Here is a 54823-nt window from a genome sequence, read left to right as displayed (position 1 = left end):
AAGGCCGGCACGCTCCCGTGGGACGAGGTCGAGCGCTGGCGACTCGGCCTGCACGAGGAGCTCGACCGGGCGCTGCAGAAAACCATGCTGCCCGCGACGCCCGACGTGACTAGGGTCGACACCTGGCTCAGATCGGTCCGGAGGAGGGGCGTCGATGACACGTGACATGCGAGACCTCGACGGACCTGGTTCGAGAACGAGGCTGAGGTCGATCTGGTCACCCACGACCTGGTGAAGTTCGTCCGGCTGATGCTGCGTCGTAACGGCTACGTGCTCGAGCAGGTGCTGTCGCCGCTGGTGGTGGCGTCGACACCGGAGCATGAGGAGCTGGTCGCGCTCGCGCCTGGGTGCATCACCAAGTGGCACGCGCATCACTACCGCGGGTTCGGCAGGACGCAGTGGGACTTCTTCGGGAAGAAGCGGGAGCTGAAGCCGCTGCTCTACACGTTCCGGGTGCTGTTGACCGGGATCCACCTGATGCGGACTGGTGAGGTCCAGGCGGATCTGCGCGAGCTGCTCGAACTGCGCGAAGCGCCGGCGTACCTGCCGGAGCTGATGGCTGCGAAGGCCGAGGCTGAGCACGGGCCGCTGGTCGGTCCGACCGTGGAGCAGCTGGGCGAAGATGTCGCCGCGTTGCAGGCGGCGCTCGACGACGCCGAGGCGGCGAGTGCGCTGCCGGAGCGGCCGTCGGTCGACGACGCGCTGCACGATCTGGTAGTGCGCGCCCGGCTCGGCTGAGCGCCCGAGAACGTCAAGAGAACGCCCGACTACTCCGGTAGTCGGGCGTTCCTACGTTGTAAAGGCGTAGGGTACTTACTTAACTTCGTGAAGCATTGACATTCGGCGTGTCAGGGTAAATAGTTCCGTCCTGAAATCAATCAGAAAGCAGAGTGAATCAACAGTGTCGAACATCAAGGTGCTGCAGCTCCGCTCGGCGGGCGTCAGTCTCGTGCTGGACTGTTCCGGTCCGGCTCTTCCGTCGGTGCTGCACTGGGGTGCGGATCTCGGCGAGCTGTCCGAGGCGGCCCTGGTTGGTCTCAGGCAGGGGGCCGGTGCGGTGCAGACCGGCAACGGTCTGGACGACAACCTCCCGGTCGCGATCGTCCCCGAGTACTCCGCGGGCTGGTTCGGCCTTCCGGGGCTCAACGGGCACCGGGACGGCAAGGACTTCTCGGCGTCGTTCCAGCTGCAGAGCGTCGAGCAGGACGGCAACACGGTCAGAGTCCAGGCCGCCGACGCCGGCGCGCAGCTCACGCTGGCGCTCACCGTCGAGCTGACCGACTCCGGCCTGGTCAAGGCGAAGGCCGACCTGACGAACACCGGCGGTACGCCGTACACGGTGGACGGTCTGGTCCTCGCGCTCCCGGTGCCGACCGAGGCGACCGAGCTGTTCGACATGACCGGCCGGCACATCGGCGAGCGGCACCCGCAGCGGCACGCGTTCACGCAGGGCGCGCACATCCGCGACAACCGCCGCGGCCGTACCGGCGCCGACGCGACCCTGCTGCTGATCGCCGGCACCCGCGGCTTCGACTTCGGCACCGGCGAGGTCTGGGCCGTGCACACCGCCTGGAGCGGCAACCACCGCTCGTACGCCGAGCGCGGCATGAGCGGGTACGCCGTCATCGGCGGCGGCGAGCTGCTGCTGCCGGGCGAGGGCCGCCTGGAGCCGCAGGGCAGCTACAGCACCCCCTGGATCTACGGCTCGTACGGCGTCGGCCTCGACCAGCTGTCGACGCGCTTCCACGAGTACCTGCGCGCCCGCTCGACGCACCCCGCCACCGACCGCCCGGTCGTGCTGAACACCTGGGAAGCGGTCTACTTCGACCTCGACCTGGACAAGCTGAAGGCGCTCGCCGACGCGGCCGCCGAGGTCGGCGCCGAGCGGTTCGTGCTCGACGACGGCTGGTTCCGCGGCCGCCGTGACGACCATGCGGGCCTGGGTGACTGGTACGTCGACGAGGGCATCTGGCCGAAGGGCCTGCACCCGCTGGTCGACCACGTCACCGGTCTCGGTCTCCAGTTCGGCCTCTGGGTCGAGCCGGAGATGGTTAACCCCGACTCCGACCTGGCCCGCGAGCACCCGGACTGGATCCTTGCCACCGGCAACCGGATGCCGCCGACCGCGCGGCACCAGCAGGGGCTCAACCTGGGCATCCCGGCGGCGTACGACTACATTCTCGAGCGGCTCGACGCGATCCTGAACGAGTACGACATCTCGTACCTGAAGTGGGACCACAACCGCGACTTCGTTGACGGCGGCAACCAGCAGACCGGGACCGCGGGCATCCACGCCCAGACCCTGGCGCTGTACCGGCTGCTCGACGAGCTGAAGGCCCGGCACCCCGGCCTGGAGATCGAGTCCTGCTCGTCCGGCGGTGCGCGCGTCGACCTCGGCGTACTGGAGCGGACCGACCGGGTCTGGGGCAGCGACAGCAACGACGCGCTGGAGCGGCAGAAGATCCAGCGCTACACCCAGCTGCTGCTCCCGCCGGAGCTGATCGGCTGCCACGTCGGCCCGCCGAAGGCGCACACCACCGGCCGCACCCAGACGCTGGCCTTCCGGGCGACCACGGCGCTGTTCGGCCACTTCGGCATCGAGTGGGACATCAGCGCGGCGTCGGCCGAGGAGCGCGAGGAACTGGCAGGGTGGGTCGCGCTGCACAAGGAGCTCCGGCCGCTGCTGCACACCGGCCGGGTGGTCCGGGCCGACCGTGGCTCGGAGGACTTCCTGCTGCACGGTGTCGTCGCGCAGGACGGGTCCCGCGCGGTCTACAGCGCCGTCCAGCTGACCCAGTCGATCACCTCCGACCTGGGCCGGGTCCGGCTGCCCGGGCTCGACGCCACGCGCACGTACCGGGTCACGAAGAAGGCGACCCCCGGTCCTGAGCCGCGCAACACCGCGGCCTGGTGGGCCGACGGGGTCGAGCTGAACGGAGCGACGCTGGCCGCCGTCGGGGTCCAGACCCCGGCCCAGTGGCCCGAGAACGCGGTCCTGCTGGACGTGCAGGCCATCGACTGAGGAGGAGATCGGCTGTGACCGTGACGACGAGTGCCCCACCGAAGCGACAACGACGAAGTCTCGGGGATCTGAAGGTCGCGATGATCTTCCTGGCCCCGGCCACCGTCGGGTTCGTGGTCTTCTACATCTGGCCGACCCTGCGCGGCGCCTACCTGAGCTTCACCGAGTACAGCCTGCTGCAGGCGCCGGAGTTCAACGGGCTGCAGAACTACGAACGGATGATCCACGACAGCTTCTTCTGGAACGCGCTCGTCGTCACGGTCGAGTACGTCGTGATCAACATCGGCCTGCAGACCGTGCTGGCGGTGCTGATCGCGATGCTGATGTACCGGCTGACCAAGTCGATCACGGTCCGCGCGGTGATGCTGCTGCCGTACCTGATCGCCAACGTGGTGGTCGCGCTGGTCTGGTACTGGATGCTCGACTTCCAGGTCGGCATCGTCAACCAGGGGCTGGAGCTGATCGGGATCGACCCGGTCGCGTTCTTCGGCGACTCGCACTGGGCGATCCCGACCGTTGCCGGGATCAACATCTGGCGGCACATGGGCTACACCGCGCTGCTGGTCTTCGCCGGCCTGCAGACGATCCCGTCGTACGTGTACGAGGCCGCGGAGGTGGACGGATCGAGTGAGCTGCAGACGTTCTGGCGGATCACGCTGCCGCTGCTGCGGCCGGTCCTGGTGATGGTCCTGGTGGTCACCATGATCGGCTCGTTCCAGATCTTCGACACCATCGCGGTGACCACGCAGGGCGGGCCGATCAACGCCACCCGGGTCATCTACTACTACATCTACGAGCGCGCGTTCACCCGGTTCGACTTCGGGTACGCCTCCGCGATGGCGCTGGTGCTGTTCGCGATCCTCGCGGTCGTCTCGCTGCTGCAGCTGCGGCTGCTCCGCGCCAAGGAGAGTGACCTGGCATGAGGAAGTCCATCACTCCGGGTCGTACGGTCGCCTGGGTCGTTCTCGTCGTCCTGATGCTGCTGACTCTGTTCCCGTTCTACTGGATGCTCCGGACGGCGCTGTCGGACAACACCCAGCTCGCGGGTCACCCGAACTCGCTGCTCCCGGTCGAGACCACGCTCGGCGCCTTCAAGCGGGTGCTCGGGCTGTCGACGGTCGAGGAGGCGCAGGCCCAGGGCGGCTCGGGCGCCGCGGTCAACTTCTGGCTCTACCTGCGCAACTCGCTGATCGTGTCCACGGTGACGACGGTCTGCCAGGTGTTCTTCAGTGCGATGGCGGCGTACGCGTTCGCCCGGCTGCGCTGGCCCGGCCGGGACAAGGTGTTCGCGCTGTTCCTGGCCGCGCTGATGGTGCCGCCGATCTTCACCACGCTGCCGAACTTCGTGCTGATCAAGAACCTCGGGCTGCTGAACAGCTTCGCCGGCATCATCCTGCCGGGCGCCTTCATGACCCCGTTCGCGATCTTCTTCCTGCGCCAGTTCTTCCTCGGCATCAACCGGGAGCTGGAGGAGGCGGCGATGATCGACGGCGCCGGGCACCGCAAGATCTTCTTCGGGATCGTGATCCCGATCAGCGCGGCACCGATCGCGACGCTGGCCATCCTGACCTACATCAACTCCTGGAACGACTACTTCTGGCCGCTGCTGGTCGGGCAGCAGGAGAACGTCCGGGTGCTCACCGTTGCTCTCGGGGTGTTCCGGTCGCAGACTCCGCAGGGAGGGCCGGACTGGGCCGGGCTGATGGCGGCGACGCTGATCGCGGCGCTGCCGATGATCATCCTGTTCCTGGCCTTCGCCAAGCGGATCACCAACTCCATCGGTTTCTCCGGGATCAAGTGAGGGTCGGATGAACATTTCACGACGCACGTTGCTCAAGGGGACGCTGGCCGGACTCGCCGCCTCGGCGGTCGCGGGCTGCAACAACGGCGCCGCGTCCCGCGGTTCCGGCGAGGTCATCTACTGGCTGTGGGACTCCGCCCAGCTGCCGATGTACACCGAGTGCGCGAAGGTGTTCCACGAGCAGAACCCGCAGTACAGCGTGAAGATCGAGCAGTACGGCTGGAACGACTACTGGAACAAGCTGGTGACCGGCTTCATCTCCGGTACGGCGCCCGACGTGTTCACGTCGCACTCGGCGAAGTACCCGCTGTTCGCCGACAAGGGCCAGGTGCTCGCGCTGGACGACTACGTCGAGCGCGACGGGGTCGACCTGTCGATCTACCAGAAGGGTCTGGCCGAGCGCTGGATCGGTGCCGACGGCAAGCGCTACGGCCTGCCCAAGGACTTCGACACCGAGGTCTACTTCTACAACTCCGCGCTCACCGAGGCGGCCGGGATCAGCACCGACCAGCTGAACGCGATGACCTGGAACCCGCAGGACGGCGGCACCTTCGAGCAGATCGTGGCCCGGCTGACCGTCGACTCCAAGGGCCGGCGCGGGGACCAGCCCGGTTTCGACAAGGACAACGTCAAGGTCTACGGCCTCGGGTACGGCGACGCCGGTGGCGCCGACGGCCAGACCAGCTGGAGCTGGTACGCCGCGACCAACGACTGGAAGTACTCCGAGGGCGAGCCGTGGGGGACCAAGTTCTTCTACGGCGACCCGAAGTTCACCGAGACCATCGGCTGGTGGCGCGGGCTGATCAGCAAGGGCTTCATGCCGACGTACGCGCAGGCCAAGTCCGGGGTCGACGTGACCACGTCGTTCGGGGCCGGCAAGTACGGCATCACGCCGAACGGGTCCTGGATGCTGGAGACGTACGCCGGGCTGAAGCAGGTCAAGACCAAGCTGGCCCGGCTCCCGCAGGGGCCGAACGGCAAGCGGATGTCGATGATGAACGGCCTGGCCGACACGATCTGGGGCGACTCCACCCGCAAGGACGCGTCCTGGGCGTGGGTGAAGTTCCTCGGGTCGCAGACCGCGCAGGACATCGTCGCCAAGGCCGGGGTGGTGTTCCCGGCGGTGAGCGCGTCGCTGCCGCTGGCCAAGGCCGCGTTCGAGGCCGACGGCTGGGACGTGACGCCGTTCCTGGAGCCGGTCGCGGCGGGCGACGTGTTCCCGTACCCGGCGAACCCGAACGCCGCGGACGTGACCGCGGTGATGACCCCGGCGATGGACGCGGTGATGGCGTTCGAGGCCGAGCCGTCGTCGCTGGCCGAGGCCAACGACGACGTCAACCAGATCCTGTCGGCGGCTTCCTGAAACGGCGTACTCGCTTGTAAAACGCTGTGTCAGCTGCTCGCTGAGCTGTAGCGGCGGCTGGCCAGGTGCCAGTGGAGTTTGGTGAGGACCAGCCCGGCGGCCAGCGCCGGGATGGCGAGCAGGAGCGAGGTGGCGGTGCCGGTGAGCGTCTCGACCGGCACCGCCGCCACGAGACCGGCCGGGGCGAGCGTGATCAGGATCAGCCGCGCCGTACCGGTGAAGTAGCTGATCGGGTACTTGCCGGCCTCGCGGACCTGGGCGGCGATGTCGTTGACCGGCTCGGCGCTCTCGAACCAGAACGCCGAGTAGGCGAGGTTGGCCCAGAGCAGGCTGAACCCGGCGAAGCCGATCACTGCCCAGGCGACGGCCTGTACGGCGAGGGCGGCGTCGGGCCTGGCGTCGGCCAGGTGCAGCCCGACCGCGACCATCGCGGCGCCGGACAGCACGCGGCCGAGCTCGGCGGGCTCCATCCAGCGCAGGCCTGAGAACAGCTGCGCGTTGACCGGCCGGATCAGGATCAGGTCGAGGTCGCCCTGGCGGACGTAGCTGTGCATCTTGGCCAGGTTCGGCCGGACGAAGCAGTCCATCAGGCCGGTGGAGATCCCGAAGAGACCCACCACGGCGACGGCCAGTGGGCCGGACCAGGTGGTGCCGCCGGCGTCGGTGAGGATCAGCACCGGTACGACGCCGAGGATCAGGTCGCCGACCGACGAGAACGCGTTGATCGCCGTCTGGCTGCGGAACTGCAGGTCCCGGCGGATCGCCTGCTTCAGGCAGGCCCAGAACAGCCGCGGCGTCATGCGCCCGCCCCCTGGTAGTCGCGCAGACCACGCCGCCAGACCAGGATCGCGCCGCCGACCAGTACGGCGAACCAGCCCGCCTGGTACACGTAGTCGACGGCGCGCGTCGTACCGAGCAGGACCTCCAGCGGGAACGAGATGACGAACCGGAACGGCTGGGCGTGCAGGAACGGCTGGAAGGCCTCTGGGAACAGCGCCAGCGGCACCAGGCCGCCGGAGAGCAGCCTGGCCAGCAGGTAGCGCAGGCGGTCGACGGCGGCGATGTCCTCCATCCAGAACGCGAGGGAGCCGATCAGGACGTCCAGCGCGAAGGTCATCGCGGCGGCGACGACCAGCGCCGGCAGAAACAGCAGCCAGCGTTGCGGGTCGCCTGGTAGCCGCAGGTCGTCGCGGAAGACCAGACCGAGGACTGCGACCGGTGGTAGCAGCAGCCCGAGCTTGAGGAACTTCTCGGCGGAGTTGTTGGCCAGGTACGACAGGTGGGTCGAGCAGGGGCGGACGAGCCAGGAGTTGAGGCCGCCGAGCCGGATCGACTCGGCCAGGAAGCCCGAGGTCCAGCTGGACGTGATCATGGCGACGACGCTGACCAGGACGAGGTAGCTGGTCAGGTACGTCGTGGAGACCGGCGGGTCGGCGCCCTGGGCGATGGCGCCGTGCCAGACGAGCAGTGCGATCGCCGGTGGCAGGACGTTGGCGATCTGGAGGAGGAAGAGCCACCAGCGGTGGTTCATCATCATCCGGACCTCCTGGACGGTCAGGATCCGGAGCAGCCGTAGCTGGCGGGTCACGAGCGGCCCTGGAACATCGCGGCGAGGACCTGGTCGAGGTCGGCGTCCTCGTGCTGGCCGGAGCGCTGCCGCAGCTCCTGCAGGTCGCCGTCGAAACCCAGGACACCGTGGTCGATCAGCGCGATCCGGTGGCACAGCGCCGCGACGTCGCTCATGTCGTGACTGGTCAGCACGATCGTCGTCCCGTGGTCGCGGTTCATCTCCGCGAGGAAGTTGCGCAGGGCAAGCTTCGCGACGACGTCGAGGCCGACGGTCGGCTCGTCGGCGAACAGCAGCGCCGGCTGGTGCAGCAGCGCGAGCACGAGCTCGCAGCGCATCCGCTGGCCGAGCGAGAGCTTGCGGACCGGGATGTCGACCAGGTGCGCGACGTCGAGGCGCTCGGTGAGCTCGGCGACGGACGCGTCGAAGGCCGGCTTGGGGATCGCGTACATCTCGCGGTGGATCAGCAGCGAGTCGTACGTCGAGACGTCCCACCAGAGCATCGACTTCTGGCCGAACACGACGGAGATCCGGCTGAGGAAGTCGAAGGAGCGCTTGTGCGGCTCGTGGTCCAGGACTTGGAGGTCGCCGCCGGTCGGGCGGAGCAGACCACAGAGCATCTTGATGGTGGTCGTCTTGCCGGCGCCGTTCGGGCCGAGCAGGCCGATCACCTGACCCTCGGGGACGGTCAGGGTGAGGGCGTCGACGGCGGTGCGCTGCCGGCGTACGGGTTTGAGCAGGCCTTTGAGGGCGCCCCTCATGCCCGGTGCTTGCTCGGTGTAGCGGTAGACCTTGGTCAGGTCGGTCGCGGTGATCGCGTTCATCGCGCGCCTCCAGGGCCGGCCCACGCAGACTGGGGAGCCGGGTCGATGGAGCGAGCCGGAGTCTGCCGGCAGCCGGCCCACATGACGGCGGGCGGCCGTTGGCGAGTTTAGCCGCGCGCGGTGCGGGCGCGCCTGTGGTTTTCAGGGGCCGGCCCTGGGCGGGTCCTGAGTCGGCGTACGCCCTGGGGAGTACGCCGTACTACGTCGGCCGGCTGCCGTGCTCCGCCGGAGGTAGGCGAGATGCCGCCGCCGAGGCGACGCGGCGAGGGGTGCTCGGGCGACACGATCGGTGGCATCAGATTCTTGCGACCACCTGAGGAGTGTCATGAACGAGAACGTGCGGGTTGGGGACGACGAGCGTCAGGAGGCGGTCAGGCGGCTGGGGGAGCATTACGAGGCGGGGCGATTGACCGCGGAGGAGCACAGCGAGCGGATCAGCCAGGCGCTGCAGGCGAAGACCGCGGGGGACTTGGCGGCGTTGTTCGCCGATCTGCCGGGGGAGAAGAAGGCTGAGGCCGGCCCGCAGCGGCCGTCGTGGTCTGGGCAGCGTCCGCCGTGGGCTGCGCGTGGTCCGTTGGGGCGGGTACCTCTGCCGTTGCTGATCGCGTTGGCCGGGCTCGCGGTGCTGCTGTCCGTCGGGTGTGTGGTCGGCGGTGGGCATCCGCCGGTGCTGCCGTTGCTGCTGATCGTCGCGGCGTTCGTGTTCGTGAAGAAGCGGCGACACGCATGAGGACGGCGTACCGGGTTCTGGCATCGCTGATCGCGCTGGCGGTGGTGCTGCAGGTGGCGGCGATCGCGCTGGCCGGGTTCACGACCGCGGCCGACGCGGAGGACGGGGTGACGATCGGCGCCGACTACAGCAACTTCGGGCAGAGCTACCACAGTATGGCGGGGACGGCGATCGGGCTGCTCGCGCTGATCTTCCTGATCGTGTCGTTCCTGACCGACGTACCGCGGGGGCGTGCTCTGGCCGGGATCGTGGTGGGGCTGGTCGCGCTGCAGTTCGTGCTCGCGGTGGTGTCGTTCGGGCTGCCCGCGCTGGGGATTCTGCACGGGATCAACGGGCTCGCGATCGCCGGTGTCGCGGGCGCGGCGTCGCGGCGGGCTGCGGCTCCGGTGGCTGCCAGTGCCTGACGCGGAAGCTCCGGCGCCGGGCGCCCGGCGTACGGTGCGAAACCGGCTGATCGCGCTTGGGGTGACGCTGGCGGTGCTCGCACCGCTGGCGTACCTCTGGGCGACCAGCCTCGTCCCGTCGTCGTACTCGGCAACGGACATGGGGTACGCCGACTACGGCGGCGGCGCCGCTGCGCATCATCAGCACCACGGCGGTCGCAGCGTCGCCGACCTCACCGGCCCGCGGTCGGGCGTGGCGGATGTCGCGGTGACGCTGACCGCCCGCAAACAGACGTTCTCGCTGCCGTCCGGCGAATCCGTCGACGGCTACACTCTCAACGGCTCCTCACCCGGCCCGCTGATCCGCGCCGCGGTCGGTGACCTCGTCGAGGTGACGCTGGTGAACGAGTCCGTCCCCGACGGCGCGACCCTGCACTGGCACGGCATCGACGTCCCGAACGCCGAGGACGGCGTCGCCGGCGTCACGCAGGACGCCGTACCGATCGGTGGCCGGCACGTGTACCGCTTCGTGGCTTCGGGTGCCGGGACGTACTGGTACCACTCGCATCAGGTCTCCAGCGAGCAGGTCCGCAACGGGCTGTTCGGCGCCATCGTGATCGGCGCTGCTGAACGCGATGTCATCGCCGCCATCCACACGTACGACGGCCGCCGCACGATCAACGGCTCGACCGGCGCCTCGCGCGTCGAAGTCCCCGCCGGTACGACGTTGCGCGTGCGAACGATCAACACCGACAACGCGCTGATCCGCGTCGGCCTGGTCGGCGCGTCGTACCAGCTTGTCGCCGTCGACGGCCGCGAGCTCCATGGCCCGACGCCGACGACATCCGCGTTTCCTCTGGCTGCCGGCGCCCGCGCCGACTTCGAAGTCACCGTCCCGGCGACCGGCCTCCGCCTCGACGCCGGCGGCGTCGGCCTGACGATCGCGCCACCCGGCGTACAGACCCCTGTTGATTCTTTGTCTTCAGCAACCATCGACCTCCTCACCTACGGCAAGCCCACCGCTCCGGGCCTCGACGTCAGCAATCCCGACCGCACGTTCGAGTACCGCATCGGCCGCCGCCCCGGCTTCCTCGACGGCGTCCCCGGCCTGTGGTGGACGATCAACGGCCACAAGTACCCCGACGTCCCGATGTTCATGGTCACCGCCGGCGACGTCGTGAAGATGAAGATCTCCAACACCAGCGGCCAGTCCCACCCCATGCACCTGCACGGCCACCACGCCCTCGTCCTCTCCCGCAACGGCGTCCCCTCGTCAGGCACCCCTTGGTGGACCGACACCCTCGAGGTCGGCGACGACGAAACCTACGAGATCGCTTTCCTGGCCGACAACCCCGGCGTCTGGATGGACCACTGCCACAACCTCCCGCACGCGTCACAGGGCCTGATGACCCACCTGATGTACGAGGGCATCAGTACGCCGTACAAGATCGGCGACGGCAACGAGCCGGAGTAACCATTCAGTGTCGAACCACCACGCCACCAGGCGAACCCACCCCCGGTGAGGTATCCCTGAAAGATGACCTGCCCCACCGCCCTCCGCACCGCCGCCACCCTCGCGGTCCTGCTGGCGGGGCTGGTCATCACTCCCGTCGCCCTGTCCCACCTCGACGACAACGAGCACCTCGTTCTCACTCAACCCGTCCGTGAAGTCGAGGTCGTGGCCGTCTACTCCACAACCCTCCACACCCAAATGACCACAGTCATCGTCCGCCACCCCGACACGGCGGCGCCCACTCCGCTGGAGGGCGCCGACAAGCTCTTGTCCCTCCCGGCCGCCAACACGTACGTTCCTGTCGTCGTAGACCCCGACGACCGCACTCGCCTACTCATCACCACCGCGCGCTGGGCGCCGACTTGGCTCGACTACACGACTACGGTCGCCGCTACGGCGTTGCCCGCGATCACACTGGCCGCGCTCATCTCCGGTGTCTTCTCCGGACGCCGCAACAAGGTGTAGCGCAGCAACGTACTAATCTGGCGCCCTCCACAGCCCTCGGACCGGAGATCCCGTCATGCTCAGATACCCGTGTCCCTGCTGCGGCCGGCTCGTTCACACCTCCGCGCCGGGCTCGTACTCCATCTGCCCGGTCTGCGGCTGGGAGGACGACGTGGTCCAGCTCCGCTGGCCCCAGCTGACGGGCGCCAACCGAACGTCATTGATCGACGCGCAGCGTCTCTACGCAGAGCACGGATACTCGAAGGAGCCCTTCTCCTCCAGGGCCCGCACTGCGAATGACGAGGAGCCTCTCGACGAGGGCTTCCGACCGCTTGATCTGCAGACGGACAACTTCGAGACACCCGACGAGACCACGACGGACTGGCCGGGAGACCGCACGCAGCTCTACTGGTGGAGACCGTCGTACTGGCGCGCGGACGACTGATTTCAAGCGATCCGTCCGCGGTCGACCCGTAGCATGACCGCGGTACGGCGACCTGGGGAGGCCCGGATGAACGTTGAACCGAGCGAGAACCAGGCGCTCGGCCGTTTCGAGGGGGCTGGAGCGCATCCCGTCGTGGGCCGAGGATATGTACGTCGGCTACGACTAGGGACTGAGGCGATGAGTGACAATCCGCTGCTGAAGGTGGGGCCGCCATGGGTGTTGGTCGCCGACTTCGGGTCGCCGAGTTTCGAGGTGATGGTTGGCGAGCTTCGCGCCGGGGGTGGTGTGGTGATCGCGGTGGACGGGGCCCAGGCGACCACCAGCGACGGTGTCTTCGAGCAGTTCGCCCAGGCGGCGGTGTTGCCGGAGTACTTCGGGAGAAACTGGCCGGCCCTCGGCGAGTGCCTGGCGGATCTCGAGTGGCTGCCCGGTACGGCGTACGTGGTGACGGTCGAGAACGCCGACCGCCTGCTGGAGGACGAGCCGCTGAGCCGCGGGGCGTTCGCGAGGATGATCAAGAGAGTCGCCGAGGAATGGGCCACAGCGGTCGCCGACGGGGAGTACTGGGACCGGCCGAGTGTCCCGTTCCATGTGGTGCTCGACGGCGATGGGATCCTGGACGAGCTGGGTGCGTAGCCGCGAAAGGAGAGGTGTGGTGAATGAGTAGGTGGGGCCACATGCCGTTCGAGAACGACACGGCGGCCGATTTTGCGGGGGATCTGGATGATGCCTCGGAGGGGGAGCGGCTGAGGCTGTTGGCGGAGGCGCTGTCGGATGTTGCCGAGGGCATCGGGTACGTCGACGCGAGGCGGGCCGAGATCGCGGTTGCGGCGGCTGCGGTGGTTGCCGGTGGGGATGAGTTCGGGTCGGAGATCTACGGTCCGCAGGTCGAGGTCGGGTCGACGGCGGAGTTGGTGGTGCTGGCGGGGAGGGCTGTAGATCGGTTGTTGGTTGGACACAACGATCTGAGCGTGGAGCCGGACGGGCTCGAGTGGACGGCGAACCTGCGGCGGCTCGGTGAGGTGCTCGGCGGTGAACAGAAGGGAGGAGAGCAGAGGTGAAGTACGTCAAGGTCGCTTGGAACCACGACTTTGTGGACGAACCTGTGCTCTATCTGAGTGAGCTGGGCGACGACGGTTACGAGACCCGGAGGGTGCAGTTCTACCGGGACGGGCGAGCTGAGTGGGCGGACAGGGATCACGAGGCCACGACGGTCGGGCTCTCGGAGATTCCGTTTCCGGCGCTCGAGGAGATCTCCAGCCGGCCTGAGTTCGATGCCGGTCCGATCGGCGCGGAGGAGTTCGAGCTGGCGTGGGATCGGTCCCGCTCCGTTCGTGATGACTCTTGAACTCAGAGGAAGCGGCGGCGCTGAGTCGGGCACGGGTGCGTGCGGCGCCGTTGGTGAGAAAAGGCTTCACCGGCGCGGATCGTCCGCGCGTACCCTGTGCTCGTGGTTGCTGCTGACTCTGCCAGCTGGAGATCCGTTGTTCTCGACGTGGCTCGTCGTGCTGATGTCGAGAACTTCGATCTGACGAGTGGGCACGCGCGGTGGGGTGTTTACCGGTGGATGATGGCATCGCCGGTTGAGTGGGGGCGGCTGCTGGGGATCGTTGGCTTTGAGCCTGATGCGGCGATTGCCGGGTCGGTGGTGCTCGAGATGCTGGAGCGCGTTCCGGCGGCCGAGAGGAAGCGGTGGGTCGACTCGATCTCAGCCAACGGGAACCACTCGCTGGCTGTTCTGCGCGGGGATGAGATCGGCATCCTGGAGGGCGTGACCGGCGAGCTGGGGGTGGAGTTCTCCGTGGCACCCGATCAGGTTCTGGAATGGTCTGACTGGTTGCAGCGTCGGGCCTCTACGGAGTCGACGTCGGTCGGCGTACTGGAGCAGTTGAGCCAAGCGGGGCGGACCAAGCGGGTCAGGGGTTGTGCCGCCGAGCGGCTGCGGTTCTTGCGGCGGGCGGAGGCTGCGAGTGGTGATTCGTGATGTCTGAGGGTGTTTACGGGACGAGGGCGGACCTGTTGCCCCGGGCGATGGTTCGGGTGGAGCGCCGAGGGCAGCGGAGAGTTGGGTGGATCGGGCGGGACGGGGTGGAGTTGCTCGGATGGGAGGAATATCTCGGGTACGAGCGGGAGAGCCTGGGGGCGCTGTCCGAGGACATCTGACGCCGGGATCGACTGGGCACTGGTCCCGGATGAGCTGATCGAGAAGTCGCAGAGTTCGGCTGACATCAGTTTGCGGGACTTCATCGACCGGTACGCGCCGAAGGCCGGGAGCGTGGTGCTGTTCTGGGGGAGCTTGGCGATTCCTGGTGTGAAGTTCGCGGCGGATTCAGCCGTCTCGTTCGCCGACTGGATTGCGGAGCGCTCGGCGGAGTGCTGGTTGTACTACCCGGACGATCAGGTGTTGGTGGAGAGCTCTTTCGCGGGAATGCTGACGATCGCCGCGATTCCGCTCAGGCGGTCAGTGCTCCGTGGCTGAGGCGGTGGCACTGGGTCGTGCTGAGACTGGCGATCCGGGTGCAGGCGGCCTCGACGGCGGCTGGTTGGGAGTCGTAGAGGCCGTACCAGTACGGGTCTTCCGGGAGCGGGTCGCCGAGGTCGTCGATGTCGGCGTACCACGCCGTGCCGGTGCGGAAGATTCTCGCGTGCAGGTTCAGATCGTTCATCGCGCGGATCGCTCCTGGGGAGAAGGAATCGGTGCGTTGCCCTCCTTTGATGATGTGACGGAGGGTGGGCAATCCCAGGAGCGACACGCGGGTTTACCGAACCAGAACAGTGAGGCGTTGGGCGGTGTTGTTGGCGAAGCCGCCTCGGTTCCAGGGGGCTTCGATGGGTTGGACTCGGCCGGACTTGTCGTGGGCGCGGACGGTGAGGATGTGTTCGCCGGGGGTGGCTTGCCAGGTGAAGGTGAAGGGGCGCCAGGCGAGGTCTTCGTTGCTGGAGGCATCGAGGGTGGCGTCTTGCCAGGTGGCGCCGGCGTTGGTGGAGATCTCGACGCGGTCGACGGGGGCCCAGCCGGACCAGGCTCGGCCTTGCAGCAGGACCTCGCCGGCGGCGACGAAGCGGTGGCGGGTCATGAAGTCGGGGTGGCCGGGTGGGATGAGCAGCGCGCGGGGTTCGATGCGGGTGACGGCTACGCCGGGCTCGTCGGGCTCGGTGCGGATGCGGTAGGCCTCGGCGTTCTGGTAGCCGGTGAAGGGGTGGTCGATGAGCTCGATGGAGCGGAGCCACTTGACCGACGCCATGCCGTACCAGCCGGGGACCACCAGGCGGAGCGGGTAGCCGTGTTGGGGTGGGAGGGGCATGCCGTTCATTTCCCAGGCGACCAGGGCGTTGGAGTCGAGGGCCTCGGCGACCGACAGGCCGCGTTGGTAGTCCTGTTCGATGCCTCGTTCCACGCCGTGGTCGGCGCCGGTGAAGACCACGTCGACGGCGTCCGCCCGTACGCCGGCGGCCTCGAGCAGCGCGGCCAGCGGTACTCCGGTCCACTCGGCGGTGCCGACGGCCTCCATCAGCCAGGGCTGGCTGATCGGCCGGGGGTGCAGCTGGGCGCGGCCGTTGCCGGCGCACTCCAGGGTGACGCGGACGGTCTGCCGGCCCATCGCGCGGAGCTCGGTCAGGCCGAAGTCGATCGGTTGCTCGACGCAACCATCGACGGTGAGGCGCCAGTCGAAGGCGTTGGTCAGCGGGATGTCGTAGTGGACGAGCACGTAGTGCAGCCCGGGCGGCGTCAGGTCGTAGCGCAGCGCCTCCAGCGGGATGCCGTGGTTGCGGGCGGCCAGCTGGAGCTCGTCGGTGGTGATGCCCTCGCCGGTGTCGGCCAGGCGGCCCCGGGCGCTGAACTGTTCGATCGTCATGGCGACTTCCCTTCCCCTGAGGGTCAGCCTAAGCCGCGCGGCGGTGGGAAAAGCAAGAGCGCGAACTCGCCGACCTGGCTACGGTCGGCTCATGACGTACGACGTACCGCATCCTCGTGACCGTGCGCAGTCGTGGGCGTCCTGCGACGAGGACATCCGGCGGTACGTCGGGGAGGCGCTGGCGGCGACCGGGCTGCAGCCGAGCGGGGTGTACGTGCACGGGTCGCTGGCGATGGGGTGCTTCTACCGGGCCAAGAGCGACGTGGACGTGCTGGTCGTGGTCCCCGAGGCGCTGACGCCGGGGGAGCGGGAGCGGACCGCGCGGGTGCTCGCTGAGCGCTCCAGGACCAGGCCGATGCTCGGCGACCTGGAGGTGTCGGTGCTGACCGAGCGCCAGGCCGCGGCGGGGAGGCACGAGTTCGAGGTGCATTACTCGGCGTACTGGACGGAGAAGGCGCTGAACGGTGAGTACGCCGGGCCGGGGACCGACCCCGATCTGGCGGCGCACGTGACGGTCGTCAGGGCGCGCGGGGTGGCGATCAGTGGGCCGGCCCCGACGGAGGTGTTCGCGGAGGTGCCGCGGGAGGAGTACCTGGCGGCGATCGAGGCGGATCTCGACGATGTGGATCTCACCGAGGAGCCGTACTACGGGGTGCTGAACGCGTGCCGGGTGCTGATGGTGCGCGAGTCCGGCGTGGTGGTGAGCAAGGAGGAGGGCGGCGAGTGGGGAATCGCTCACCTGCCGGAGGAGCATCGGCCCGTCGTCGAGCAGGCGCTGCAGTGCTACCGCAGCGCACGCGTGGTGTCGGCCGACGAGCGTGGGACCGACGGCCACGGCTGGGATGTGGAGGCGTTGGCCGCCTTCCGGAGGTACCTACAGCCAGCCGTTGTCGACGGCGATGCGAGCGGCCTCGGCGCGGGTCCGGGCGCCGGTCTTGCCGATCGCTGACGACAGGTGGTTGCGGACGGTCCCCTCGGAGAGGTGGAGCTCGCGGGCGATGTCCGCGACGGTCCCGCCTGAACGAGCCGCCCGCAGTACGTCGGACTCGCGGGCGGTCAGCGGGCTCGTCCCCGCGACGAGCGTCTCGGCGGCCAGCGACGGGTCGACGACGCGCAGACCCTGATGCACCCGGCGTACGGCGTCGGCGAGCTGCGCGGCGGGGGTGTCCTTGACGACGAAGCCCGCGGCGCCGGCTTCCATCGCGCGGCGCAGGTAGCCGGGCCGGCCGAACGTGGTCACCATCAGAATCCGGACAGCCGGTACGGCGGCCCGCAGCGCGGCCGCCGCCTCGATCCCGTCCAGTCCCGGCATCTCGACGTCGAGCAGCGCGACGTCCGGCTTCGCCGTACGGGCGGCCTCGAGGACCTGGTCGCCGCGGCCGACCTCGGCGACGACCTCGAGGTCGGGTTCGAGGTCGAGCAGCGCCGCGAGGGCGCCGCGGACGAGCGCCTGGTCGTCGGCGATCAGCAGTCGGATGCTCACGGGCCCACTCTGACAGCCAGCCGGAACCCGCCACCCGGCGCCTGGCCGACGGAGAGCGTGGCCCCGACCTGGTCGGCGCGCTCGCGCAGGCCGATCAGCCCGTGACCACCCGGGGAGGTCGTCGGCCCACGACCGTCGTCCAGTACCTCGATCTGCTGCGCACTCAACCGGACACTGCACTTGCGAGCGCCCGAGTGCCGAATGACGTTCGTGACGCCCTCACGCACCACCCACGCGAACAGCTCCCGGTGCGACTCAGGGACGTCGTCGACCGTCGTCGGCAGATCGGCGCGGATCTCCGCGGCCTCCAGCGCCGCGCGAGCCGACACCAGCTCACCGGCCAGGCTCAGCTCGCGATACCCAGCGACAGCAGCCCGTACGTCGGCCAGCGCCGCGCGGGCGAGCTGCTCGACCTCCGCGACCTCCTGAGCGGCCCGCGACGGGTTCGCGGAGATCAGGCGGCCGGCGAGCTCGGCCTTGACCGTGATCACCGTCAGTGAGTGGCCCAGGATGTCGTGCAGATCCCGGGCGAACCGGTTGCGTTCCTCCTGGACGGCCAGCTCGGCGAAGTCCTGGCGGGCGATCGACAGTTCGATCGAGCGCTGGATCGCTCGCCGTAACCCGAACACGGCCAGTGCGGAGAGGAAGATCGCGAGCCCGTAGCTGCTGTCGTCGTGCCAGCCGGGGACGAGTCGCATCGACAGTTCGGCGCCGCCGAGCAGGACCAGGACGATCGGGACGGCGACCAGGAGCTCCAGCGAGACCATCGCGATCGCGGTGATGTAGACCAGCGTCGTCAGCACGGTCTGGCCGGCGGCCGGCACCATCAGCGCGCCGAGCGCGAGCATGCCGATCAGGTAGGCCAGCCGCTGCCACAGCGCCATCCCGCCGGCGTTCAGCCCGACCCGCCGGATCCAGACGAAGAACGCCATGTAGCTGACCGCGAACAGCAGCAGCGCCAGGAACCCGACGATCCGGGTCATCCCGTGGCTGTGCTTGGCGATCTGCTGCAACGGGCTGCCGAGGTAGAACAGCCAGATCCCGGCGGCCAGCCAGCCCCACCGACTCGGCGGGCGCCCGGCCCGGAGGCTGTCGGCCGGCGCGCTCACCGCACTCGGTTCGGTCTTCACACTCGTCACGGTAGTACCCGGTGCTCAGGCGCGGGCGGTGTCCGCGCGGAAGCGACGCAGCCCGATCGCGCCCAGCACCACGGTCCACACCAGCACGATCCAGACCGCGTGCATGTCCAGTCCGCTCTCCGAGAGCGCGCTGCGCGAGCTCAGGCCGGTCCAGTACGCCGGGGTCAGCTGCGCGATCGTCTTCATCACGTGCGGCATCTGCTCGATCGGCAGCCAGAGCCCGCCGAAGGCCGCGATCAGCATCGTGGTCAGGCCGGTGATCGGCTGCACGCTGTCCGGCTTGGCGACGTACCCGATCACCAGGCCGAGGCCCGCGAACGGCAGCGCGCCGAGCCAGGAGACCAGCGCGACCGAGATCCACTGGCCGGCGCTCAGGTCGACGTGGCCGATGATCATCCCGGCCAGGAAGACGACCAGCAGCGGCGGGACCGCCAGCAGCAGCGACAGGATCACCTTCGTGGCGACGTACGCCTGCGGCTTGAGCGGCGTCAGCCGCAGCGTCCGGTTCCAGCCGCCGTCGCGTTCCATCGCGATCACGCCGCCGCTGCTCATCGCGGCGTTCATCGACCCGAACATGGCCATGCTCACCATCACGTAGGCGATCGCCGAGATCCCGCCCTCGGAGTCCGAGGAGTGCAGCGTGGCGCCGAAGATCAGGAACAGCACCAGCGGCATCAGCACCGCGAAGATCAGCACGCGGCGGTTGCGCAGCGTGCGCTTGATGTCGAACTTCAGGTAGTCGAGGTTCATGCGTTGCTCTCCTGTGCCGCGCCGATCGCGAGGACAGCGTCCTCCAGGTCGGCCGAGGTGATCTCGATGTCGTGGGCCGGCGTGTTGGCCAGCAGGTACCGCAGGGTGTCGTCGGAGTCCGCGCACTGCAGCAGCACCACGTCACCGCGCGTCTCGACGTTCCGTACGCCGGGCAGCGTCGCGAGCGTGGCCAGGTCCGCACCCGGCACGGTCGCCCGGATGGTCCGGCCGGACACGCTCGCCTTGATCTGCGCGGCGGTGCCGTCGGCAACGATCTTGCCGGCCCGCATCAGCACCACGCGGTCGGCGTACGCGTCGGCTTCCTCCAGGTAGTGGGTCGCGAACAGCACCGTCCGGCCGCGCGCGGTCTCGGCGTGCATCGCGGCCCAGAAGTCGCGCCGGGACTCGACGTCCATCCCGGTGGTCGGCTCGTCGAGCACGATCAGGTCGGGCTGCGCGACGATCGCCATCGCGAACCGGACCCGCTGCTTCTGCCCGCCGGACAGCGCCTTGAGCTTGCGCCCGGCCAGGTCCGCGATACCGGCCCGCTGCAGCGCGTCGGCGACCGGCAGCGGGTCCTTGTGCAGCCCGGCGACCAGGTCGATCAGCTCGCCGACCTTGGCGTCCTCGATGATGCCGCCGCTCTGCAGCATCACGCCGACCTGCCCGGCCGCGATCGCCTCGACCGGCGTCTTGCCGTAGAGCTGGACGGTGCCCTGGTCCGGGCGGACCAGCCCGAGCAGGATCTCCAGCGTGGTGGACTTGCCGGCGCCGTTCGGGCCGAGCAGGGCCACGACCTCGCCCGACCGGATCGTGAGGTCCACCCCGGCCACAGCCTGTACTTCGCCGTACCTCCTGGTCACTCCGCTGAGGGTGACCGCAGTCGTTGTCGTCATACCCGGAATGCTCCTGGGAATGGCCGTCGCGAGCCTGGATCGGGCGTCACGAGGTGACCGTGACATCCGTCAGAGGTCGGGGGCTTCGGTTTGTGAGGTGCGGGTGATCGCGATCGAGGCGCCGACGACGCAGGCCATCCCGGCGAGCTGCACCGGGGTCAGGAGCTGGTGCAGGATCAGGTAGCCGGCGGTGGCGCCGACGGCTGGTTCGAGGCTCATCAGGATGCCGAAGACGGCCGGGCGCATGGTGCGGAGGGCGAGGGTTTCGAGGGAGTAGGGCAGGACCGAGGAGAGTACGGCGATCGCGAGGCCGATCAGGATCGTGCGCCAGTGGATCAGGTCGGTCGTGGTCGCGAAGCCGACCGGGACGGTGATCGCGGTGGCGACGACCATCGCGAGCGCGAGGCCGTCGAGCTGGGCGAACCGGCGGCCGGTCTCGGCGCTGAGCAGGATGTAGCCGGCCCACAGGACGCCGGCCGCGGCGGCGAAGGCGACGCCGAGCCAGTCGACCTCGGAGAGCTCGTGACCGTTGACCAGTACGACGCCGATCGCGGCGGCCGCGGCGGCGACGAAGTCGCGGCGGCGCCGCGACATGACGGCAGCCAGGCCGAGCGGGCCGATGAATTCGATGGTCACCGCGACGCCGAGCGGGAGGCGTTCGAGGGACAGGTAGAAGCACAGGTTCATCAGGCCGAGGACGGTGCCGAAGGCAAGCACCGCTCCGAGGTCGCGGCGGGAGCGGCGGCGGAGCGTCGGGCGGGCGATCAGCAGCAGGATCGGTACGGCGAGCGCGAGCCGGACGGCGACGGTGCCGGGGGCACCGATCTCGTTGATCAGGGTCGCCGCGAGAGCGCCGCCGAACTGGACGGAGACGACGCCGCCGAGAACCATGGCAGTGGGTGGAACGCGCACAGGTCGATCAGATCACGGGCTCGGAGGCCCGCCGCCCCCGCCTGCTCTTTCCTTGTTGAGTTTACAAGCGAAGGTGCGCAGCGGGGCTGGGTTATCCACAGGCAGCGTCGGTCTGGGCCGACCGGCCCGTGGTCAGGGCCGACCGCCTCGTGGTCAGGGCTGCTGCAGGTTGGCCAGCCCTTGCCAGAGCAGGTCCTGCAGGGTTCTCGCGGTCTTCTCCGGGGAGGGCGGCAACTCCAGGCGGGTCCGCCAGATCGCCAGGCGTTCGGTGGCGCCGGAGATGGTCTGGGCGACGATCTGGATCTCCTCCTCGTCCGTGGTCGACGGCGCGTTCAGGCGGACCATCGTGGCGATCAGCTCGACGAAGTCGGCGCGGACCTCGTCGGCGGCCTGGGCGGCGGGGCCGGCCGAGAGCATGCCTTCGTCGACGATCACCGACCAGGACCGCGGGTGGTCGTCGAGGAACTGGAACCAGGCGACGAAACCGGCGTACATGGCCTGCTCGGCGTCGGGAGCGGCCAGGACGGCTTCGGAGACCGCGTCGAGGAGCTTGGCGCGCAGGCGGGACAGGCAGGCGAGGAAGAGGCCGTCCTTCGAGCCGTAGTACTGGTAGATCAGCGGCTTGCTGACGCCGACCTGGGCGGCGATCTCGTCCATCGAGGTGCCCTGGTAGCCGTGGTCGCCGAAGATCCGCTCGGCGGCGTCGAGGATCTCCCGCTCGCGGGCGGCGCGGTCGCGCTTCCGCCTGACCGGAGCGTCGCCGGACGGCGCGCCCGGTGGGATCGGCGGCGTGGTCGAGGTCACTTGTGGAGTCTAACTGACTCGGAGTAACTTACTGGGAGTAAGTTCTTTCGACGAAGGGCGAGCGCATGCCTCAGCAGCACCGGATCGTCGTGATCGGCACCGGCTTCGCGGGAATCGGGATGGCGGTCCGGCTCAAGCAGGCCGGGTACGACGACTTCGTCGTGCTCGAGCGGGCCCAGGACGTCGGCGGTACCTGGCGGGACAACACCTACCCGGGCTGCCGCTGCGACGTGCCCTCGCACCTGTACTCGTTCTCGTTCGCGCCGAACCCGGAGTGGTCGAGCACGTTCTCGCCGCAGCCCGAGATCGAGGCCTACCTGCACCAGGTCACCGACGGGTTCGCCGTCCGGCCGCACATCCGGTTCGGGCACGCCGTCCAGGACGCGCACTGGATCGACGACCACTGGCTGATCCACACCAACCAAGGCGACTTCACCGCCGAGATCCTGCTGTCCGGGATGGGCCCGCTGGCTGAGCCGGCGTACCCGAAACTCAACGGGATCGAGTCGTTCGAGGGCGAGGTCTTCCACTCGGCGCAGTGGAACCACGACCTCGACCTGAGCGGCCGCAAGGTCGCGGTGATCGGGACCGGCGCGTCGGCGATCCAGTTCGTGCCGGCGATCCAGCCCGAGGTCGAGGAACTGCACCTGTTTCAGCGGACGCCGCCGTGGGTGATGCCGCGGCCGGACCGGAAGATCAGCCGGGCCGAGAAGGCCGTGTACAGGCGGTTCCCGCTGGCACAGAAGGCCGTCCGGACGGCGATCTACTGGGGGCGCGAGACGATGGCGCTCGGGTTCACCAAGCTGCCCGCGATCATGACGCAGGCGCAGAAGGTCGCCGAGAAGCACCTGAAGCAGCAGGTCCGCGACCCGGAGCTGCGGGCCAAGCTGACGCCGGACTTCACCCTCGGCTGCAAGCGGGTGCTGATCTCTGACGACTACTACCCGGCGGTCGCGCGGCCGAACGTCTCCGTGGTCACCGACGCGATCACCGAGGTGACGCCGACCGGGATCGTCACCGGCGACGGCGTGAAGCACGAGGTCGACACGATCATCTACGGCACCGGTTTCCGGGTCGCCGACCTGCCGGTGATGGACATGCTGCACGGCCGCGACGGCGTGACGCTGCGCGAGGCGTGGTCGGACGGGATGGAAGCACACCTCGGTACGGCGGTCGCGGGCTTCCCGAACTTCTTCCTGCTGATCGGCCCGAACACCGGCCTCGGGCACAGCTCGATGGTGTTCATGATCGAGTCGCAGATCGCGTACATCCTGGACGCGCTGAAGACGATGGACGCCGAGGGGCTGCGGCAGGTCGAGGTGCGGCCCGAGGTGCAGCGGGCGTTCGTCGACGGGGTGCGGTCGTCGATGCGGAACACGGTCTGGACCCGCGGCGGGTGCACGAGCTGGTACCTGGACGCGCAGGGGCGGAACACGACGCTGTGGCCGTCGTTCACCTTCCGGTTCCGGCAGCTGACCCGGCGGTTCGATCGGTCGGAGTATCAGACAGTAGCTATGTGACATAGAGCGTGTTACATTCGGGTCCATGATCCCCTTGCACGGAATCGGCGGGCGTGGGGACCTGCCGGTGCCATTGTGGCTGGCGATCTACTCGGCGGCGGCCGCTGTCGCGGTGTCGTTCTTCGCGCTGGCGGCGTTCTGGTCGAGACCCCGCTTCGAGGTCGCAGCCGGTACGCCGCTTCGCGTGCTCACCCAGTTGGTGGACACGCAGCTCGTTCGGTGGGCGCTCAAGGTTTTGGGTGTTCTCGCGTTGGCGTTGCTGCTCGGCGCCGCCTGGTTCGGCAGTACGTCGCCCGCGCTCAACCCGGCGCCGACCTGGCTCTACGTGTGGATCTGGGTCGGCATCATCCCGCTCTCGCTGCTCTTCGGCCCGGTCTGGCGCCTGGCCAACCCGCTGCGCACGCTCGCGGCGGTGATCCCTCGACGGACCCACCGACAGCTCCCGAGCGGCATCGCCTACTGGCCGGCCGCCGCCGGCCTCTTCGGCTTCCTGTGGCTCGAACTGGTCTACCCCGAGGGCTCCGACCCGCTCGTGGTCGCCACCTTCGTCACGGCGTACGCCGTCGTGAACGTTGCCGCTGGCATCGTCTACGGCCCGCGCTGGTTCGCGGTCGGCGACAGCTTCGAGGTGTACGCCGAAGTGCTCGCCCGCCTCAGCCCGCTCGGCCGCGAGAAGCGGCAGCTCGTCCTGCGCGACCCCTTGGCCGGCCTCGCGACCATGCCGCAGCAGCCCGGCCTGGTCGCGCTCCTCTGCTTGTTGCTCGGGTCAACAGCCTTCGACGGCATCTCCCGCTGGAGCGCCTGGACGTCGCTGACCAGCGACTCCAACCACGTGCTCGTCTACACGCTCGGTCTGGTGGCGTGCATCGCCCTGGTGACCGCCCTCTTCCTCGGCGCCGCCCGAGCGACCGGTTCCGCCTCCGTCCGTCCCGGTGCCCTCGGCAACGCCGGCCTCCCCGGCGCCTTCGCGCACTCGCTCGTCCCGATCGCGATCGGGTACGCCGTGGCCCACTACTTCTCCTTCGCGGTGTTTCAGGGGCAGGATGGTGTCCTGCTCGCGACCGACCCGTTCGGTCGCGGCTGGGACCTGCTCGGCGTCGGCACGACCGGGATCGACTACGGCGTTCTCGGCACCGGACTGATCGCCGGGGTCCAGATCGGCGCGATCGTGCTCGGACACGTACTCGGGGTCGTGTCCGCGCACGATCGCGCGACCCTGCTGTTCCGCCGCCGCGAGATGCGCCGCGCGCAGTACCCGATGCTGGCCGCCATGGTCGCGTTCACCGCCGGCGGCATCGCCCTGGTGACCGCCTCATGATCGCCCAGCACATGGGTGGGATCCCCGAGCTGGCGATGTTCCTCGGCCCGATCCTCCTGATCGCCGCCTTCGTCCGGATCGCCCGCCGCAAGGAGGCGAGCGTCGAGGACGACGACTGGGACAGCGACCTCGGCGACTTCGAGGACGAGCCGGTACGCCGTACGAAGGTCTAGGACTGGCGGCGCAGCGCCGACGGATTGTGGACCGCCGTCCGGCCGGACTTGTCGCTGCGGACCAGGTACTGCGGTTCGTCGGGTGAGGCGTCGACCGTGCGCTTGCCCGCGTGGGTGCGCTCGGTCAGCTTCTTCTCGACGGTGCCTTGGGCGGTACCGCCGTGGCTGTCCCACTCCACCTTGTCGCCCTTGCGGAACGTGTTCACCGGGAGCTCCTTCAGTCGGATTCCAGTCCCCGGTACCCCGGGCTACCGGACCCTGACCGTCGCCGAGGTGCCCTTGGTGCGGGTGCGGCCGTCGGTGACCTCCACGTGGTACGCCGGGAGCTGGCCGCTGCGGACGCCCGTGTCGGTGTACGTCGTGACGGTCGGGCGGGACCACGGGTAGGAGTTGCGGGTCCAGGTGCCGAGCTTGGTGGTGCCGCGGTAGAGGGTGTAGGTGAGGGTGATGTTGTCGGTGTCGACGACCGCCGGGAAGGTGACCGTCGTCCGGGCCTTGGCGGGGCTGGTGACCTTGGGGGCGGCCGGGCGGGTGGGGAGCGCGCCGCCGGCGGCGTTGGTGAAGCGGGTCAGGCCCTGCTGGGGCTTGCCGTTGACCGACAGGAAGTCGCCGCCGGCCCAGAGGTCGTTGCCGCCGGAGGTGAAGGCCAGCGGGCCGACCTCGGTGGTGCCGCCGACGTCGGTGTTCGGGAACCAGGGGCCGAACTTGCCGGTCGTCGTGCTCTGGACGAGCAGGTGCCGGATGCCGCTGCCGTCGCCGAAGCTGCGGTCCTGGCTGCAGTCGTGCGCGTGCGAGCCCTTGTAGAGCCAGCCGCCGATCGCCTTGACCGCTTCCGTCGCGCCGAGGCACTTGCTCTGCCAGACCAGCTTGCCGGTCTTGGTGTCGGCGGCCAGGATGCCGTCGTAGCAGCCGAGACCGCTGCCGGCGTTGCCGACGAAGATCCGGTTGCCCTGGGTGTCGATGTCCTTGACCCGGCTGACGCACTCGTCGGTCGGCGGCGGGATCGCCTCCGCGGCCGGGAGCGGGTACGCCTTGGCGTTGATCGGGTCGAGCATCGCCAGCGCGTAGTGGTTGCCGCCGGCCACCTTCGTGAATCCACCGCCGACCAGCACCCGGCGCCCGTCGTCGGTCAGGTCGATCGCGTGCACGTCGTCGTCGGCGTCCGGGTTCCACGGCAGCAGCGCGCCGTTGAGGGAGACCGCGGCGAGCCGGTTGCGCGTCGTACCGGCGACGCGGCCGAAGGAGCCGCCGAGGTAGACGGTGTTGCCGGAGATCGCCAGCGCGGAGACCCGGTAGCTGACCGAGGGGTTCCAGCTGGTCAGCTGCCCGTTCGCGACGTTGAACATCGCGGCCCGGTTGCGCGGTACGCCGTCGACGCTGGTGAAGTCGCCGCCGATCACCACCCAGCGGCCGTCGGCGCTGGTCGCGATCGACCAGACGGCGCCGTTCAGGCGCGGCGCCCAGCCGCTCGGCGCGCCGGTGGTCCGGTTGAACGAGGCGACGTACGGGCGCACGGCCTCGCCCTCGCCGATCGCCTTGCCGCCCGGGCGGATCCGGGTGAACAGGCCCCCGGCGTACACGGTGTTGCCGGCGGTCGCGAGCGCGTTCACACTGTCGTCGGTCTGCCAGGTCGGGCGCGCGACGGAGGACACGGCGGAGCCGAAGCCCGGCGCAGCGGCCTTGGCCTTGGCCTGCTGCGCGGCCTGGACCGGCGGGCCGGACGGGACGAGCGCGGCAGCGACCACGGCGGCAACGGTCACGGTTGCCAGAACCAGCTTCTTCATGAACGTCCTCAACCCCGGCGAGTCACAGTGTGCGACGCTACGCTAACTGTGCGCTCAGGTGTTCCGGAAACCGGGGCCTTGACCTGGAGCGCGCTCCAGCAGGTTGAGTGGCCGGATGGACACCAACTTTCTCGGCCGGACCGGCCTGCAGGTCAGCGAGCTGTGCCTTGGCACGATGACGTTCGGCGGCGGCACCGACGAGCCCACCGCGCACCGGATCCTGGACGCCTTCGTCGACGCGGGTGGGACGTTCGTCGACACCGCGGACACCTACTCCGGCGGGGTCTCGGAGGAGATGATCGGCAGCTGGCTGAAGACGCGCGACCGCGACGAGCTGGTGATCGCGACCAAGGTGTACGGCGAAGCCGCGCCTGGGCTGCCGGTGCGTGGTGCTGGGCGCAAGCACGTGATGGCTGGTGTCGAGGCGAGCCTGCGGCGGCTGGGGACCGACTTCATCGACCTGTACCAGATTCACGTCTGGGACGACGCGACGCCGATCGAGGAAACGCTGACGACGCTCGACCTGCTGGTGAGCAGCGGGAAGGTCCGGTTCATCGGTGCGAGCAACCTGACCGGGTGGCAGTTCCAGAAGGCGATCGATCTGTCGCGGCATCGCGGGCTGGAGCCGTACGTCGCGCTGCAGCCGCTCTACAACCTGCTCGATCGGGATGCCGAGCTGGATCTGATCCCGGTCGCTCTGAACGAGGGCGCCGGGGTGATCGCTTGGAGCCCGCTCGCTGGTGGGTGGTTGTCGGGGAAGTACACGAAGGCTGCTGGTGGGCCGCCGGCCGGATCGCGGTCGAGCGCTGAGGACTGGGCGGCGCACGACAACGAGCGGACGTGGCGGGTGATCGACGCGCTGGTCGCGGTCGCTGAGGAGACCGGCAAGACGCCGGCGCAGGTCGCGCTGCGGTGGGTGATGCAGCGTCCGGGGCTGACCGCGCCGATCATCGGCGCTCGTACGCCGGAGCAGCTGGCGGATAACCTGGGCGCTGTCGGGTGGGCGCTGGAGGAGGAGCAGATGCAGCGGCTGACCGAGGCGGGGGAGAAGCCGCTGCCGTACCCGCACAACATCCTGCAAATGCCGCAGTTCGTCCGCCGGGGGTGAGGGCGGAAGCCGCAGAGCGAGTCGGCCTCAGCCGGTGCTGGGCAGGTCGTTCGGCGGCAGCCCGAGCTCCTCGTACGCCGCGACCTCGATCTCGCGGCCCATCGCCTCGCGGAACGCCGCGACCAGGGCCTGGCCGGCCAGCGGGATGATGTTCTCAAGCGTGCGCTGGATCTCCGGCCAGCCCTCCGCGGGCAGGCCCGCGTCGGCGAACTGCCGCCACACCGTGCCGCGGAACAGCTCGACGTAGATCTTCGCGACCTGGTCGGCCTGCTCGAACAGCTTCGGCAGCATCTCGAAGATCGCGTCCAGCGGGACGCCGAGCTTGATCACCTCGAGGCCGGTCCGGAGCAGGTCCGGGTTCGGGATCCGGAGCCGGTCGTCCTCGACGCGCTCGGCGATGCCCAGCTCGATCAGCTTCTCGATCGTCTTCGCGTCGTGCGGGATCCCGGCGCGCTCGGCCAGCTGCTGCTCGGTGATCACCTCGGGCTCGGCCGGCGACCACGGGCTGACCAGCGTCTCGAACACCCCGAGCGCGAGCGCGCCGTCCGGCAGCTCGCTCATCATCCGCTCGACCGCGGCCAGCGTGTAGCCCTTGTCGAGCAGCTCGCGCACCAGCGTGAGCCGCGCCACGTGGTCGGCGCCGTAGTACCCGGTCCGGCCGACCAGCCGGGGCGGCGGGATCAGCCCGCGTCCGGCGTACGCCCGCACGTTGCGGACCGTCATGCCCACCTTCGCGGCGAGCTGGTCGACCGTGTACTCCTCGGATGCCTGCTGTCCCTCCACGCTTGACAGTCTTCCAGACTCGACGTTACATATCTTATGTAACATCCTTCATGGCGCATGCCCGCTGTCCCGCCGATCCCGCAGGAGTGACGCGATGACCGTCCCACTGGCCGCCTCGACCGGTACCGCGAGCTTCGACCAGATCGCGATCGTCACCGGACTCGTCGGACTGCTGTACGCCGCACTCGCCGTCCTGCTGTGGCGGGAACGGACCGGGCACGCCACGCTGGTAGGGCGTCTCGCGGACACCATCGGGAGACTGGACGGAGTCCCCCGATGGGCCGCGCTCACGCCGTACCTGCACGCCGTATCGCTGCTGTCCTGCGCCTTCGGCGTCTGGTGGGACATCGCGGTGCACATCGACAAGGGCCGCGACACCGGCCCGTTCGGGACCCCGGCGCACTACCCGATCTTCTTCGGCATCCTCGGCGTGATCGTGTCCGGCGTGCTGCCGATCGCGCTCGCCCGCAAGCCGCTGCCGGCCCGGACGCTCAAGCTGACCCAGGGCTGGCACATCCCGTGCAGCGCCGCACTGGTCACCGTCTGCGGGACGTTCGCGCTGGTCGGCTTCCCGCTCGACGACGTCTGGCACCGGCTGTTCGGCGAGGACGTCACGCTCTGGGGGCCGACCCACCTGCTGATGATCGGCGGCGTGGTGCTGTCGATCTTCGCCCGGCTGCTGGCCTCGGCGGAGGTCGAACAACTTGTCGGGAGCAACCGATGGCGGCGGTTCCAGGAGATCGTTGCCGTTGGCGCCTTGCTGATCGCGTGGGACCTGTTCAGCACCGAGTTCAACTACGGCGTACCGCAGTTCCCGCTGGTGCTGCAGCCGATCCTGATCGTCTTCGGGGCCGCGCTGGCCTTCACCGTACTGCGGGCGCGGCGCGGGCCGTTCAGCACGTTCGGGGCGCTCGCGGTCTACCTGATCATCCGCGGCGGGATCGCCTGGGCGGTCGACCAGCCGCTCGGTGAGATCCTCGGGCACTTCCCGCTGCTGATCGCCGAGGCGGTGCTGGTCGAGCTGACAGCGCTTGCTCTGGGCAACAAGAACCGGTTCCGGCTGGGCGCGGTCGCGGGTGCGCTGATCGGGACCGTCGGGCTGCTCGCGGAGTACGGCTGGAGCCAGGTCTGGATGCCGATCCGCTGGCCGTCGTCGATGCTGCCGTCCGCGCTCGGCTTCGGGCTCGTCGCGGGGATCGGCGCCGGGCTCGTCGGCGCGTGGCTGGCGACCCGGTACGCCGAGGTCGCGGGCGAGGCGCGAGTGGCGTCCGACGTACGGCGTACGCATCGGCTCGGCGCCGTCGGGCTCGTTGCGGTGCTCGGCGTGGTGTTCTTCTGTGTGCCACGGTCGGCCGAACCGGGGGTGTCGGCAACGATCTCGCTCGAACAAGTTGCCACCGGAGCCGAGCCCACGGCGTACGTGACGGTGAAGGTGGACCCGGTCGACGCGGCCGAGGGGGCGCGCTGGTTCGAGGCGATGGCCTGGCAGGGCGGCGGGCTGGAGCTGCACCCGCTGCAGAAGGTTGCCGACGGCGTCTACCGGTCGCAGGAACCGTTGCCGATGTACGGGAAGTGGAAGTCGATGGTGCGGCTGCACCAGGGCGCGCGGGACCTGGTCGCGGCCTGGGTCTACGCGCCGGAGGACGCGGCGATCCAGAAGCCGGCCGTTCAGGTGTCGAACGGGCAGACCGTGCAGTTCATCGGCGAGCAGGAGGTGCTGCGCCGGGAGGAGCGGACCGACGTACCGCAGTGGATGTGGAACGGCGGGTACGCGCTGCTCGCGGTCGTCGGGCTGCTGGAGATCCTCGGGATCGCCTGGCTGGTCGGGCGCGGCGCCCGCGGCGGGCGGATGCGCGCGGCGTACCTGAGCGGCGCGGCGGAGCTTGAGGCGGATCGAGTGGAGAAGATATGACCATGCAGGCGGAGCGAGCTGGGGTGATCACGCCGGACGGCGTGCGGTTGCACGTCGAGACGACCGGCTCGGCCGACGCACCGGTGACGGTCGTGCTCGCGCACGGCTGGACGTGCTCGACGCGCAGCTGGCACCACCAGTTCGCGGGGCTGCCCGGCGTACTGGGGGTGGGCGGGGTGCGGGTCGTGGCCTACGACCACCGCGGGCACGGGCGATCGGACGCGGCGCCTGCTGGCACGACGCGGATCGAGCAGCTCGCGGACGACTTGGTGACGGTGCTCGACGAGGTCGCGCCGTCCGGGCCGGTGGTGTACGCCGGGCACTCGATGGGCGGGATGACGCTGATGGCGCTGGCCGACCGGCGCCCGGAGCTGTTCGGCTCACGGATCGCCGGGGCGGCGCTGGTCAGTACGTCGTCCGGCCAGATGACGTCCCGCGCGTTCGGGCTGCCGGCACGGCTCGACGGCGCCGCCGCGGTGCTGGCCCCGCGCGCGATGAACCTGGCCGGCGCCAGGATGGAGAAGCGTGAACTGCGCCGCGAGCCGGTCGTCGTCCAGGCCGAGCAGGAGGCGGCGCGGGTGTGGCGCCAAGTGGCGGCGACCCGGCTCCGCCGCCCGGCCCTGAAGCAACTGGTCTTCGGCAAGAAGGTCGACCCCGCAGAGGTCGAAGTCCTGCTCGCCGACCTGCAAGTGCTCCCCGGCCGCTCCTTCAGCGGCTTCTTCGAGGCGATCACCCAGCACGACCTCGGCCACGCCCTCACCGTCCTGGACAACATCCCCGTCGAGGTCATGCACGGCACCCGCGACCGCCTGCTGCCCCCACGCCACGCGAACCGCATCGCCCACCTGATCCCGTCGTCCCGCCTCTGGATGTACCCGGGCGCCGGGCACATGCTGATGCAGGAGCGTCCGCGTGACGTCACCCACCGCTTGGCATCGCTCGCCCGCAAGGCCGCTGCCTAGAGCGCTGTGAAATGCGCCATGGCGCTGCGCCCCTAGGGTGGTTGGGTGCAGAATCTTCTCTCGGACGTTGTCGTGGTCGATCTCACCCGTGCGCTGGCCGGGCCGCACGCGGCGATGATGCTGGGGGATCTCGGGGCGCGGGTGATCAAGGTGGAGACGCCGGCCGGTGGGGACGACAGCCGGGGGTGGGGGCCGCCGTTCGTGGGCGGCGAGTCGACGTACTTCCTGTCGGCCAACCGGAACAAGGAGTCGGTGACGGCTGATCTGAAGTCGGCCGAGGGGAAGGACTTCCTGACCCGGCTGGTCGGCAAGGCCGATGTGCTGATCGAGAACTTCCGGCCGGGGGTGCTCGACCGGCTCGGGTTCTCCGTCGAGCGGCTGCACGCGCTGAACCCGGCGCTGGTGATCCTGTCGATCACCGGGTTCGGGCACGACGGGCCGGAGGGTGGGCGGGCCGGGTACGACCAGATCGCGCAGGGCGAGGGTGGGCTGATGAGCATCACCGGCGCCAGCGAGCCGACCAAGACCGGGATGCCGATCGCCGACCTGCTGGCCGGGATGTACGGCGCGTACGGCGCGCTCGCGGCGCTGCACGAGCGCGCGATCACCGGGCGCGGCCGGGTGGTGCGGACGTCGCTGCTCGCCTCGGTCGTCGGCGTGCACGCGTTCCACGGGACGAAGTGGACGGTCGCCGGGCAGCTGCCGGAGCGGGTCGGCAATCACCACGCGCAGATCGCGCCGTACGGGATGTACTCCACGCAGGACGACAGCATCCAGGTCGCGGTCGGCAGCGAGGGCCAGTGGCGGACGTTCGCGCCGATCGTCGGGCTCGACCCGGACGACGGGCGCTTCGCGAGCAACGCCGAGCGGGTCGCGCACCGCGACGAGCTGACGGCGGCGATCGAGGCCGCCTTCGCCGCGGAGCCCGCTGACGTGTGGTTGCAGCGGCTCGCGGAGGCGGGGATCCCGGCGGGCAAGGTGCGCGACTTCCAGCAGGTGTACGAGTGGGAGCAGACCCGGTCGCAGGGCCTGCTGGTCGATGTCGAGCACCCCGAGCTGGGCAAGATCCAGCTCCCCGGCCCGCCGCTGCGCTTCGACGACAACCCGTACGCCGGGGCGCGCGAGTCGAACCTGCCGCCGCCGCGACTGGGCGAGCACAACGACGCCGTACGGGCTTGGCTCGACGAGGACTAGTGCACGTACACGGATGCGTTGAGCTGCACCGCGTGCCCGGCCGCCCACAGCAGCTGCCCGCACCCGAGCACGCCAACCGGCTCGCCGTACTCCGACAGCGGTAGCTCCTCGGGAAACCCCGGCAACGGCTCAGCCAGCCGCTGAGCCCCGAAGCGCTCGACGGCAACCTTCAGATCCGAGTCGTCCGCGCCGATCAGCGTGAGGACCCGCGCGCACTCGAACAGCAACCGTGGCGCCGAGCCCAGTGCCACGTGCTCGCCGTCCACCTCGAGGTGTACGACCTCGGCAAAATCCACCGGCAGGTACAACGCCAGCGGCGCAGCCTGGAAAAGCTGCGGAAACCGACCGTCGACCTCCTCCAGCAGGTGGTTGTCCAGCGCGAGCACGTCGACGAGACCCGCTTTGAACCCCGTGGCCAGGTCGTTGTCCGGCCCCCGAGGCTCGTCGTGCGGCGGCAGGCCGAGCGCCGCGAGATGCCCGTTCGCGGCCTCCAGCACCGCGAGCAGGAACCGCCGGAACGGGCCGTCGTCAGACCCCGCCAGCGGCCCGACATCCAGGTCGATGCTCACGCCCCAGATCGTACGGCGGCCTTTCCAGCCCGATCGAACAGGTTCTGCCCGCGACGGCAGGCTCCTACGGTGTTCCGGTATCGATTCCGGTCCGGGAACGAACCAGGGGTTGACGGGCTGGCAAGCACAGGCATAGCGTCCGGGAAATCGATTACTCACCCGATCGCGGAGGTGTCATGGCCGAGTCCGCCCTGGTCCGGATGTCGGGGATCGGCAAGCGGTACGGCGGGGTGCAGGCGTGCCACCAGGTCGAGTTCAGTCTCGGCTCCGGCGAGGTGCACGCACTGCTCGGCGAGAACGGCGCCGGCAAGTCCACGCTGATGAAGATCCTGTCCGGTGACGTCACCGACTACGACGGGCAGATCGAGATCGCCGGTACGCCGGTCAGCTTCCACGGGCCGACCGACGCGCAGGCCGCGGGGATCGCGATGATCCACCAGGAGCTCGACCTGGTGCCCGCGCTCTCGGTCGCCGACAACATCTTCCTCGGCCGCGAGCTGCGGACGCCGTACCGGACCGTCGACCGCCGGAGGATGGACCGCGAGGCCCGCGCGCTGCTGGAACGCAGCGGGGTGGACCTCGACCCGCGCCGCCCGGTCGGCGAGCTGCGGGTCGGTGAGCAGCAGCTCGTCACGATCGCCAAGGCGATCTCGCTCGACGCGCGCGTGCTGATCATGGACGAGCCCACGTCCGCGCTCACCAACTCCGAGGTCGAGCGGCTGTTCGCGGTGATTCGCGAACTGCGCCGCGCCGGCGTCGGGATCGTCTACATCAGCCACCGGATGGAGGAGATCGCCCAAGTCGCCGACCGCGCGACCGTGCTGCGCAACGGGCAGATCGTCACCAGCTTCGACCCGCGCGCGCTGAGCACCGCCGAGGTGGTCGAGGCGATGGTCGGCCGCCCGGTGCAGACCATGTTCAGCACGCCCGACGTCTCGACCGGCGACGAGCTGCTGCGCGTCGAGGAGCTGGTGCTGAAGCCCCGCCGCCCGCGGCCGGGCCGCCGCGACCCCGAGGGCATCTCGCTGACGGTCCGCTCCGGCGAGATCGTCGGCCTCTGCGGCCTGCTCGGCGCCGGCCGCACCGAGCTGCTCGAGACCCTGTACGGCGTGGCGCCCGGCGGCACGCAGACCGGCCGGATCGTCCTTCAGGGCAAGGAGATCCGGCCCCGCAACCCGCGCCACGCGCTGGCCCAGGGGATCGGCCTGGTCCCCGAGGACCGCCGCGCGTCCGGGCTGGTGCTGTTCCACTCGATCCTGGCCAACACGGTCGTGTCCAGCCTGCCGGCGTACGGACGGCTGGGCGTGATCGCGCGCCGGATGGAACGGGTCGCTTCGGTGAAGATGGCCGACCGGCTGCGGCTGAAGTTCGGCCGGCTGCAGGACGACGTCGGGACGCTGTCCGGCGGCAACCAGCAGAAGGTCGTGTTCGGCAAGATGCTGCTCACCGAGCCGAAGCTGCTGCTGCTCGACGAGCCGACCCGCGGCGTCGACATCGGCGCCAAGGCCGAGATCTACCGCCTGCTCGGCGAGCTCGCCGGGCAGGGACTGGGCGTCCTGCTGGCGTCGTCGGAGCTGCCCGAGCTGATCGGGGTCTGCGACCGCGTCGTCGTACTGCGGGACGGGCGCGACGTCGCGTCGTTCAAGACATCTGATTCCGGCGAGAGCGATCTGCTCGCCGCTGCCATGGGAGAGAGCGCCGTGTTCGACGAGGTGACCAAGTGACCGCCGTGCAGGACAAGCCCGCGATGCCGGTCGAGCGGGCGTCCGGCGGCGTGGCCGCGACGCTGTTCCGGTTCCAGAGCGTGTTCGGGCTGCTCGCGGTGTTCGTGGCCGCGATCATCTTCTCGCCCCGGCGCGACGGCTCGATCCTGTTCCTGAGCGCCGACAACCTGGCCAACGTGGTCCGGGCGGTCTCCGAGATCGGCATCATCGCGGTCGGGATGACGTTCGTGATCCTGATCGGCGGCATCGACCTGTCGGTCGGCGCGGTGCTCGGGCTGGCCGCGGTCGGCTCGGCGGTGCTGATGGTCGAGAGCGACTGGGGTTTCCTGCCCTCGATCGTGGTGGTGCTCGCGATCGGCCTGGTCTTCGGCGCGCTGCAGGGGATGGCGACGGCGATGATCGGGATCCAGTCGTTCATCGTGACCTTGGCCGGCCTGCAGATAGCGCGCGGGCTGGCGCGGATCTGGTCCGACGGGCAGGGCGTCGCGATCGCGTACGGCGACGGGCCGAACGAGGCGCCGTCGACCTTCGCTCTGCTGGGTGAACGGACCTTCGGGGGCCTGGTGCCGATCCCGGTGCTGATCTTCGCCGTGGTCGCGGTCGCGGCCGTGGTGTTCCTGCGGATCAGCGCGTTCTCCCGCCACCTGTACGCCGTCGGCGGCAACGAGAAGGCCGCGCGGCTGTCCGGCGTACCGGTGATCCGGGTCAAGATCGCGGTCTTCGCGATCTGCGGGCTGCTCGCCTCCCTGGCCGGGGTCGTGCACGCCGTCCAGCTCAACCAGGGCAGCCCGAACGACGGCATCGGCTACGAGCTGGACGCGATCGCCGCGGTGGTGATCGGCGGCACCAGCCTGGCCGGCGGGCGCGGCTCGGTGGCCGGGACCGTGGCCGGCGCGCTGCTGCTCGGCGTACTGAACAACATCCTTGCCCTCAACAACATCGACTCCAACATCCAGCTGCTGATCAAGGGCCTGGTGATCGTTGCGGCGGCCGCGCTGCAACGGCTCCGGCCCGCCTCGTGAGGAAGGTCCACCCCTGATGAAGATCCACAAGTTGTCCCTGGCCGTCGCGGCCGTCGCTGCCCTGGTCCTGGCCGGGTGCGGGACCACCAGCGAGCGGACGTCGGACGAACCGCAGGCGCAGAGCTCCAAGGAGTGCAAGGGGGCCGACGGCAAGTACGTGATCGGGATGAGCCAGGCCAACGTGGCCGAGCCGTACCGGCAGCGGATGGACGACGACATCAAGGCGGCAGCCGCCGAGGTGCCGCAGTTCGAGGTGAAGTTCGCCGACGCCGCGCAGGACAACGCCAAGCAGGTCGCCGACGTCGAAAACTACATCACCCAGCAGATCGACCTGCTGATCATCAGCCCGAACGAGGCCAAGCCGCTGACCGCGGTGGTCAAGAAGGCCTTCGACAAGGGCATCCCGGTGCTGGTCCTGGACCGCAAGGTCGAGGGCGACGCCTACACCGGCTTCATCGGCGGCGACAACGTCCAGATCGGCACCGAGGCCGGCAAGTACGTCGCCGAGAAGGTGCTGCCGAACGGCGGCTCGGTGGTCGAGCTCAAGGGCCTGGCCGGCGCGACGCCGCAGGCCGAGCGCAACGAGGGCTTCGCCGCCGGGATCAAGGCCAACCCGAAGATCAAGATCATCGCCACCGCTTCCGGCGACTGGCTGCGCGAGAAGGGCCAGGCGCAGATGGACGCGCTGCTCAAGGCGAACCCGAAGATCGACGTGGTCTACGCGCACAACGACCCGATGGCCGAGGGCGCGTACCTGGCGGCCAAGGCGGTCGGTCGCGAGAAGGAGATGAAGTTCATCGGCATCGACGCGCTGCCGATCCCGTCCGGCGGCATCAAGGCCGTCGAGCAGGGCCGGCTGACCGCGACCTTCACCTACCCGACGAACGGCAAGGAAGCGGTTGCCGCGGCGAAGAAGATCCTGGTCGACTGCGGCACGATCGAGAAGTCGCAGACGCTGCCGACGCGGCTGATCGACAAGGCCAACGCGGCGTCGATCTACGCGGAGGAGAACCCGAACGGCTGAGCTGGTCTCTTGCTCCCACCGTGGCTTTGTCAGCCGCGGTGGGAGCTGCCGCGTTCGATCAGGCGGGCGCCGAGCGTCGTGGTGGTCGGCGGCCGGCTGCCGTCGGTGATCCTTGCCAGCAGCAACCGGGCCGCGACCGTCCCGATCTCGTACGCCGGCTGCGCGACCACCGACAGCGGGGGATCGACCAGCGCGGCCCACGGCGCGTCGTCGAAGGCGACCATCCCGACGTCGAGGCCGGGCCGGACGCCCTTCTCCTGCAGGGCCTGCAGCACCCCGACCGCCATCGCCGAGTTGGCGACCAGCAACGCGTCCGGCGGCTCCTCCTGGCTGAGCACGTCCTGCGCCGCCTTGTGGGCGCCGGCGGCTTTGTACTCGGTACGGCGTACGAGCTTGGTCGAGCTGCGCCGCTTGGCTGCCTTGAGCGCATCGCGGTAGCCCGCGAGCCGGTCGTCCGCCGTACGGACCCCGGCCGGGCCGGTGATGCAGCCGATCCGTTGATAGCCCTGGGCTATCAAGTGCTCGGTCGCCTGCCGCGCGGCCAGCCGGGTGTCGACCAGCACGACATCGCTGTCCTGCTGCGGCAACGGCCGGTCGACCGCGACGAACGCCGTCCCGCGGGCGGCCAGTTTCTCGACCGAGGACGTCGTACCGGTTGGCGACAAGATGACACCGGCGACCCTTTCCTGGATCGCGATGTCGATGTAGCGGTTCTCCTTGCTCGCGTCCTCGTCGGAGTTGCACAGCACCACCGAGTAGCCGACCTCGTGCGCGACGTCCTCGACGCCGCGGGCGATCGCGGTGAAGAACGGGTTCTCCACGTCGGAGATGATCAGGGCAACCACCGCGGCCTCCTGCCTGCGCAGGTTTCTGGCCGGTCCGTTGGGCTGGTAGCCGAGCTGGTCGGCGGCCTTGCGGACCCGCGTGACCAGGTCGGGATCGACCGTCGCCTTGCCGTTCAGGGCCCGCGACACGGTCGCCGTGGAGACGCCCGCGAGCGCCGCGACGTCGCTGATCGTGGCCATTCGTCCTCCCTCCGCTGGCCCGAGCCTAGCCGTCGAGTAAAGGATTACCCAGCGACGGCTCATGGACGCAACGTACGGAACCTCCGGGGCGTCACCACGGCCATGAGAAGATCGCGGGCGTGACTGCCTTGCCGAGCGTTTCCTACTCCATCACCGTCCGGCTCGAGGTGCCCGCGGGCGGCTCGACGGTGAGCAAACTGACGACCGCGGTCGAGCAGGCCGGCGGCCTGGTGACCGCGCTCGACGTGACCGCCTCCGGCCACGAACGGCTCCGGATCGACGTGACGTGTGCCGCCGCCGACACCGCGCACGCGGGCCGCCTGGTCGAGGCGATGCGCGCCGTACCGGGTGTCGAGATCGGCCGCGTCTCCGACCGGACCTTCCTGATGCACCTCGGCGGGAAGATCTCGATGGAGGCCAAGCACCCGATCCGCAACCGTGACGACCTCTCGATGATCTACACCCCCGGTGTGGCGCGGGTCTGCCTCGCGATCGCGGAGAACCCCGAGGACGCGCGCCGGCTGACCATCAAGCGCAACAGCGTCGCCGTGGTCACCGACGGGTCCGCCGTCCTCGGCCTGGGCAACATCGGCCCGAAGGCCGCGCTGCCCGTGATGGAGGGCAAGGCCGCACTGTTCAAGCGGTTCGCCGGGATCGACGCCTGGCCGCTGTGCCTGGACACCCAGGACCCCGACGAGATCGTCAGCATCGTCAAGGCGATCGCGCCGGGCTTCGCCGGGATCAACCTGGAGGACATCTCCGCGCCGCGCTGCTTCGAGATCGAGGCCAAGCTGCGCGAGGAGCTCGACATCCCGGTCTTCCACGACGACCAGCACGGCACGGCGATCGTCGTCGTGGCCGCGCTGTACAACGCGCTGCGCGTGGTCGGCAAGGACATCAGCGAGGTCAAGATCGTGCTGTCCGGCGCGGGTGCGGCCGGTACGGCGATCCTGAAGCTGCTGATCGCGGCCGGCGTCAAGGACACCTGCGTCGCCGACATCGGCGGCGTCATCCACACCGGGCGCGACGGGCTGTCGCCGGAGCTGCGCTGGATCGCGGAGAACACCAACGCCGCCCAGTTCAGCGGCGACCTGAAGGGCGCCGTGGCCGGGGCCGACGTGTTCATCGGGGTGTCCGCGCCGAACATCCTGAACGGCGACGACATCGCCACCATGAACGACGGCGCGATCGTGTTCGCGCTGGCCAACCCCGACCCCGAGGTCGACCCGGCCGCCGCCGGCGAGCACGCCGCGGTGGTCGCGACCGGCCGGTCCGACTTCCCGAACCAGATCAACAACGTGCTGGTCTTCCCGGGCGTCTTCCGCGGTCTGCTCGACGCGCAGTCGTCCTCGGTGTCGATCGAGATGGAACTGGCCGCCGCGAAGGCGCTGGCCGGCGTCGTCACCGACGACGAGCTGAACGCCAGCTACATCATCCCGAGCGTGTTCCACCCCGAGGTGCACACGATGGTGGCGCACGCCGTACGGGATGCTGCCGGCGGCAAGGCCCCGGCCGCGGAGGTCTTCCCGGACGACGCGCCGTCGCTGTCGCTGTAGTGCGGCGCTCGGCGTCGCGGGTTCGCCCGTCGCCGGTTCGCCGGTCGGCGGGGCCGCCGCTCCTCTTCCTCCCGTCCCCGGCGCGCCGGATGGCGGGATCGGGGGCGGTGTGAGCAGGCGCGGATGGGCGTGGCGGGCCGGCTTCGTGCTGGCCTGCCTGGTCCAGCTGTACGGGCTCTACGCGCCCCGGCAGGCCGGGCCGGCCGGGATCCCGTACCTCGACAAGGTCGCGCACTTCGCGATCTTCGCCGTCGTCGCGTACCTCGGCCTGCGGGTCGGCGTACCGGCTCGGTGGTTGCTGGCGGCGCTGGTCGTCCAGGCGATCGGGAGCGAGTTCATCCAGCACTACCTGCTGCCGTTGCGCAGCGGCGATCCGTTCGACTCAATCGCCGACCTGCTCGGTACGGCGACCGGCGCCTGGCTCGGGTTTCGCGCAGTACAAAAGCGCCGCGGCACGACATGATGGGGTCATGACGGCCTCGACCCTGACCGGATCGTTGCTCGTGGCGACCCCGTTGCTCGACGAGCCGCCCTTTCGGCGTTCGGTGATCCTGCTGCTGGACCACGACGACGACGGCGCGCTCGGCGTGGTGGTCAACCGGGCCGCCGACCTCGAGGTCGACCAGGTGCTGCCGGACTGGTCCACCGCCGTGAACGAGCCGGGGGTGCTGTTCATGGGCGGCCCGGTCGGCACCGACAGCGCGCTCGCGGTCGCCGAGGTGATCGAGTCCGCCGACCCGCCCGGCTGGCGCGAGTGCTTCGGCCGGATCGGGCTGATCGACCTCGACGTCCCGCCCGCGCTGCTCGAGGGCGCGATCCAGCGGATGCGGATCTTCGCCGGCTACGCGGGCTGGTCCGGCGGGCAGCTCGAGGGCGAGATCACCGAGGGGGCCTGGTACGTCGTACCGTCGGAGCCCGACGACGTCTTCAGCCTGCAGCCCGAGGGCCTGTGGCGGCGCGTGCTGCGTCGCCAGAAGGACCAGATGGCCTACCTGGCGACGTACCCGGACGACCCGACCCAGAACTGACTACTCGTCGTCGTTGTCGTCGTCCCCGGGGTTGAGCGACTCCCAGATCTCCTTGCACTCCGGGCAGACCGGGAACTTCTGCGGGTCCCGGCTCGGCACCCAGACCTTGCCGCAGAGCGCGACCACCGGCGTACCCATCACCATCGCCTCGGTGAGCTTGTCCTTCGGCACGTAGTGCGAGAACCGCTCGTGGTCACCGTTGTCCAGCGACGGCTGCGTGCGCTCGTCGACAACCGTCTCCGCGCCGGGGCTCAACTGAGTACTCATGGATCCGAGTGTAGGCCGATCGCACCAGCGGGCGCCCGCACGTTGTGGACACGAATTGGTCTGTGGACAACCGCCGGGGGCGGGGCAGATCACGGCATGTTCTTGGTGTGACCACAACAAGGAGGCACGATGACACTCGTGGAACCCATCGAGACCCGGCCCGAACCCGAATTCAGCATGCCCTGGGCCCCGTTCCGCCCGATCACCAGAGCCGATCTGTACCGGGTGCCGAATGACGGCCACCGGTACGAACTCATCGACGGAGTCCTGGTCATGACACCGGCACCGTCGCTACGGCATCAGTTGGCGGCCGGTCGTCTGTTCAGCCGCCTCACGCTCAACTGTCCTGACGACCTGTACGTCCTGTCGGCCCCGTTCGACGTCGTTCTCTCCGAAGACACCCTCGTACAGCCCGACATCCTCGTCGCGGCCCGGGACGACTTCACCGAACGGGACCTGCCGAAGGCGCCACTGCTCGCGGTGGAGGTTCTCTCACCGAGCACCCGCCGGATCGACCTCATGCTCAAGTTCTCCCGGTACGAAGCCGCCGGCTGCCCGTCCTACTGGGTGGTCGATCCCGACACGCCGACCCTGATCGTCTGGGAGATGCAGGACGGGGCATATGCGCAGGTCGCGAAGGTCTCCGGCGACGAGGCCGCACGCCTGACCAGCCCGTACGACGTCGAGGTGGTGCCCGCCGATCTGATTGTCTGAGCGTTGTCGGGTAACGTTCCTGCACGGCCGACAGTCGAGTATCGGGGGAGTATGCCGTCCGTGGATTCGCACGTGCCAGCACCACCAGCCGTGCTTCCTCCGGCCTACCCGGACCGGGCAGCCTGGGGTACCGCCAGCAAGCTGCGCGCCTGGCAGGCGGAGGCGCTGCAGCTCTACATGGACCAGCAGCCGCGGGACTTCCTCGCGGTCGCGACGCCGGGTGCCGGCAAGACGACGTTCGCGCTGACCGTCGCCGCCGAGCTGCTGCACCGGCGGGTGATCGACCGGGTCACCGTGGTGACCCCGACCGAGCACCTGAAGGTCCAGTGGGCCGAGGCGGCCGACCGGGCCGGGATCGCGATCGACCCGACCTTCGCCGGCGGCAAGGGCCGGACCAACAAGGACTTCCAGGGCGTCGCGGTGACCTACGCCGGGGTCGCGGTGAACCCGCTGGCCTTCCGCGTCCGCACCGAGCGGTTCCGCACGCTGGTGATCCTCGACGAGGTGCACCACGGCGGTGACGCGCTGAGCTGGGGCGACGGCGTCAAGGAGGCCTTCGAGCCCGCGACCCGCCGGCTCGCCCTGACCGGTACGCCGTTCCGCAGCGACGACAACCCGATCCCGTTCGTCACCTACGAGTACGGCCACGACGGCGCGGCCCGCAGCAAGGCCGACTACACCTACGGCTACGGTCACGCTTTGCGCGACCACGTCGTCCGCCCGGTCATCTTCATGTCGTACTCCGGCGAGATGCGCTGGCGCACCAAGGCCGGCGACGAGGTCGCGGCACGACTCGGCGAGCCGCTGACCAAGGACCTCACCGCCCAGGCCCTCCGGACCGCGCTGGACCCGACCGGCGAGTGGATGCCCGCCGTACTGGCCGCGGCCGACAAGCGCCTCACCGAGGTCCGCCGTCACATGCCGGACGCCGGCGGCCTGGTCATCTCCGGCGACCAGAACACCGCCCGCGCGTACGCCAAGGTCCTCCGCGAGTTGACCGGCGAGGCCCCGACCGTCGTCCTGTCCGACGAAAAAGCGGCCAGCAAGAAGATCGCGAAATTCTCCGGCGACGACTCCCGCTGGATGGTCGCGGTCCGCATGGTCAGCGAAGGCGTGGACGTCCCACGCCTCGCGGTCGGCGTCTACGCGACCCCGACCTCGACCCCACTCTTCTTCGCCCAAGCAGTAGGCCGCTTCGTCCGAGCCCGCAAGCGAGGCGAAACGGCGTCGGTCTTCGTCCCGTCAGTCACCCGCCTCCTCGGCTTCGCCGCCGAAATGGAGGTGGAACGCGACCACGTCCTCGGCCGCAAGAACTCCAACGAGGACGGCGACATCTTCGCCCTCGAAGACGACCTCATCAAACAGGCCAACCAGACCGAAGGCGCCAGCGACGACCTCGACGCCAAGTTCGAGGCCCTCGGCTCCGACGCCAGCTTCGACCGCGTCGTCTTCGACGGCGGCGACTACGGCACCGGCGGCGACCTGGCCTCCGACGAGGAAATGGACTTCCTGGGCCTCCCCGGCCTCCTCGAACCCGACCAGGTCCGCGAGCTCCTCAAGAAGCGCCAGGCGAAATCCATCGCCCAGCAAAAACGCTCCCAACGAGGCACCAGCACCACCACCGACGACCCCACCCCCGTCGAACTGGCCACCCACGAACAGGTAGCCCTCCTCCGCCGAGAACTCAACGGCCTGGTCGCCGCCTGGCACCACCGCACCGGCCAACCCCACGGCGTCATCCACAACGACCTCCGCCGCAAACTAGGCGGCCCCGCAGCGGCCCACGCGTCGTCAACCCAACTCAAAGACCGCATAGAACTAATCCGAGACTGGGCCACCCAACGCCGAGCCTGACAACTCAGCCGACCCAAGACCCGGCCGGTCAGCCAACCGCAACCTCAACCACAGCAGGCCCACCACCGAAGCCAAAGGTGTGGAGGGCAATGGCCGACCCCAAGGTGACGCCTGCTGACTTCTCGCCCAACAGCGTCCCTGTACTTGGTAGTCGGCGGAGGTAGGCGAGAAGTACACAGGTGGCACCTACCCGCACCCAACAGCAAAGCCGCGGCCGGCGCCGCGAGGCCCGAACCACCCGCACCCGACCTATGTGTGCCAGCCCAAGCCGGTCAGCCGACAGGCAACCCCAGCCCCAGCCGGTCACCCGACAAGCAACCCCAGCCCCAGCCAGTCAGCTAACAGACACCCCCAGCCCCGCCACCCGCCGTACGCCCTACCCCCGCGCACTCAACGACTGAATCCCAACAACATCAAGCAACCGCAACGCCTGCTCCGACGCCGACCCCGGCTCAGCGGCGTACAAAACAATCCTCTGATCCCGCTCCGGAATAACAAGCACCTCCGCCACCACATCAATCCGCCCCACCACCGGATGATGAAGCGTCTGACACATCGACTCCTGCGTACCGACCTCATGCAACGCCCAGATGCGAGCGAACTCCTCGCTACCACGAAGCAGATCAGCGACAAGCGCACGAATCGAAGGATCGTCCGGATACTTGCTAGTAGCCGCCCGCAGATCAGCAGCGGCCTCCCGCGCAAACTCAGCCGTCGCCTCCTCACCGAACAAATCAGCCTGCCGCGCCCGATCAAGAAAGCGCAGCCGCAACAGATTGCGCTTAGCCTCCGGCAGCGCCGAGAAGTCAGTGATCAGCGCAGCAGCAAGCGGATTCCAAGCCAGTACGTCGTACTTGGCGTCAAGCACCATCCCAGGCGCATCAAGCCGCGCCAACATCCGCAGCACCCCGCCCCGAACCTCCCGCGGCGGCCCCGGCGGCGGCCCCGGCTCCTCCCCGGCGAGCCGAAAAAGATGATCCCGCTCAGCAGTAGACAACTGAAGCGCCCGAGCCAACCCAGCGAGCACCGCCCGCGACGGATGCGGCCCACGAGCCTGCTCGAGCCGCGTGTAGTAATCGGTCGACATGGTCGCAAGCGCCGCAACCTCCTCCCGCCGCAACCCCGGCGTCCGCCGCCGAAGCCCAGCAGGCAACCCAGCATCCTCAGGCCGAAGCCCCGCCCGCCGAATCCGAAGAAACTCCGCCAACTGCTGCCTGTCCACACCCCAAGAATCCCAGCCCAACCCTCACCAAACCAGGGACCCCCAATCCCTCCCACCGCGCGCCCTGTGCGCCCGCACTCTGCGAGCCGCACACCATGTGCCCCGCGCCCTGCCCCCCGCGCCCGCCGCCCTCCGCTCACACTCGGCGCCCGGCACCGGACGCGGTCCGCGCTCGCGCCCGTGCTCACGGCCTGCGCCCCCGGGCCCGCGTCCGGTGCCTGACACCTGCGCGCGGCCTGACCGCGCTCACCGCTCCCCACACCCGGCGTCCTGCGTGCACGCCCGCGTCCGGCGGCCGGCATCCCGCGCTGCGCTCCCCGCGCCCGCGTTTAGCTCCGCGCGCTGCGCTCACACTCGGCGCCCCGCGCCTGCGCCCGTGCTCACGTCCCGCGGGCCGGGGCTCTGCATCCCGCGCCCGGTGCCTGCGCGGCCCGCTCCTCGGCGCTCGTGCACCGCGACCGCGTACGGCGCCTACGCTCACACTCGGCGCCCTGCTGCCGCGGCCCGTGCTCTCATCCCGCGCCCACCGCGCTCCCCACACCCGGCGTGCCGCGCGTACGCCCGCGTCCGGCGTGCCGCGCTCACACTCGGCGCCCAGCACCTGCTGCCCGCGCTTACGCACCACGTCCCGTGCCCCTGCGTGTTCCCGGAGCTCTTCCCGTACGGCGCCGCGACGGAAGCGGGCAGCGACGACCGGGCCTGCGGCTGCTGTGAGGCCCGGTCGGGTGGAGGCAGGTGATGCGTGGGCAGCGAGGTTGGGAGCGGGCAGCGATGGAGGTGGCTATGCCGGACGAGCGACGGACGCGGGTGTGCCGGACCAGCGACGGAAAAGGCACCGATGGAATCGGGCAGCCATGGAAGCGGGTGTGCCGGGCCAGCGGCTGAAGCGGGCGGGTCGGACGGGGAAGAGCCGGCCCTGCGGGCCGGGCGGTCGGGTGGATGCGGGCGGGTCCCCGGGCCGGGGCGGGCGGTCCCCCGGGCCAGGGCGGCCGGGTCTACAGGCGAGGGCGGGTGGGCCCGCCGACCTCGAGCAGCCCTGGGGAGGACCCCGCGTCCCTGGGAGCAGCTCGCTCTGCTCCCGTGCTTAGATCCCGCCGAATGTGGTCAGCATGACTCAGCAGAACGTTGTACTGGTGACCGGCGCGACCAAGGGGATCGGGCGGGAGATCGCTCGGCAGTTCGGGGCGCTTGGGTGGACTGTGGTGGTTGGTGGGCGGGACCTTGGGCGGGCCGAGGCGGTGGTAAAGGAGCTCGTGAGCCACGGCGGCGATGCGGCTGCGGTGCGGATCGAGGTGACCGATCCTGCGTCGGCGCAGGTGGCCGCGGAGTGGATCGAGGAGAAGTACGGGCGGCTCGACGTGTTGGTGAACAACGCGGCGGTGATTGCCGAGGGGGACGACGCGGTGAGTGCGATCTCGGCGAAGACGCTGCGGGACGGGTTCGAGACGAATGTGGTCGGGCTGGTCGCGACGACGCAGGCGATGCTGCCGTTGCTGCGGCGGGCCGAGGCGGCGCGGGTCGTGAACATGTCGACCGAGTTGTCGTCGCTGGCGCGGGTCGGGGATCCGGAGTCGCGGATGTCGACGGTGCTGACCGCGGGGTACAACTCGTCGAAGATCGCGGTGAACATGCTGACCGTGATGCTGGCCAACGAGCTGCGCGGCGAGGGGATCCTGGTGAACGCCGCCGATCCCGGCAACTGCGCGACCGACATGGGCGGCTGGGACGCGGCCCGTACGCCGGCGCAGGGTGCGGCGGTCGCCGTACGGCTCGCGACGCTGCCGGCCGATGGGCCGACCGGCGAGCTGCACGACGAGTCCGGCCGCCTGCCCTGGTGACCAGCTGACTCAGTCGAAGTCGAACACCGAGTTCTTGTCGTAGAAGTGCAGCACGTACCGGCAGTTCTGGCAGATCAGCAGCGTCATCCGGTGCGAGGTGAACCCCCACCGGGAGTCGCTGCGGGCCTCCTCCTGCTGGAACTGGGGGCACTGGCACAGCGGGCACGTGAGCGCGGGGGCCTGCGGCTGGTTCGTCATACGGGACTAGACGCAGCAACCCGCCGCACGGTGCCCGCAACCGACTGGCGATCCTGTCGTAAGGGTCGTCAACGGATGACATAGGTTACCTATGTGCCTCGTCTGCTGACCGATGTCCGACCGTTGAAGGAGTCGCCGGACTTCCGGCGGTTGTGGCTCGGCTCGACGGTCTCGCAGCTCGGGCAGCAGATGACCGCGGTGACGGTGTCGATCCAGGTCTACGCGCTGACCGAGTCGACGTTCGCGGTCGGGCTGGTCGGGTTGTTCGCGCTGGTCCCGCTGATCGTGTTCGGTCTGTACGGCGGCGCGATGGCCGACGCGATCGACCGGCGCACGCTGGCGCTGGTCAGTTCGAGCGGGCTCTGGCTGCTGTCGATGGTGCTGGTCGTGCAGTCGGTGCTGGAGTGGGAGCAGGTCGGCGTCCTGTACGCCGTGGTCGCGGTGCAGTCGGCGTGCTTCGCGGTGAACAACCCGGCGCGGTCGGCGATCATCCCGCGGCTGGTCCGGCCCGAGTTGCTCCCGGCGGCGAACACGCTCAGCCAGGCGGCGTTCAACCTCGGCTTCACCGCCGGGCCGCTGCTCGGCGCGACGATGATCGCTTGGCACGGGTTCGCGGCGGCGTACCTGGTGGATGTGATCACGTTCACCGCGGCGCTGTACGCGCTGTTCCGGCTGCCGCCGGTGCCGCCGACCGGGGAGGTCCGCCGGGCCGGGATCCGGTCGGTGCTCGAAGGGTTCACGTTCCTGCGCGCCGCCTCGGCGCTGCTCGCGACGTTCGTGGCCGACATCCTGGCGATGACGTTCGCGCAGCCGCGGGCGCTGTTCCCGGCGGTCGCCGGGTCGTTCTTCGCCGGCGGCGTGAAGACGGTCGGGCTGCTGCAGACGGCGCCGGCGATCGGGGCGCTGCTCGGCGTGGTGTTCTCGGGCTGGGTGAGCCGGGTGCGGCGGCAGGGGATCGCGATCGTGGTCGCGATCACGGCGTACGCCGTGGCGGTCGGGCTGTTCGGCTTCGCGCGGACGATCTGGCTGGGCGTCGCGCTGCTGGCGATGTCGGGGATGGCCGACATGGTCAGTTCGGCGTACCGGAACACGGTGCTGCAGTCGGCGGCGCCGGACGCGATGCGCGGGCGGCTGCAGGGCGTGTTCATCGTGGTGGTCGCCGGCGGCCCGCGGCTCGGGGACTTCGTCGCCGGTACGACGGCCGACCTGACGACCCCGACGATCGCGCTGGCCGGTGGCGCGTGCGCCTGCATCGTCGGGCTGCTGATCCTGCTGGCCTACAACCGCCCGTTCCGCGAGTACGACGCCGACGTCCGCGCGCTGCACTGATCAGCCCCCGGTGACGAGCTTCTTCAGGACCGTCGGCCAGGAGTCCATGTCCGGGTTGATCCGCTGCAGCTCCTGACCGCCGACGGTGACCAGCTTGCGGTCGCCGAGCGGCTCCTTCAGCTTGATCGCGGTCAGCGAGATCGAGCTGTCCGGCGGGCACGGCTGGGCCGCGTCGACGACGGCGGTGATCGCGTCCTCGCCCTGCTCGACCTTGAGGTCCAGCGCGCAGTCCTGGACGACCCCGATCAGCAGGTCGCCCTCGTCGTAGTCCGGCCTGTTCTGGATCCACTTCAGGTACTTCGGCTTCTTGTCGCCCATCAGCTGGTACGCCGCGACCGCCTGCGGTTTCGGCTCGGTGACCGCGCCCGCTCCGTCGCCGATGAACGTGCCGTAGATCATGTTCACGCAGGGGTCGTCGCTGCTGCGCTTCTGGTTGCCGGCCGGCGGGATGTCGACCGCGCCCCAGGCGGTGGCCGCCTGGAAGCAGCCGTTCGCCTCCCGGTTGAGCGAGATGTTGAACCCGACCAGCCCGAGCGCGAGCACGACCAGCAGCCCGGCCAGCATCCGGCGGGACTGGATCCGCTTCGGGGTCAGCCGGCGCCCGGCCGGGTCGGCGTCCTCGGGGTGCTGCTTGAACAGCCCGAGCACGGTGGTCGTCCACTGCGGGTTGATCAGCGTCGGGACGGCGTACAGCAGGATCAGCACGACCGCGACGGCGATGGCCGGGAGCAGAGACCAGTAATTTCGCACGGCAGCAAGATACGGCGCCATCGGTCCGCGCCCGAAAAACGGATACCCTTCGGTTGTGCCGGCAGAGACGTCCCAGACGCTCGATCGGGGACTCACGGTCCTCGAGCTGCTGGCGGACGCCCCGGACGGGCTGTCGATCACCGAGCTGGCCGCGTCGCTCGGGGTCAGCCGGACGGTCGTCTACCGGCTGGTCAACACGCTGGAGCTGCACCGGCTGGTACGCCGTGACAGCGAGGGCCGCGCGCGCCTCGGGCTGGCGGTGCTGCACTACAGCCGCCGGGTCCAGCCGACGCTGCGCGATGCTGCCCTGCCCGTACTGCGTTCGCTCGCCGAGGACACCGGCGCGACCGCGCACCTGACCGTCGCCGACGGCGAGGAGGCGCTCGCGATCGCGGTGATCGAGCCGAGCTGGACCGACTTCCACGTGTCGTACCGGATGGGTTCGCGGCACGCGCTCGACCAGGGGGCGGCCGGGAAGGCGATCCTGGCCGGCCGGCGCAAGCCGGATCCGGCGGGGCGGCCGTTCGTGATCACCGCCGGGGAGCTGCAGGCGGGGGCTCAGGGGGTGTCGTCGCCGGTACTGGGGGTGCCTGGGGTGGAGGCGAGCATCGGTGTGGTGGTGCTGGGGAAGCTGGACAGAGACTTTGTCGGTCCGAGGGTTGCTCGGGCTGCAGTAGAAGTCGCCAAGCGCCTCGCCTAATTCATTTGGAAGTCGCCGCTCTCAGCAGCGGTAGCACTCGGTGAGGGATCTGCTCGGCCAGCGCGATCACCGTGGACGCTCTTTGGATGCCGTGCACGATGACGACCTGGTCGATCACCCGCTGCAGGTCCGCGTTCGAGCGGGCGACGATGCGGCACCACAGATCCTCGGCGCCGGTGATGGTGTGCACCTCGAGGACCTCCGGGATCGCGGCCAGGGCGGCGGCGACCGTGGTGTGGCCGGAGCCCTGCTCGATCTGCAGGGTGGCGAAGGCGGTCACCGGGTAGCCGATCGCCGCGGTGTCGATGTCGGGGCCCCAGCCGCGGACGACGCCGTCGCGCTGCAGGCGGTCGAGGCGGGCCTGGATCGTGCCGCGCGCGACGCCGAGCCGGCGTGAGGCCTCGAGCACGCCGACCCGCGGCTCGGCGGCGAACAGGTCCAGGATCCGGGCGTCCAGCGCGTCGACCGACATGGCTGCCTCCAAGCAGTGGTCAGGGTGACCAAATAGTCCAACAACAGCCTGAGAATACTGCACAAGCTGATCAGTCAAAACGAGTTCTGTTGCGCAACCTGTCGCCCACCAGCCAGGCTCCCAGCCAAGCTAGCCACCGACCGGGAGGACCCGCGATGACCAGCACCGACCTGACCCCCGCCGAGCTCGACGCCGATCTGGACCTCGATCAGCTCAAGCAGCTCGTCGGCCTGGTCCCGTACGACGAGAGCAGCGACCCGTTCCCGGTGACCGCGATGGACGCCGTCGTCTTCGTGGTCGGCAACGCGACCCAGACCGCGAAGTACTACCAGCTCGCCTTCGGGATGGACCTGGTCGCGTACACCGGCCCCGAGCACGGCACCAAGGACCACAAGGCCTTCGTGCTGAAGGCCGGGTCGGGCCGCTTCGTGATCACCGGCGGCGTCACGCCGGACAGCCCGCTCAACGACCACCACCGCAAGCACGGCGACGGGGTCTCCGACATCGCGCTCGAGGTGCCGGACGTGGACAAGTGCATCAAGCACGCCCGCGAGCAGGGTGCGACCGTGCTGGAGGAGCCGAACGACGTCACCGACGAGCACGGCACCATCCGCCGCGCCGCGATCGCGGCGTACGGCGACACCCGGCACACGCTGATCGACCGCAGCCGGTACGACGGCCCGTACCTGCCCGGTTTCGTCGCGGCGCAGACCCAGGTGCAGCGGCCGGAGGGCCACCCGAAGCGCCTGTTCCAGGCCATCGACCACGTCGTCGGCAACGTCGAGCTCGGTCTGATGGACGAGTGGGTGACGTTCTACAACAAGGTGATGGGCTTCGTGAACATGGCGGAGTTCGTCGGCGACGACATCGCCACCGACTACTCCGCGCTGATGTCCAAGGTGGTGGCCAACGGCAACCACCGGGTCAAGTTCCCGCTGAACGAGCCGGCCGTGGCCAAGAAGAAGTCGCAGATCGACGAGTTCCTGGAGTTCTACGACGGCGCCGGCGCGCAGCACATCGCGCTGGCCACCAACGACATCCTGCGCACCGTCGACATCATGCGGGCCAACGGGGTGGAGTTCCTGAACACGCCCGACTCCTACTACGAGGACGCCGAGCTGCGGGAGCGGATCGGCCACGTCCGGGTGCCGATCGAGGAGCTGCAGTCGCGCAAGATCCTGGTCGACCGTGACGAGGACGGCTACCTGCTGCAGATCTTCATGAAGCCGCTCGGCGACCGGCCGACGGTGTTCTACGAGCTGATCGAGCGGCACGGCTCGCTGGGCTTCGGCAAGGGCAACTTCAAGGCGCTGTTCGAGGCGATCGAGCGCGAGCAGGAGCGCCGCGGCAACCTGTAGCCGACACGCTGGGTACCGCCCCTGACACCGAGGGTTCAACGTCCGATTACCGGATTGACTGTCAGGTCAGGGGCGGTTCGCGTACGCTGCCCAGTGGACGGGCGTCGGGGCGCCGGTCCAGGAAGGGTTTCCGATGAAGACACTGGGCATCCTGCTCAGCACCGCGGGCCTGGCCGGAGCGGGCGCAATCGCTCTGGCCTCACCAGCTCAGGCCGTCGAACTGGCCAACTGCCCGGGTGCACGACCGATCTCGTCAGCGCAGATCTTCCGGGACGGCAAGCCGCCGGGCTGGGGCGACATCAAGCTGATGCGGGACAACTGCTCGCAGTACTGGGCCGAGGTGTCGATGGACGCCAAGCTGCCGAAGTACGCGATGACCACCGCGATCCTGGTGCAGACCGGCGGGACCAACAACGGCCGCACGCTGACCTGCGACAGCGGCGGCGGCACGGGTGCCGTCGTGGCGGGCCAGCGCACCTGCCGTACTCCGAAGGTGAAGTCCGGGGACACCAGTACGACGTTCACGGCGATCGCCCGCGAGTACCGGAACTTCGGCAGCGGCTGGGACAAGATCTCCGAGAACCGGACCGCGCGGACGCGCTGACCCGACACAACCGCTGGACGACGACCTGCCTCGGCACCGGCCGCCTATTAGGCTCGAAGCCATGAGTGAGGTCGTCGAGCGGTTGCGTCAGGTTCTGCCTCCCGAGGCTCTGGTCACCGATCCGGACCGGATGGAGAGTTACCGGTACGACCGGGCGATGTTCTGCCCGGCCGGGATGCCGGCGGCGGTCGTCCTGGCCCGGGAGACAGCGCACGTTCAGGCCGCGGTGCGCGCCGCGGCCGAGTTCGGCGTGCCCGTGGTCCCGCAGGGCGCCCGGTCCGGGCTGTCCGGCGCCGCGAACGCGCTGGACGGGTCGATCGTGATCTCGCTGGAGAAGATGGACAAGGTTCTCCGGATCGAGCCCGTGGACCGGTACGTCGTGACGCAGCCCGGCGTCTACAACGCCGTCCTGTCGCGTGCGGTCGCCGAGCAGGGGCTGTTCTACCCGCCGGACCCGTCCAGCTGGGAGTTCTGCTCGATCGGCGGCAACCTGTCGACCAACTCCGGCGGCCTGTGCTGCGTGAAGTACGGCGTGACCACGGACTACGTGCTCGCGCTCGAGGTCGTGCTCGCGAACGGCGAGATCCTGCGCACCGGCCGAAAGACCGTCAAGGGTGTGGCCGGCTACGACCTGACCAAGCTGATCGTGGGCAGCGAGGGGACGCTCGGCATCATCACCGAGGCGACCCTCGCGCTGCGCCCGCAGACGGCCAAGCCGCGGACGATGGCGGCGTTGTTCGGCTCCGGCCGGGCGGCCGGTGAGGCGATCCTGGAGATCATCCGGTCCGGGGTCTCGCTGAGCCTGCTGGAGATCATGGACCGGACCACGATCCGCGCGGTGAACGCGTACAAGCGGATGGACCTGCCCGAGGACGCGGCCGCGATGCTGATCGCGCAGTCCGACGCCGGCGGTGCCGCGGGTGCGGCCGACATCGCGACGGTGGCGAAGTTGTGCCGCGAGAACGGCGCGCTGGAGTGCATCGAGGCCGACGACGAGGCCGAGGGCGACCTGCTGCTGGAGGCCCGCCGGGCCGCGCTGCTCGCGCTCGACGAGCTCGGGACGACGATGATCGACGACGTCTGCGTGCCGCGGTCGCGGCTGGCCGACTTCATCGAGGCGACCGAGCAGTGCGCCAAGGACCTGGACATCACCGTCGGCGTACTCGGTCATGCCGGTGACGGCAACATGCACCCGACCGTCGTGTTCGACGCCCAGGATCCCGAGCAGGCCCGGCGCGCGCAGGCGGCGTTCGACAAGATCATGGAGATCGGCCTGGAGCTCGGCGGAACGATCACCGGGGAGCACGGCGTCGGAGTGCTGAAGCGGGACTGGCTGGCCCAGGAGATCGGCCCGGTGGCACTCGACGTGCACCGCGCGATCAAGGCCGCGCTGGACCCGCAGAACTTGCTGAATCCGGGCAAGGTGGTGCTGAGCTGAGAGTTGTTTCACCTTTTGTGACTCAACCGCAACGGAACTGCCGAGGCCACTGGACGATTGTGGCCACCGGTTGTGACGTCGGGGCCGCACTATGGAAGTTAGCTGTCGGAATCACGGGGGAAATCAGTCGGTGAGGCGTAATCAGGAGGCGACCCATGCGAACTAGGCAGATGCTGCCGGGTGCGCTGGCCGTGGTCGCCCTGGTGCTGAGCGCCGGCTGCGCGAACGGCACCGGCCTGCGCGTCGAGGGTGCGGAGCCCGCGCCCAGTACGTCGTCGCCCGCGCCGTCGACCAAGACCACGAACGGGTTCGGCCCGCAGTCGCCGGACGCGCGCAAGACGCCGCCGGTGACGGTCAGCCTCGGCCAGGTCCGGCTGAAGCTGCTGGCCGACAAGAAGCTGGAACCCTACTTCCGCACCCTCCTGGTCCGCTGCACCGTGGTGGAGCGCTGCATGAGCCGCGGCCCCACCGTGAACGTCACCAAGGCGGAGTACCCGCAGCTCGTCGTCTACATCCACCTGGACCAGGACTTCCGGTACGGCGCGGTCCTGATGGCCGCCGAGCCGACCGGCCCGCGCCGGATTTGGGGTCTGCGGGCCGATCAGGTCAAGATCAGTGCCAGCCGGAGCGGGGACCTCGTCGTGGAGTCCGGAGTCTTCGCGACCACCGACCGAGTTTGCTGCCCGTCTGTAACCCGGCTGCAGGTCTACCGTTGGAATGGTCGGCAGATGTTGTTGGAGAGCTCGCAGGACCAAAAGGGAGACTGAACTCAGTGGTACCGGAAGAACCGGCAGCGCGCATCCTGATGGTCGAGGACGACGCGGTGATCCGTGAGGCGACCCAGTTGACCCTCGAGCGGCACGGCTACGACGTCACCACGGCCGAGGACGGCCTGGAGGCGATCGAGAGCTTCGAGAAGATCCACCCGGACGCCGTGATGCTGGACATCATGCTGCCCGGCTTGGACGGCATCTCGGTGTGCCGCCGGATCCGCGAGACCAGCCTGGTCCCGATCGTGATGGTCTCCGCGCGCGGCGACGCGCTGGACGTCGTCCTGGGGCTGGAGGCGGGCGCCGACGACTACGTCACCAAGCCGTTCGACACCCAGGTCCTGGTGGCCCGGCTGCGCGCGGTGATGCGGCGTGCCGTCGTCGACCCGGAGCGGCCGAGCCCGTCGACCGGGGCCGGCGTCGAGTCGTTCGGCGACCTGGAGCTGGACCGCGAGGCCCTGGAGGTCCGCCGGGGCGGCAGCACCGTCCAGCTGACGCCGACCGAGCTCAAGCTGCTGATCGAGTTCGCGAACAACCCGGGCGTGGTGCTCAGCCGCAGCACGCTGCTGCAGCGGGTCTGGGACTACGAGTGGGGTGGCGACGGCCGTCTGGTCGACGTACACCTGCAGCGGCTGCGCACGAAGATCGGCGCCGACCGCATCGAGACGGTCAGA

Annotated in this window: 59 protein-coding genes and 1 pseudogene (2 of these 60 running past the window's edge); 39 read left to right on the top strand and 21 right to left on the bottom strand. The window is 69.6% G+C overall.

Features of this window, described 5'->3' with window-relative positions:
- The 6 genes and pseudogenes from AB0M01_RS24425 to AB0M01_RS24400 form a co-directional block, all read left to right on the top strand.
- Positions 1-165, top strand: the 3' portion of a protein-coding gene (locus AB0M01_RS24425) for a nucleotidyltransferase domain-containing protein (RefSeq protein WP_363673198.1). Its footprint begins 753 nt before the window's first position; only the last 165 of its 918 coding nucleotides appear in the window; its start codon lies beyond the left edge, outside the window; the stop codon is at positions 163-165.
- A gap of 45 nt (positions 166-210) precedes the next feature.
- Positions 211-738, top strand: a pseudogene (locus AB0M01_RS24420) (nucleotidyltransferase domain-containing protein); the annotation flags it as partial.
- A 163-nt stretch (positions 739-901) separates the two neighbouring features.
- A complete protein-coding gene (locus AB0M01_RS24415) occupies positions 902-3022 on the top strand; it encodes an alpha-galactosidase (protein WP_363673196.1) in 2121 nt (706 codons plus the stop codon).
- 14 nt (positions 3023-3036) lie between these two features.
- Positions 3037-3945, top strand: coding sequence for a sugar ABC transporter permease (locus AB0M01_RS24410; protein ID WP_363673194.1), 909 nt, complete (start codon positions 3037-3039; stop codon positions 3943-3945).
- Positions 3942-4823, top strand: coding sequence for a carbohydrate ABC transporter permease (locus AB0M01_RS24405; RefSeq protein WP_363673192.1), 882 nt, complete (start codon positions 3942-3944; stop codon positions 4821-4823). Before AB0M01_RS24410 ends, AB0M01_RS24405 begins: the two co-directional genes overlap by 4 nt.
- Positions 4824-4830: 7 nt before the next feature.
- Positions 4831-6186 (top strand): extracellular solute-binding protein, encoded by a 1356-nt coding sequence (locus tag AB0M01_RS24400; RefSeq protein WP_363673190.1) that lies wholly within the window; start codon positions 4831-4833, stop codon positions 6184-6186.
- A gap of 29 nt (positions 6187-6215) precedes the next feature.
- Here the strand turns inward: AB0M01_RS24400 and AB0M01_RS24395 are convergent, their stop codons facing one another.
- From AB0M01_RS24395 to AB0M01_RS24385, 3 genes are read right to left on the bottom strand one after another with little or no spacing between them, the layout of a single operon-like run.
- Positions 6216-6986, bottom strand: coding sequence for an ABC-2 family transporter protein (locus AB0M01_RS24395; protein ID WP_363673188.1), 771 nt, complete (start codon positions 6984-6986; stop codon positions 6216-6218).
- On the bottom strand, positions 6983-7774 hold the full coding sequence (locus AB0M01_RS24390) for an ABC-2 family transporter protein (RefSeq protein WP_363673186.1): 792 nt from the start codon (positions 7772-7774) through the stop codon (positions 6983-6985). The genes AB0M01_RS24395 and AB0M01_RS24390 overlap by 4 nt, the downstream gene beginning before the upstream one ends.
- Positions 7771-8577, bottom strand: coding sequence for an ATP-binding cassette domain-containing protein (locus AB0M01_RS24385; RefSeq protein ID WP_363673184.1), 807 nt, complete (start codon positions 8575-8577; stop codon positions 7771-7773). Before AB0M01_RS24385 ends, AB0M01_RS24390 begins: the two co-directional genes overlap by 4 nt.
- 325 nt (positions 8578-8902) lie before the next feature.
- Here AB0M01_RS24385 and AB0M01_RS24380 point away from each other — a divergent pair, with 325 nt between their 5' ends.
- The 9 genes from AB0M01_RS24380 (at position 8903) to AB0M01_RS24340 (ending at position 14076) form a co-directional block, all read left to right on the top strand.
- A complete protein-coding gene (locus AB0M01_RS24380; RefSeq protein WP_363673182.1) occupies positions 8903-9307 on the top strand; it encodes a DUF1707 domain-containing protein in 405 nt (134 codons plus the stop codon).
- The gene (locus AB0M01_RS24375) at positions 9304-9711 is read left to right on the top strand and encodes a hypothetical protein (protein WP_363673180.1); all 408 of its coding nucleotides are present in this window, start codon (positions 9304-9306) and stop codon (positions 9709-9711) included. Before AB0M01_RS24380 ends, AB0M01_RS24375 begins: the two co-directional genes overlap by 4 nt.
- Complete coding sequence (locus tag AB0M01_RS24370; RefSeq protein WP_363673178.1) at positions 9704-11164, top strand: multicopper oxidase family protein; 1461 nt, start codon at positions 9704-9706, stop codon at positions 11162-11164. The genes AB0M01_RS24375 and AB0M01_RS24370 overlap by 8 nt, the downstream gene beginning before the upstream one ends.
- 63 nt (positions 11165-11227) lie before the next feature.
- Entirely contained in the window at positions 11228-11668 is a 441-nt protein-coding gene (locus AB0M01_RS24365) for a hypothetical protein (protein WP_363673176.1), read from the top strand.
- A gap of 55 nt (positions 11669-11723) precedes the next feature.
- Complete coding sequence (locus tag AB0M01_RS24360) at positions 11724-12092, top strand: CPCC family cysteine-rich protein (protein WP_363673174.1); 369 nt, start codon at positions 11724-11726, stop codon at positions 12090-12092.
- Positions 12093-12269: 177 nt separating this feature from the next.
- The gene (locus AB0M01_RS24355) at positions 12270-12728 is read left to right on the top strand and encodes a barstar family protein (RefSeq protein WP_363673172.1); all 459 of its coding nucleotides are present in this window, start codon (positions 12270-12272) and stop codon (positions 12726-12728) included.
- Between the two features lie 41 nt (positions 12729-12769).
- On the top strand, positions 12770-13153 hold the full coding sequence (locus AB0M01_RS24350) for a DUF4259 domain-containing protein (protein WP_363673170.1): 384 nt from the start codon (positions 12770-12772) through the stop codon (positions 13151-13153).
- Positions 13150-13440, top strand: a complete 291-nt coding sequence (locus AB0M01_RS24345) for a hypothetical protein (RefSeq protein WP_363673169.1) — start codon at positions 13150-13152, stop codon at positions 13438-13440. Before AB0M01_RS24350 ends, AB0M01_RS24345 begins: the two co-directional genes overlap by 4 nt.
- Before the next feature lie 102 nt (positions 13441-13542).
- A complete protein-coding gene (locus AB0M01_RS24340) occupies positions 13543-14076 on the top strand; it encodes a hypothetical protein (RefSeq protein ID WP_363673167.1) in 534 nt (177 codons plus the stop codon).
- A 469-nt stretch (positions 14077-14545) separates the two neighbouring features.
- Here AB0M01_RS24340 and AB0M01_RS24335 read toward each other — a convergent pair whose 3' ends face one another.
- Entirely contained in the window at positions 14546-14758 is a 213-nt protein-coding gene (locus tag AB0M01_RS24335) for a hypothetical protein (protein ID WP_363673165.1), read from the bottom strand.
- Positions 14759-14851: 93 nt separating this feature from the next.
- The gene (locus AB0M01_RS24330) at positions 14852-15949 is read right to left on the bottom strand and encodes a sulfite oxidase (RefSeq protein WP_363673163.1); all 1098 of its coding nucleotides are present in this window, start codon (positions 15947-15949) and stop codon (positions 14852-14854) included.
- 91 nt (positions 15950-16040) lie between these two features.
- Here AB0M01_RS24330 and AB0M01_RS24325 point away from each other — a divergent pair, with 91 nt between their 5' ends.
- Positions 16041-16898 carry an aminoglycoside adenylyltransferase domain-containing protein gene (locus AB0M01_RS24325; protein ID WP_363673161.1) on the top strand — a complete coding sequence of 286 codons (858 nt, stop codon included), beginning with the start codon at positions 16041-16043 and terminating at the stop codon, positions 16896-16898.
- Here the strand turns inward: AB0M01_RS24325 and AB0M01_RS24320 are convergent.
- The 6 genes from AB0M01_RS24320 to AB0M01_RS24295 all read right to left on the bottom strand — a co-directional run bounded on the left by AB0M01_RS24320 (position 16824) and on the right by AB0M01_RS24295 (position 21933).
- Positions 16824-17432: a response regulator transcription factor gene (locus AB0M01_RS24320; RefSeq protein ID WP_363673159.1), complete on the bottom strand. Its 609-nt coding sequence runs from the start codon at positions 17430-17432 to the stop codon at positions 16824-16826. The two genes, AB0M01_RS24325 and AB0M01_RS24320, sit on opposite strands and share 75 nt — an antisense overlap.
- Positions 17429-18562, bottom strand: a complete 1134-nt coding sequence (locus AB0M01_RS24315; RefSeq protein WP_363673157.1) for a sensor histidine kinase — start codon at positions 18560-18562, stop codon at positions 17429-17431. Before AB0M01_RS24315 ends, AB0M01_RS24320 begins: the two co-directional genes overlap by 4 nt.
- 24 nt (positions 18563-18586) lie before the next feature.
- On the bottom strand, positions 18587-19321 hold the full coding sequence (locus AB0M01_RS24310) for an ABC transporter permease (RefSeq protein WP_363673155.1): 735 nt from the start codon (positions 19319-19321) through the stop codon (positions 18587-18589).
- The gene (locus AB0M01_RS24305; RefSeq protein WP_363673153.1) at positions 19318-20217 is read right to left on the bottom strand and encodes an ABC transporter ATP-binding protein; all 900 of its coding nucleotides are present in this window, start codon (positions 20215-20217) and stop codon (positions 19318-19320) included. Before AB0M01_RS24305 ends, AB0M01_RS24310 begins: the two co-directional genes overlap by 4 nt.
- Before the next feature lie 69 nt (positions 20218-20286).
- On the bottom strand, positions 20287-21129 hold the full coding sequence (locus tag AB0M01_RS24300) for an EamA family transporter (protein ID WP_363673151.1): 843 nt from the start codon (positions 21127-21129) through the stop codon (positions 20287-20289).
- A 153-nt stretch (positions 21130-21282) separates the two neighbouring features.
- Positions 21283-21933 carry a TetR/AcrR family transcriptional regulator gene (locus AB0M01_RS24295; RefSeq protein WP_363673149.1) on the bottom strand — a complete coding sequence of 217 codons (651 nt, stop codon included), beginning with the start codon at positions 21931-21933 and terminating at the stop codon, positions 21283-21285.
- A gap of 65 nt (positions 21934-21998) precedes the next feature.
- On the opposite strand from AB0M01_RS24295, the gene AB0M01_RS24290 reads away from it, so the two are divergent.
- Genes AB0M01_RS24290 through AB0M01_RS24280 form a run of 3 tightly spaced genes read left to right on the top strand, consistent with a single transcriptional unit; the run spans position 21999 to position 24944 of the window.
- The gene (locus AB0M01_RS24290; protein ID WP_363673147.1) at positions 21999-23453 is read left to right on the top strand and encodes an NAD(P)/FAD-dependent oxidoreductase; all 1455 of its coding nucleotides are present in this window, start codon (positions 21999-22001) and stop codon (positions 23451-23453) included.
- 25 nt (positions 23454-23478) lie between these two features.
- Positions 23479-24771: a hypothetical protein gene (locus AB0M01_RS24285; protein ID WP_363673145.1), complete on the top strand. Its 1293-nt coding sequence runs from the start codon at positions 23479-23481 to the stop codon at positions 24769-24771.
- Positions 24768-24944 (top strand): hypothetical protein, encoded by a 177-nt coding sequence (locus AB0M01_RS24280; protein ID WP_363673143.1) that lies wholly within the window; start codon positions 24768-24770, stop codon positions 24942-24944. Before AB0M01_RS24285 ends, AB0M01_RS24280 begins: the two co-directional genes overlap by 4 nt.
- Here AB0M01_RS24280 and AB0M01_RS24275 read toward each other — a convergent pair.
- Both AB0M01_RS24275 and AB0M01_RS24270 read right to left on the bottom strand, forming a co-directional pair.
- Entirely contained in the window at positions 24941-25150 is a 210-nt protein-coding gene (locus AB0M01_RS24275) for a DUF2945 domain-containing protein (RefSeq protein ID WP_363673141.1), read from the bottom strand. The genes AB0M01_RS24280 and AB0M01_RS24275 overlap by 4 nt on opposite strands.
- Positions 25151-25192: 42 nt before the next feature.
- Positions 25193-26728, bottom strand: coding sequence for a fibronectin type III domain-containing protein (locus AB0M01_RS24270; RefSeq protein WP_363673139.1), 1536 nt, complete (start codon positions 26726-26728; stop codon positions 25193-25195).
- 115 nt (positions 26729-26843) lie between these two features.
- Between AB0M01_RS24270 and AB0M01_RS24265 the strand changes: the two genes are divergently transcribed.
- Positions 26844-27836, top strand: coding sequence for an aldo/keto reductase (locus tag AB0M01_RS24265; protein WP_363673137.1), 993 nt, complete (start codon positions 26844-26846; stop codon positions 27834-27836).
- A gap of 27 nt (positions 27837-27863) precedes the next feature.
- Here AB0M01_RS24265 and AB0M01_RS24260 read toward each other — a convergent pair whose 3' ends face one another.
- Positions 27864-28619, bottom strand: coding sequence for a MerR family transcriptional regulator (locus AB0M01_RS24260; protein WP_363673135.1), 756 nt, complete (start codon positions 28617-28619; stop codon positions 27864-27866).
- Between the two features lie 94 nt (positions 28620-28713).
- On the opposite strand from AB0M01_RS24260, the gene AB0M01_RS24255 reads away from it, so the two are divergent.
- Genes AB0M01_RS24255 through AB0M01_RS24245 form a run of 3 tightly spaced genes read left to right on the top strand, consistent with a single transcriptional unit; the run spans position 28714 to position 32687 of the window.
- Positions 28714-30531 carry a hypothetical protein gene (locus AB0M01_RS24255; protein WP_363673133.1) on the top strand — a complete coding sequence of 606 codons (1818 nt, stop codon included), beginning with the start codon at positions 28714-28716 and terminating at the stop codon, positions 30529-30531.
- Entirely contained in the window at positions 30528-31493 is a 966-nt protein-coding gene (locus tag AB0M01_RS24250) for an alpha/beta hydrolase (protein ID WP_363673131.1), read from the top strand. The genes AB0M01_RS24255 and AB0M01_RS24250 overlap by 4 nt, the downstream gene beginning before the upstream one ends.
- A gap of 45 nt (positions 31494-31538) precedes the next feature.
- Positions 31539-32687, top strand: a complete 1149-nt coding sequence (locus AB0M01_RS24245) for a CoA transferase (RefSeq protein ID WP_363673129.1) — start codon at positions 31539-31541, stop codon at positions 32685-32687.
- Here the strand turns inward: AB0M01_RS24245 and AB0M01_RS24240 are convergent.
- On the bottom strand, positions 32684-33256 hold the full coding sequence (locus AB0M01_RS24240; protein WP_363673127.1) for a hypothetical protein: 573 nt from the start codon (positions 33254-33256) through the stop codon (positions 32684-32686). The genes AB0M01_RS24245 and AB0M01_RS24240 overlap by 4 nt on opposite strands.
- Before the next feature lie 176 nt (positions 33257-33432).
- On the opposite strand from AB0M01_RS24240, the gene AB0M01_RS24235 reads away from it, so the two are divergent.
- The 3 genes from AB0M01_RS24235 to AB0M01_RS24225 are packed head-to-tail and all read left to right on the top strand — an operon-like array spanning position 33433 to position 37026.
- Positions 33433-34980: a sugar ABC transporter ATP-binding protein gene (locus AB0M01_RS24235; protein ID WP_363673125.1), complete on the top strand. Its 1548-nt coding sequence runs from the start codon at positions 33433-33435 to the stop codon at positions 34978-34980.
- Complete coding sequence (locus AB0M01_RS24230) at positions 34977-36002, top strand: ABC transporter permease (RefSeq protein WP_363673123.1); 1026 nt, start codon at positions 34977-34979, stop codon at positions 36000-36002. The genes AB0M01_RS24235 and AB0M01_RS24230 overlap by 4 nt, the downstream gene beginning before the upstream one ends.
- Positions 36003-36018: 16 nt before the next feature.
- Entirely contained in the window at positions 36019-37026 is a 1008-nt protein-coding gene (locus AB0M01_RS24225) for a substrate-binding domain-containing protein (RefSeq protein WP_363673121.1), read from the top strand.
- A 29-nt stretch (positions 37027-37055) separates the two neighbouring features.
- On the opposite strand, the gene AB0M01_RS24220 is transcribed toward AB0M01_RS24225, so the two are convergent.
- Positions 37056-38051, bottom strand: coding sequence for a LacI family DNA-binding transcriptional regulator (locus AB0M01_RS24220; protein WP_363673119.1), 996 nt, complete (start codon positions 38049-38051; stop codon positions 37056-37058).
- Between the two features lie 119 nt (positions 38052-38170).
- On the opposite strand from AB0M01_RS24220, the gene AB0M01_RS24215 reads away from it, so the two are divergent.
- From AB0M01_RS24215 to AB0M01_RS24205, 3 genes are all read left to right on the top strand, one after another.
- Positions 38171-39607 (top strand): NAD-dependent malic enzyme, encoded by a 1437-nt coding sequence (locus AB0M01_RS24215; protein WP_363673117.1) that lies wholly within the window; start codon positions 38171-38173, stop codon positions 39605-39607.
- 109 nt (positions 39608-39716) lie between these two features.
- The gene (locus AB0M01_RS24210; RefSeq protein WP_363673115.1) at positions 39717-40070 is read left to right on the top strand and encodes a VanZ family protein; all 354 of its coding nucleotides are present in this window, start codon (positions 39717-39719) and stop codon (positions 40068-40070) included.
- Positions 40071-40077: 7 nt separating this feature from the next.
- Positions 40078-40635: a YqgE/AlgH family protein gene (locus AB0M01_RS24205; protein WP_363673113.1), complete on the top strand. Its 558-nt coding sequence runs from the start codon at positions 40078-40080 to the stop codon at positions 40633-40635.
- On the opposite strand, the gene AB0M01_RS24200 is transcribed toward AB0M01_RS24205, so the two are convergent.
- Positions 40636-40902, bottom strand: a complete 267-nt coding sequence (locus AB0M01_RS24200; protein WP_363673111.1) for a DUF3039 domain-containing protein — start codon at positions 40900-40902, stop codon at positions 40636-40638.
- 129 nt (positions 40903-41031) lie between these two features.
- Here AB0M01_RS24200 and AB0M01_RS24195 point away from each other — a divergent pair, with 129 nt between their 5' ends.
- Positions 41032-41616 (top strand): Uma2 family endonuclease, encoded by a 585-nt coding sequence (locus AB0M01_RS24195; RefSeq protein ID WP_363673109.1) that lies wholly within the window; start codon positions 41032-41034, stop codon positions 41614-41616.
- A 51-nt stretch (positions 41617-41667) separates the two neighbouring features.
- Complete coding sequence (locus AB0M01_RS24190) at positions 41668-43470, top strand: DEAD/DEAH box helicase (RefSeq protein WP_363673107.1); 1803 nt, start codon at positions 41668-41670, stop codon at positions 43468-43470.
- A gap of 376 nt (positions 43471-43846) precedes the next feature.
- Here AB0M01_RS24190 and AB0M01_RS24185 read toward each other — a convergent pair whose 3' ends face one another.
- A complete protein-coding gene (locus AB0M01_RS24185; protein WP_363673105.1) occupies positions 43847-44692 on the bottom strand; it encodes a helix-turn-helix transcriptional regulator in 846 nt (281 codons plus the stop codon).
- Between the two features lie 1109 nt (positions 44693-45801).
- Between AB0M01_RS24185 and AB0M01_RS24180 the strand changes: the two genes are divergently transcribed.
- Positions 45802-46530, top strand: coding sequence for an SDR family oxidoreductase (locus AB0M01_RS24180; protein WP_363673103.1), 729 nt, complete (start codon positions 45802-45804; stop codon positions 46528-46530).
- A gap of 9 nt (positions 46531-46539) precedes the next feature.
- Here the strand turns inward: AB0M01_RS24180 and AB0M01_RS24175 are convergent, their stop codons facing one another.
- Positions 46540-46728 carry a hypothetical protein gene (locus AB0M01_RS24175; RefSeq protein ID WP_363673101.1) on the bottom strand — a complete coding sequence of 63 codons (189 nt, stop codon included), beginning with the start codon at positions 46726-46728 and terminating at the stop codon, positions 46540-46542.
- 93 nt (positions 46729-46821) lie between these two features.
- Between AB0M01_RS24175 and AB0M01_RS24170 the strand changes: the two genes are divergently transcribed.
- Positions 46822-48057 carry an MFS transporter gene (locus tag AB0M01_RS24170; protein WP_363673099.1) on the top strand — a complete coding sequence of 412 codons (1236 nt, stop codon included), beginning with the start codon at positions 46822-46824 and terminating at the stop codon, positions 48055-48057.
- Here AB0M01_RS24170 and AB0M01_RS24165 read toward each other — a convergent pair whose 3' ends face one another.
- The gene (locus tag AB0M01_RS24165; RefSeq protein ID WP_363673097.1) at positions 48058-48807 is read right to left on the bottom strand and encodes a hypothetical protein; all 750 of its coding nucleotides are present in this window, start codon (positions 48805-48807) and stop codon (positions 48058-48060) included.
- A 55-nt stretch (positions 48808-48862) separates the two neighbouring features.
- Between AB0M01_RS24165 and AB0M01_RS24160 the strand changes: the two genes are divergently transcribed.
- A complete protein-coding gene (locus AB0M01_RS24160; protein WP_133977902.1) occupies positions 48863-49507 on the top strand; it encodes a helix-turn-helix domain-containing protein in 645 nt (214 codons plus the stop codon).
- Position 49508: 1 nt separating this feature from the next.
- Here AB0M01_RS24160 and AB0M01_RS24155 read toward each other — a convergent pair whose 3' ends face one another.
- Positions 49509-49979, bottom strand: a complete 471-nt coding sequence (locus AB0M01_RS24155; protein WP_363673095.1) for an Lrp/AsnC family transcriptional regulator — start codon at positions 49977-49979, stop codon at positions 49509-49511.
- A gap of 155 nt (positions 49980-50134) precedes the next feature.
- Between AB0M01_RS24155 and hppD the strand changes: the two genes are divergently transcribed.
- The 5 genes from hppD to cseB all read left to right on the top strand — a co-directional run.
- The gene (gene hppD / locus AB0M01_RS24150; protein WP_363673093.1) at positions 50135-51337 is read left to right on the top strand and encodes a 4-hydroxyphenylpyruvate dioxygenase; all 1203 of its coding nucleotides are present in this window, start codon (positions 50135-50137) and stop codon (positions 51335-51337) included.
- Positions 51338-51470: 133 nt separating this feature from the next.
- Positions 51471-51941: a hypothetical protein gene (locus tag AB0M01_RS24145; protein ID WP_363673091.1), complete on the top strand. Its 471-nt coding sequence runs from the start codon at positions 51471-51473 to the stop codon at positions 51939-51941.
- 61 nt (positions 51942-52002) lie between these two features.
- Positions 52003-53379: an FAD-linked oxidase C-terminal domain-containing protein gene (locus AB0M01_RS24140; RefSeq protein ID WP_363673089.1), complete on the top strand. Its 1377-nt coding sequence runs from the start codon at positions 52003-52005 to the stop codon at positions 53377-53379.
- Between the two features lie 155 nt (positions 53380-53534).
- Positions 53535-54146, top strand: coding sequence for a hypothetical protein (locus AB0M01_RS24135; protein WP_363673087.1), 612 nt, complete (start codon positions 53535-53537; stop codon positions 54144-54146).
- Positions 54147-54151: 5 nt separating this feature from the next.
- Positions 54152-54823: the 5' portion of a two-component system response regulator CseB gene (gene cseB, locus AB0M01_RS24130; protein WP_363673085.1), read on the top strand. It continues 27 nt past the right edge of the window; the window shows 672 of its 699 coding nt (coding positions 1-672); its start codon is at positions 54152-54154; its stop codon lies beyond the right edge, outside the window.

The organism is Kribbella sp. NPDC051770 (assembly GCF_040681455.1).
Classification (GTDB): domain Bacteria; phylum Actinomycetota; class Actinomycetes; order Propionibacteriales; family Kribbellaceae; genus Kribbella.
The sequence above is the reverse complement of the archived record's forward strand: the minus strand, read 5'-3'. Positions and strand labels throughout refer to the sequence as shown.

Excerpts from the sequence above, each read along its gene's own strand:
- AB0M01_RS24175 (WP_363673101.1), bottom strand. The coding sequence starts at position 46,728 with ATGACGAACCAGCCGCAGGCCCCCGCGCTCACGTGCCCGCTGTGCCAG.
- AB0M01_RS24405 (WP_363673192.1), top strand. The coding sequence starts at position 3,942 with ATGAGGAAGTCCATCACTCCGGGTCGTACGGTCGCCTGGGTCGTTCTC.
- AB0M01_RS24145 (WP_363673091.1), top strand. The coding sequence starts at position 51,471 with ATGAAGACACTGGGCATCCTGCTCAGCACCGCGGGCCTGGCCGGAGCG.
- AB0M01_RS24395 (WP_363673188.1), bottom strand. The coding sequence starts at position 6,986 with ATGACGCCGCGGCTGTTCTGGGCCTGCCTGAAGCAGGCGATCCGCCGG.
- AB0M01_RS24305 (WP_363673153.1), bottom strand. The coding sequence starts at position 20,217 with ATGACGACAACGACTGCGGTCACCCTCAGCGGAGTGACCAGGAGGTAC.
- AB0M01_RS24325 (WP_363673161.1), top strand. The coding sequence starts at position 16,041 with ATGACGTACGACGTACCGCATCCTCGTGACCGTGCGCAGTCGTGGGCG.
- AB0M01_RS24355 (WP_363673172.1), top strand. The coding sequence starts at position 12,270 with ATGAGTGACAATCCGCTGCTGAAGGTGGGGCCGCCATGGGTGTTGGTC.
- AB0M01_RS24200 (WP_363673111.1), bottom strand. The coding sequence starts at position 40,902 with ATGAGTACTCAGTTGAGCCCCGGCGCGGAGACGGTTGTCGACGAGCGC.
- AB0M01_RS24330 (WP_363673163.1), bottom strand. The coding sequence starts at position 15,949 with ATGACGATCGAACAGTTCAGCGCCCGGGGCCGCCTGGCCGACACCGGC.
- AB0M01_RS24400 (WP_363673190.1), top strand. The coding sequence starts at position 4,831 with ATGAACATTTCACGACGCACGTTGCTCAAGGGGACGCTGGCCGGACTC.
- AB0M01_RS24365 (WP_363673176.1), top strand. The coding sequence starts at position 11,228 with ATGACCTGCCCCACCGCCCTCCGCACCGCCGCCACCCTCGCGGTCCTG.
- AB0M01_RS24385 (WP_363673184.1), bottom strand. The coding sequence starts at position 8,577 with ATGAACGCGATCACCGCGACCGACCTGACCAAGGTCTACCGCTACACC.
- AB0M01_RS24220 (WP_363673119.1), bottom strand. The coding sequence starts at position 38,051 with ATGGCCACGATCAGCGACGTCGCGGCGCTCGCGGGCGTCTCCACGGCG.
- AB0M01_RS24380 (WP_363673182.1), top strand. The coding sequence starts at position 8,903 with ATGAACGAGAACGTGCGGGTTGGGGACGACGAGCGTCAGGAGGCGGTC.
- AB0M01_RS24155 (WP_363673095.1), bottom strand. The coding sequence starts at position 49,979 with ATGTCGGTCGACGCGCTGGACGCCCGGATCCTGGACCTGTTCGCCGCC.
- AB0M01_RS24255 (WP_363673133.1), top strand. The coding sequence starts at position 28,714 with ATGACCGTCCCACTGGCCGCCTCGACCGGTACCGCGAGCTTCGACCAG.
- AB0M01_RS24265 (WP_363673137.1), top strand. The coding sequence starts at position 26,844 with ATGGACACCAACTTTCTCGGCCGGACCGGCCTGCAGGTCAGCGAGCTG.
- AB0M01_RS24250 (WP_363673131.1), top strand. The coding sequence starts at position 30,528 with ATGACCATGCAGGCGGAGCGAGCTGGGGTGATCACGCCGGACGGCGTG.
- AB0M01_RS24335 (WP_363673165.1), bottom strand. The coding sequence starts at position 14,758 with ATGAACGATCTGAACCTGCACGCGAGAATCTTCCGCACCGGCACGGCG.
- AB0M01_RS24205 (WP_363673113.1), top strand. The coding sequence starts at position 40,078 with ATGACGGCCTCGACCCTGACCGGATCGTTGCTCGTGGCGACCCCGTTG.
- AB0M01_RS24375 (WP_363673180.1), top strand. The coding sequence starts at position 9,304 with ATGAGGACGGCGTACCGGGTTCTGGCATCGCTGATCGCGCTGGCGGTG.
- AB0M01_RS24225 (WP_363673121.1), top strand. The coding sequence starts at position 36,019 with ATGAAGATCCACAAGTTGTCCCTGGCCGTCGCGGCCGTCGCTGCCCTG.
- AB0M01_RS24360 (WP_363673174.1), top strand. The coding sequence starts at position 11,724 with ATGCTCAGATACCCGTGTCCCTGCTGCGGCCGGCTCGTTCACACCTCC.
- AB0M01_RS24280 (WP_363673143.1), top strand. The coding sequence starts at position 24,768 with ATGATCGCCCAGCACATGGGTGGGATCCCCGAGCTGGCGATGTTCCTC.
- AB0M01_RS24285 (WP_363673145.1), top strand. The coding sequence starts at position 23,479 with ATGATCCCCTTGCACGGAATCGGCGGGCGTGGGGACCTGCCGGTGCCA.
- AB0M01_RS24310 (WP_363673155.1), bottom strand. The coding sequence starts at position 19,321 with ATGAACCTCGACTACCTGAAGTTCGACATCAAGCGCACGCTGCGCAAC.
- AB0M01_RS24180 (WP_363673103.1), top strand. The coding sequence starts at position 45,802 with ATGACTCAGCAGAACGTTGTACTGGTGACCGGCGCGACCAAGGGGATC.
- AB0M01_RS24195 (WP_363673109.1), top strand. The coding sequence starts at position 41,032 with ATGACACTCGTGGAACCCATCGAGACCCGGCCCGAACCCGAATTCAGC.
- AB0M01_RS24290 (WP_363673147.1), top strand. The coding sequence starts at position 21,999 with ATGCCTCAGCAGCACCGGATCGTCGTGATCGGCACCGGCTTCGCGGGA.
- AB0M01_RS24350 (WP_363673170.1), top strand. The coding sequence starts at position 12,770 with ATGCCGTTCGAGAACGACACGGCGGCCGATTTTGCGGGGGATCTGGAT.
- AB0M01_RS24140 (WP_363673089.1), top strand. The coding sequence starts at position 52,003 with ATGAGTGAGGTCGTCGAGCGGTTGCGTCAGGTTCTGCCTCCCGAGGCT.
- AB0M01_RS24235 (WP_363673125.1), top strand. The coding sequence starts at position 33,433 with ATGGCCGAGTCCGCCCTGGTCCGGATGTCGGGGATCGGCAAGCGGTAC.
- AB0M01_RS24190 (WP_363673107.1), top strand. The coding sequence starts at position 41,668 with ATGCCGTCCGTGGATTCGCACGTGCCAGCACCACCAGCCGTGCTTCCT.
- hppD (WP_363673093.1), top strand. The coding sequence starts at position 50,135 with ATGACCAGCACCGACCTGACCCCCGCCGAGCTCGACGCCGATCTGGAC.
- AB0M01_RS24135 (WP_363673087.1), top strand. The coding sequence starts at position 53,535 with ATGCGAACTAGGCAGATGCTGCCGGGTGCGCTGGCCGTGGTCGCCCTG.
- AB0M01_RS24270 (WP_363673139.1), bottom strand. The coding sequence starts at position 26,728 with ATGAAGAAGCTGGTTCTGGCAACCGTGACCGTTGCCGCCGTGGTCGCT.